The organism is Lysobacter sp. GQ73 (genome assembly GCF_059758755.1).
This window is the reverse complement of the sequence record NZ_JCAXEE010000002.1, coordinates 114,697-170,760: the sequence shown is the minus strand read 5'-3', so window position 1 is coordinate 170,760 and position 56,064 is coordinate 114,697. Positions and strand designations below refer to the sequence as shown.

Sequence of the window (56,064 nt, the reverse complement as noted above, 5' to 3'; positions counted from 1 at the left end):
CAGCGCGGCCGTCAGGACGGCCAGGGCCGCCGGACGCAAACGCATGGGGAATTCTCCTGAATCTCGAAAGACGCCGTGGCGAATGCAGCCACGGCGACGAAGACCCGCGCAGGCCGACGCGGCGCCGCAGGGCGCGCGCGAGCGACCGGCTCAGGCCGGCATCGGGATCAGGCGGAGATGGGCGGGCGGAACGGCACCGCGGTCGGAGTCGGCACGAACGCGGTCGAGACCGCCGGCACCGGGCCGGATGGGCCGGCGACGCGCAGGCCCACTTCGAAACGCGGCAGCAACGCCGCTTGCAGTGCGCAGCAGTGGCTCAGGTGCCAGCGGGCGTCGCCGCAGCCGTCCGGGTCGGCGCGGTCGGCGGCGCTGGCGCCGGTGTCCGCGTCAGGATTTCCGGCGGCGTGCTCGTGCGCTGTCGCCGCGACCGGCCCGGCGAGTTCGCCGATTTCGGTGGCGAAGGTCAGCGCCGGCTTGACCAGCATCACCGCGATCAGCACGCCGAAGACGAGGTAACGGAACGCGATCGCGATGGCGGAGGGGCCGGACATGGCGGGCATCTTAGGAGCCGCCCAGCCCGCTATACAATTTCAGGCCCGGCGCCGTCGTTCATCTGCGGCCGTAGCGCATCACCACTGAATGCCGGCCTGCGGCGGTTCCGCCCACGATCGCCGATTGCGGCGATAATCGCGCCGCGCAACGGACCTGCGGAATCGCGGGCAGGGACACCCAGACAGCAGTCCGGACAGGATCGGCAACGGCGGTGCCTCGGCGCCGTCATATCGCTTGCCTAGTCTGCGCACGTTATTCAGCAGTAGCGGTACAGGGGGTTGGCAGTGAAGGTCGTTGTGAAACCGGTGTGTGAGTTGCCCGCCGGTCGTTGGTCGAAAGCCGGTGCGCGCGCCATCGCCGGTCTGGCCCTGGGCGTCGCCCTCGGCGGTTGCGGTTCCGAAGCGCCGCACAGCGCCGCCTCGCCGGCGCCGGTCGCCGATGCCGCGCTGGAATTGCCGGCGCCGCTGGACGAACTCGATATCGAAGGCTTGCGCGCACGCGCCACCCAGGCCTTGCGCGAACAACGCATCCACACCCCGGCCGGCGACAGCGCGGTCGACTATTACCTGGCCCTGCGTGACAAGGAGCCCGGCCAGATCGACGTGATCGGCGCGCTCGACGAGTTGCAACCGTATGTGGTGATCGCCGGCGAGCAGGCCTTGCTCGACGACGACCTGGCCGAATCGCGCCGCTTGCTGGAGCTGCTCGCGCGCATGGACCCGCAGGCGCCGGCGTTGCCGCGCATGCGCGAAAGCCTGCGCGTTGCCGAGGCGAACCGCGAGCGCCAGACCCGAGAAGAAACCGAGCGCCTGATGGCCGAGCGCACCGATGCGGCGAGCGTGCTGTCGGCGCGGCGCGAGGCCGCGCGCACCGCCCAGGCCGCGCTGAGCAGCGCGGCGATGAAGGCCGATGCCGCCGCCAGCGCGCTCGCCGCCGATGCCGCCGCGGCCAGGAGCGGCGCGACCAGGACCGCCGCCGCGCTGGCCGCGCAACCGGCCGCGGCGTCGGCGGCGACCCCGGCCGCGGCGCTGCCGGCGACGACTTCGGGCAATGCCGGCCCGGCGGCGATGCCGCGCCTGGTCGCCGACGCCAGCCCGCGGTATCCGCTGCCGGCCTTGAACCGCAAGATCGAAGGCAGCGTCGAGGTCAGCTTCACGATCCTGCCCGACGGCCGCGTCGGCGCGCCCAGGCTGGTGTCGTCGGAACCGGCCGGGGTGTTCGACGCCGCCGCGCTGGCGGCGGTAGCGCGCCTGCGTTTCGAGGCCAGCGGCCAGTCGCATGCGGCCCGCCGCACCCTGAATTTCCGCCTGCCTTCGCGCTGAAGCCCGCTGCGGCGGGCTGGCCGGCCTTGCGCCGGCCGCTCGCGCGGCGGTCGCCCCGGGCGATTGCGCCGTGCGATTGCGACGGCGGACACGCCCGCCGGGGCGGGAGCTTGGCGGCCCGCGCGCTGTGCCGCCACAATGCGGCGATGGAAACCTCCGCACCCCCCGCCTTACTGGAAACCGTCGAACGCGAGACCGGCCCGGCGCCGAGCTGGAGCGTACTGTGGCTGCACGGCCTCGGCGCCGACGGCCACGACTTCGCCCCGATCGTGCCCGAACTGCTGCGCCGCGACTGGCCGGCGCTGCGCTTCGTGTTCCCGCACGCGCCGGTGCGCGCGGTGACGATCAACAACGGCGCGCGCATGCGCGCCTGGTACGACATCCGCGATATCGGCGACCTGGCGCTGCGCGCCGACGAAGCCGGGGTCGACGAATCGGTGCGCCAGGTCGATGCGCTGATCGAGCGCGAGGTCGAACGCGGCGTGCCGGCCTCGCGGATTCTGCTGGCCGGGTTCTCCCAGGGCGGCGCGGTCACCCTGGCCACCGCGCTGCGGCGCACGCAGCCGCTCGGCGGGCTGGTCGCCCTGTCGAGCTATCTGCCGATGCCCGATCGCCTGATCGCCGAAGCGACTGCGGTCGCGCCGAGCCAGCCGGCCTTCATGGCCCACGGCCGACACGACCCGATGGTGCCCTACGCCGGCGGCGAACGCGCCGCTGAACGCCTGCGCGGCCTCGGCTTTCAGGTCGACTGGCATGCCTATCCGATGGCGCACCAGGTCTGCGCCGAAGAGATCGACGCGCTCGGCGACTGGATGTCGCAACGGTTCGCCGGCACGGCATGAGCCGGCCCTGACCATGGCCGAGTCCGCCGGCGAACACGAACCGTGGCTGCCGGACCTGTGCCGCCTGCCGAGGCTGGTGGTCATGCTGAGCATGGCCGAGCTGATCGTGATCGTGCTGGCGCTGGCGCCCGACGGCACCCGCTGGGATCTCGGCCGCTTCGTGTCCTCCAGCGCCTTCGCACTGTGGCTGGCGCTGGCGATCTCGGTGCTGCTGTGCGTGTCGCGGCGCCAGCTGTCGCGGCTGCCGCCCGGCGTCGGCGGCTTCATCGCCACCGCCACGGCGGCGGCGATCGCCGCGGCGGTCGCGGCGGTCACCCACATCATCGACAGCGTCACCGGCATCGGCCTGGTGCCGCCAGGCATTTCGTTCCAGCGTTTCGTCGGCGGCACCGCCGCGGTGGCGATCCTCGCCGTCGGCGTGGTCCTGCGCTACCTCTACGTCAACGACAGTTGGAAAGCCCAGGTCCGCGCCAACGCGCGCGCCGAGGTCGACGCGCTGCAGGCGCGGATCAAGCCGCACTTCCTCTTCAACAGCATGAACACCATCGCCGGCCTGGTGCGCAGCGACCCGGTGGTGGCCGAACGCGCGGTGCTGGACCTGTCGGACCTGTTCCGGGCCGCGCTGGGCGCGTCCAAGTCCGACTCCAGCCTGGCCGAGGAGGTCGAGCTGGCCGAGCGCTACCTGGCGATCGAGCAGCTGCGCCTGGGCGAGCGCTTGCGGGTGGTCTGGCGCAAACGCGAGCCGCTGCCGTGGCGGATGCCCCTGCCGCGGCTGGTCCTGCAGCCCCTGGTCGAGAACGCCGTGCTGCACGGGATCTCCCGGCTGGCCGGCGGCGGCGAGATCGAAATCGAGCTGACCGAGCTCGCCGACGAGCTTTTGTTGCGGATCCGCAACCCGGCCCCGCCCCCGGCCGACGGCCGCAGCGGGTCCCGCCACGCCCACAGCAGCATCGGCCAGCGCCTGCGGTATGCCTACGGGCCGACGGTGCGGATGACCGCGGGCTGGAACGAAGGCTACTATCTGTGCGAACTGCACGTGCCGACCGGGGTGGAGGCGCATAGCCGATGAAAGCGACGAGGGCGGCCATGAGAGTGGTGATCGCGGATGACGAACCGTTGGCGCGCGAGCGCCTGCGCAGCCTGTTGGCCGAGCGCGACGACGTCGAGGTCGTCGCCGAAGCGGCCGACGGCCAGCACGCCTTGCACGCCTGCGCCGAGCACCGGCCGGATCTGGTCCTGCTCGACATCGCCATGCCCGGCATCGACGGCCTCGAAGCCGCGCGCCACCTGGCCGCGTTCGAGCCGCGCCCGGCGGTGGTGTTCTGCACCGCCTACGACGCACATGCCCTGTCGGCGTTCGAGGCCGAGGCGATCGACTACCTGGTCAAGCCGGTACGGGCCGAGCGCCTCGACGCCGCGCTCGAACGGGTGCGCACCTTCGCCGCCGGCCGCGAGCGCCATGTCGGCGGCGGCGAGAACGCGCCCGGGCAGAGCCGCAGCCACCTGTGCGCGCGTTTGCGCGGCAGCCTGCGCCTGATCCCGATCGAGGACGTGCACTACCTGCACGCCGAAGAGAAATACGTGATCGTCCATCACGCCCGCGGCGAAGACCTGATCGAGGAGTCGCTGAAGTCGCTGGAAGACGAATTCGGCGAACGCTTCGTGCGCATCCACCGCAACTGCCTGGTCGCGCGCCACGAGATCGTCGAGCTCAAGCGCGATTCCGAAGGTCACGTGCAGGCCGTGCTGCGCCACGGCAAGCAACCGCTGGAAGTCAGCCGCCGCTGCGTGGCGGCGTTGCGCGAAACGCTCAAGCATTTGTGATGCTTTTTCGGGACTCGGGACTCGGGACTCGGGACTCGGGACTCGGGACTCGGGACTCGGGACTCGGGACTTGTGATTCGTGATTCGTGATTCGTGACTCGGGATTCGGTTGTGCTGCGCTCTTGGGGTAAGAGCGACGCAAGTCGCGACCGCGCGCCTCGGTCTCGCGACGTCAGCCGCGACCGAGGAACGCGCGGAAACCGCACCAGGTAATGACGGCCGCCCTACGGTCACTCACCGTCGCTACGCCCCGCGTCCCCGACCATGGCTAATCCGCGACCGAACGGGCTCCTCGCCGGCCCATCCGGGCGGTTTTTGATGCCGACCCCCGCCAGCGGCGATAATGCCGGCATGAAGACCCTGCGCATCGCCACCCGTAAGAGTCCGCTTGCCCTGTGGCAGAGCGAGCACGTCGCCGACCGCCTGCGCGCGGCGCATCCGGGGCTCGAGGTGAGCCTGGTGCCGATGAGCACCCGTGGCGACGAGGTGCTCGACCGCTCGCTGGCCGCGATCGGCGGCAAGGGCCTGTTCCTCAAAGAGCTGGAGCTGACGATGCTGCGCGGCGAAGCCGACTGCGCAGTGCATTCGCTCAAGGACGTGCCGATGGAGCTGGAGCCGGGCTTCGCCCTGCCGGCGATCCTGGAGCGCGCCGACTATGCCGACGCCTTCGTCAGCAACCAGCACGACGGCATCGACAGCCTGCCGCTCGGCGCCCGCGTCGGCACCTCGTCGCTGCGCCGGCAGGCGCAATTGCGCGCGCTGCGCCCTGACCTGCAATTGCTCGACCTGCGCGGCAACGTCAATACCCGACTGGCCCGGCTCGATGCCGGCGACTACGATGCCATCGTCCTGGCCTGCGCCGGTCTGCAGCGTCTCGGCTTCGACGCGCGCATCCGCGCCCGCCTCGAATCGCCGTACTGGCTGCCGGCGCCGGCGCAGGGCGCGATCGCGATCGAATGCCGCGAAGACGACGTCGCCGCGCGCACCTTCTGCGCCGCGCTCGATCACGCCGACAGCCGCACTTGCGTCGAAGCCGAGCGGGCGATGAACCGCGCCCTGCACGGCAGCTGCCATGTGCCGGTCGCGGCTTACGCGCGCCTGGACGGCGAACGCCTGCGTCTGGACGGTCAGGTCGGCTCGGCCCACGACGGCCGCGCCGTGCGCGCCCACGGCGAAGGCCGCGGCGACGCCCCCGACTGCCTCGGCATCGAAGTCGCGCAGCGCCTGTTGGAACAGGGTGCCGGCGAATTCATTGCCGATTCGCTGGTGGATATCGACGCGGATTGATTCGGGTTGCGGCTGCCCGACGTCGTCGGCGTTCTGGCTGTCGTTGGGTCTGCGTGCCCTCGAATGCGATGTCTCTTGCATTGGGGCAGGAGCGGCGCAAGCCGCGACATTGCTGCGATGTTCTTGCGACGTATGGATCGAGAAAGATCAAGGTCAGGATCAAGATCAAACCCAAAGCTTCCGCCACTGAAGCGGCGGGTTACTTTCTTTTGTCTAAAGCAACAAAAGAAAGATAACCAAAGAAAAATGCTTTTCTTGAATCACAGGCCCGCACGAGCGATGCCGACGCAGGGATTTTTCATACGGGACATCCCTGTCCCGATGAAAAACGGCCCGCATCCCTGCGGGCCGCCCTTTGGGTCTTCTGTTGCCTTCGCTAGGGCGGGGCGACGCACAGCGAGTTACAAGCTCAGACAACCGCCACCTAGCGTCGCCGCTCCTTCTGTAGGAGCGGCGTGAGCCGCGGCGCAAGCCGCGACATCGTCGTAACGGTCTTGCGGATGCCTGTCTCGTGGGCGGATCAAGATCAAGATCAAACCCAAAGCTTCCGCCACTGAAGCGGCGGGTTACTTTCTTTTGTCTAAAGCAACAAAAGAAAGATAACCAAAGAAGTTGCTTTGTTTTGAATCAAGGGCCCGCACGCGCGGCGCATACGCGGGGCTCTACATAACGCGACGCATCATCCCCTGTAAGAGCGGCGTGAGCCGCGACCGCGAATCTGCGGCTGCCGGTGCGGGTTGCGTCATCGCGACTAGCGCCGCTCTTGTGCGAAAGCAGACGCGAATCGAACGCTGCGCAATCCGGGTCAGCTAAGCCGAGCGGATCAAAACCGCCGAATCAACTCGATCGAACTTTCCGCACTCTCGCTACCGCCGCCGCCATCGGAATCATGGCGAATCGCAAAGTCGGTTTCGAGTTTCCAGTACGGCCACAGATCTACATCCAGACGCACCGACTGCTTGACGAAGGTGTCGCCATGGCCGCTTTCGAACTGCACGCGCTGGCTCCAGCGCGCGCGCTCGCCGATGCGCTGGCCGATGCTGACTTCGCCGCGGAATACGGTGCCGGGACGGTTGATGCCGTCGTCGTGGAGCGGGGCGAGGCGGTAGCCGGCGCCGAAGCTTAGGCCGACCTGGGTCGGGCCGTCGCGCAGGGCCTGCACGCCGTAACGGGTGCCGATGCGGTAGTCGTTGGAATACATCGCGCGGCTGGTGCGCGAAGTCGCCGGCGCGCTGACGCCGCCGATGTGGCGCTGCGAACCTGGCAGCGCCACGGTGCGTAACGGCGGCAGGTCGAGCGGGTCGATCTCCGGAGGCTTCTCGCGCGCGGAGGTGGCCAATCGCCATTCCTCGTCGCCGCAGCGGGTCGAAAAACAATACAGGCGCATCTGCGCCGGATCGCTCGCGATGGCGATCAGCGTCGGGTCGCCGCCGAAAGCGGGGGTCGGCAATGTCACCAGGGGCGCGCCGAGGAGGGCGAGCCCGATCGCACCGAGCATCGTCTTGGCTTATGGGCCGGAACAGGCCGGGAATGATGCCATGAAACCGGTTACAGACACGAGACTTTGAGCACGCCGGGATAGCCTGGATTCACCCGCCGGTGAACCCCGCGAGCGCAGTGAAAGCTCCGGCGGGCGCGGCTTTGCGCCCCGTCACGGCGTTTCGGCGCGCGTGGCCGCGCCGCAGTAATCGCCTCAGTAATACAGCGTCACCAGATGACGGGCTTCGGCGAAGAACAGCCAGCGCTCGACCAGGGTGCCGGTCAGCAGCGACAAGGCCGCGAGCGGCATCGCGATCGCCGCGGCCGCCGGCAGCGCCAGCGCGATCAGGCTCAGGACCACCGGCACGGCCGCGAACAGGGCCAGCGCGATCCGGCGCAGCTTGGGCCCGTGCTTGCGTGCCAGCACATAGCCCATCTCGCGGGTGAGATAATTGTCTTCGGTATGCGGGCGCTCGAACACGTCGAGTTCGCGCTGCGGCAGGCCGACCGCATCGCCGCGGGTGACGGTGAGCGGGGTGCGGTCGATGTCGCGCCAGTAGCCCAGCTTGATCGCGGCGGTGACCAGCGCCAGCGGAATCAACCCGAAAGTCGCCGCACGGGCGATATCGCCCGTGCCGGGCAGGGCCGCCAGCAAGGCGGCACCGGCGAGCGCGGCGAAGGCGAGATAGGCCGGCACCACCAGCCGATGGCGCCAGGCCGGGATGGGCTTCAACGAGGCGTAGATCATCGCGGTACAGACCACGGTGAGCGCCGCGCCGACGATCAGCGCGCCGGCCGCGATCGCCGGCCAGACGCTCGCCGGCCAGACGCTGCCGGTTTCGCCCGGCGCACCCGAGAGCCAGGCCCACGCCAGCAATGCCGATGCCGGCACGTAGGTGGCCACCGCCATCACGCCTTCGCGCGACAGCCACGAACTGCGCCATTGAGAGAATGCGCGCCAGGCGCGCATCGGCTTGCCCAGGTGCAGGGTCGAGCTGAGCAGGCCGATGCTGACCAGGATCAGCGCCAGCGCCAAGGCCACGGCCAGGCTGCGCGGCGGCAGCGCATCGCCGCCGCCGAGTTGGACCAGCACGAACGCGCCGAGCCAGGCCATCAGGCCGTAGCCGGCGCCGGACAAGGCGGTGAAGAAAATGACCGAAAACGCGGGATGCATCAGCTATGGCTCCGGTACGGCAGAGCGGGCGTCATCGCGACAGCATCCGGTCCAGCCAGCGCAGCACCGGCGGCAGCTTTGCGGCGTCCAGGGCTTCCGGCGGCGGCGCGGCCTCGCCCGGCGCGGCGCGGCGCGGGCGCGGCGGCAGGTACTTGTTGGTCGGCTGATAGCCCAGTTGCGCCATCAGGTCGACACCGCCGCGTTCGGCGACCAGCTTGGAGACCTTGGATTCGGGATCGCCGAGGTCGCCGAAATGCCGCGCCCGGGTCGGACAGGCCTGCACGCAGGCCGGCTGGCGTTCGGACTCGTCGAGGTTCTCGTTGTAGATGCGGTCGATGCACAGGGTGCATTTCTTCATCACCCCTTCGACCGGACTGTATTCGCGCGCGCCGTAGGGGCAGGCCCAGGAGCACAGCTTGCAGCCGATGCACTTGTCCTCGTCGACCAGCACGATGCCGTCTTCGGCGCGCTTGTAGCTCGCGCCGGTCGGACACACGGTCACGCAGGCCGGTTGTTCGCAGTGCAGGCACGAACGCGGGAAGTGCAGGGTCATCGCCGGTTGCGGCGCCGCGGCTTCGCCGCAGCCGCGCACCGGGTCGGCCAGCGGCATCGCCTCGGCGCGCTCGCTCGCCGGCGCGGGCTCGCCCGCGGCGACCTCGTAGCTGTGCACGCGGTTGAACCAGATGCCCGACGGGTCCTTGCCGTAAGGCCGCTCGTCGGTCAGCGGCGCGGCGAAACCGCCGGCATTCCATTCCTTGCAGCTCACCGCGCAGGCATGGCAGCCGACGCAGGTGTCCAGGTCGATGACCAGGCCGAGCTTTTTCTTCGACGGCGGCGGCAGATCGGTCATCGTTTCTTCTTTCCGGTAGCGAGCAACCACAGGCCCAGGGCGAACACGGTCAGACCGACCGCCACGCTCGGCATCAGCGCGATCAACACCGGCGTGGCCGAAGTTGCGTGCGCGGCGGCGTCCCGGGTCGGATCGAAGACGCCGAGCCCGAGCAGAATCACCAGGCCGAAGCCGAGCGCGATGCACAGCCAGCCGGCGAACAGACGCGCGCTCCTCATCGGTCGCGCTCCCTGCCGGTTGCGGCGAGCCCGGCGCGGTCGCGGCCCATCGCTGTTTCAATCCGGCTCATGCTCGCCTCCTGCGCGGCGTGCGCGGTCCGCTCGGAACTCGGCGCCATAGCGCAGCGGGCCGGGTCCGGCTTCGGCGAACGCGAGCGGCGCGAACTGCGGTTCGGACACGCCGCGTTCGGCCTGTCCGGCCTCGGCCTTGCGGATCGACACGCGCAGGTCGAACCAGGCCGCTTGCCCGGTGACCGGGTCGGCATTGGCGTAGTCGCCTTTCGGGGTGATGTCGGAGATCAGGTGGTTCATCAGGAAGCCTTGGCGGCCTTCCGGCGCGTCCTTGGCCAGGCGCCAGGCGCCGCGGCGCTTGCCGATCGCGTTCCAGGTCCAGACCGTATCGGCCTGCACGTTGGCGGCGTAACGCGCCTGCACGGTGATGCGGCCGTGGTGCGATTCCATAGTGACCCAGTCGGCGTCGACGATGCCGTGGCGCGCACCGGTGTCCGGATGCAGATAGAGATAGTTGCGCGCGCTGATCTGGCGCAGCCAGGCATTCTGCGAGCCCCAGGCGTGGTACATGAACATCGGCCGCTGGGTCACCGCGCTGAGCGGGAATTTCGTCTCGACCTGATCGACCTGTGCGCCCTCGAAGGGCTCGTACCAGATCGGCAGTGGATCGAAGTAAGTCGCCACGCGTTCGCGATGCGCCGGCGGCGGTCGCTGCGCGCCATGGCCTTGCGCGGCGAGGCGGAACTTCTGGATCGTCTCCGAATACAACTGCAGCACGATCGGGTCGGCATGGCCGATGAAGCCCATCTTCTGCGCCCAGTCCAGATAATCGCGATTGGCCATCTTGTAATAGCGCGCCGACTCCGGCACATGGCTGCGCCAGAAGCCGCCGTGGTCGATGTAGCGCTGCAACTGCTGCGGGTTCGGCGGGCCCTTGGCTTCGAGTTCGCCGTGTTCGCCGCGCCAGCCGGCGAGCAGGCCGACCCCGGGCGCGCGCTCGTGGCGGACGATGTAGTCGGCGTAGTCGCGGTAACGCGGGCTGCCGTCGTCGTGGACCATGCCGGGCAGGCCGAGGCGCGCGCCGAGTTCCAGCAGGACCGACTGGAAGCCGCGCACGTCGCGTGGCTTGTCGTCGCCGCCCAGGTGCTGAGTCGCCGAGTCGACGATCGGATGCCGGATCGCGTCGCAGGCCGAGTCGGCATCGGAGATCGGCCGGTCGAGCAGGCTGATCGCGTCGAAGCGTTCGAGATAGGTGGTGTCGGGCAGGACCAGGTCGGCGTAGGCGGTCATCTCCGAGGCGTAGGCATCGGCATAGATGATGCGCGGGATGCGGTACTCGCCGTCTTCGCCGCGGTCGGTGAGCCAGCCGATGGTCTCGCCGGTGTTCATCGCCGAGTTCCAGCTCATGTTGGCCATGAACATCATCAGCGTGTCGATCTTGTACGGGTCGCCGGCCCAGGCGTTGCGGATCACGGTATGCATCATGCCGTGCGCCGACAGCGGATAGGCCCAGGAGAAGGCGTGATCGATCCGGCGCGGTTGGCCGTGCGCATCGACGACCAGATCCTCGGGGCCGTGGACGAAGCCGAGCGGGGCGGCGTCGAGCACGCCGTTGGGCTGGCGGGTCTTGCCCGGCCGGTTCGGCGGTGGGATCGGTTTCGGAAACGGCGGCTGATAGCGGAACGAGCCCGGCGTGTCGACCGCGCCGAGCAGCAACTGCAACAGGTGCAGCGCGCGGCAGGTGTGGAAGCCGTTGCTGTGCGCGCTGATGCCGCGCATGGCGTGCATGCTGACCGGGCGGCCGGTCATCTCGGCGTGCTGGCGGCCGTAGGCGTCGGTCCAGGCGATCGGCAGGGTGATGGCTTGTTCGAACGCGGCCTCGGCGAGCTCGCGGGCGATGCGGCGGATGGTGTCGGCGGGGATGCCGCAACGTTCGCTGACCGTGTCGGGTGCGTACTGCGGGTCGAGGTAGCGTTCGGCGACCAGATGGAATACCGGTACCGCGCGGCGGCCGTCGGCCAGGACGTATTCGCCGACCACGGCCGGCGCGATGTCGATCGCGTCGGCGGGGAGGGCGCGGGCTTGGCTCGCGCCGCCAGGCAGCTCTCGCGCCCAACACAGCGCACGCCCTTCGCCGTCGCGCGCGAACAGACCGTCGTCGGCGCCGCCGGGATTGCGGATCACCAGCCAGTGCGCGTTGGTATAGCGTACGAGATAGTCCAGGTCGATGCGGTCGGCCTTGAGCAGTTCGTGGATCAGGGCGAACGCGAACAGGCCGTCGGTGCCGGGCCGGATGCCGATCCACTCGTCGGCGATCGCGCCATAGCCGCTGCGCACCGGATTGACCGCGACGATCTTCGCGCCGCTGGCCTTGAGTTTGCCGAGGCCGAGCTTGATCGGGTTGGAGTCGTGGTCTTCGGCCACGCCCCACAGCATCAGATAACGCGAATGCTCCCAGTCGGGCTCGCCGAACTCCCAGAACGAACCGCCCAGGGTGTAGAGGCCGCCGGCGGCCATGTTCACCGAACAGAAGCCCCCGTGCGCGGCGTAGTTGACCGTGCCGAACTGCTGCGCCCACCACCCGGTCAGCGCCTGCGACTGGTCGCGGCCGGTGAAGAAGGCCAGCTCGTCGGGGTTGCGTTCGCGGATCGGCGCGAGCCAGTCGGCGGCGATGCGCAGCGCCTCGTCCCACTCGATCTCGCGGAACTCGCCCTTGCCGCGTTCGCCCACGCGCAGCAGCGGCTTGTCGAGCCGCGCCGGCGAGTAGTGCTGCATGATGCCGGCCGAACCCTTGGCGCACAGCACGCCCTGGTTGACCGGATGATCGGGGTTGCCCTGGATGTAACGGATCCGGCCGTCGCTGAGCCAGACCTTGATGCCGCACCGGCAGGCGCACATGTAACAGGTCGTGGTCTTGACCTCGTCGCCGGGCGAGGGCGACAAGTCGATGGCTGGCTCTTCGGGAGCGCGCTTTCGCATGGCGGCATTGTGCCTACCTGGGCGTGTCGCCGCGAGCTTGCGCGAAATCCGCGCCTGTGCGTCCGGGCGCCATCGCACTGCAACATTGTGCAGGTCTTGTGATCGGACTTGCGGCCGTGGCGGCCGGCGGGCTCGCGCAGTCGCAGCGGTTGCGACCGCATGGGTGTCTAATGTCACTACTGCGCCGGCGCTGCGATCCAGATACTGGTCCCGACCGCCGGCCTCGCCACCGGCATCGTCGCAAGCTCATCGGTCGGTCATCGGTCGCGGGGAGTCGTGCCGGTGCCGCCGGCCGGCCCGTTCGAAAGTTGTCGACCCTGCCGTAGTTGTCGTTCCTGGGCCTCGTCCGCGCAAGCACGCGCAGGTCCCGTGTCGGCACGCAGGCGGGCTGCGACCCGGCCGGCCCGCTCCGGTGCCGGCCCGGCCTGCCGGGCGCTACGATCGGCCGGTAACCGCGGCGCCGGGGGCGGCGTTGCGGATATTGCGGGCTCGATCACGTACGATCCCCAAGTTCGATGGTGGCGGCCGGACAGCGGCCGGTGCCATGCTAGTTGCGACCCCACCGAATCCACTAGACATCGCCGACATGGAACGTATCGAACGCATCCACGCACTGCACCGGATTCTCACCGCAGCCCGGTATCCGGTCACGGTCCAGCGCCTCCAAGAGGATCTGGAGTGTTCGCGCGCGACTGTCTACCGCGACCTGGCCTACCTGCGCGACTACCTGATGGCGCCGGTGGTCGGCAACGGCGAGGCCGGCTTCCGCTACGACACCAGCGAAGGCGACCGCTTCGAACTGCCCGGCCTGTGGCTGAGCTCGGAAGAGCTGCACTCGCTGCTGGCCGCGCAGCAGTTGCTGATGCGCAGCGGCGGCGGGGTGCTGTCGAATGCGCTCGCGCCCTTGCAGCAGCGCATCGAGAAGCTGCTCGACGAACATGCCGGCGGCCGCCGCCTGCCGGTCGAGCGCGTGCGGGTGATTCCGCACCGCACCCGGCGTCTCGACGAGATCGCGTTCCGCGCCGTCGCCACCGCGGTGCTCGATCGCAAGCAGCTGACGTTCGAATACCGGGCGCGCTCGACCGACCAGCGCACCCGCCGCAGCGTGTCGCCGCAGCGCCTGACTCACTACCGCGAAAACTGGTACCTCGACGCCTGGGACCACGAGCGCGATGCGTTGCGCAGCTTCTCGGTCGACCGCATCAGCGCGGCCAAGGTCGGCGAAGATGCCGCGCGCGACGTCGCCGACGACGAACTCGACCAGCACCTGGCGTCGAGCTACGGCATCTTCTCCGGCGCGCCGAAGGGCTGGGCGACCATCGTCTTCAGCGCCAAGGCCGCGCGCTGGGTCGCCGACGAGCACTGGCATTCGCAGCAGCAGGGCCGGTTCCTGCCCGACGGGCGTTACGAGCTGAAGGTGCCGTACAGCGCCGGACGCGAGTTGTTGATGGACGTGATGCACTACGGCAGCGATGCCGAGATCGTCGAGCCGGTGGTGCTGCGCGAGCAGGCCAAGTCGATGCTGGAACTGGCGCTGAGCAACTACGGACGCTGATGCCCGGCGCCGACGCCCCGCATATTTCCCGCGACGAACCGGTCGCCCTGGTGCTCGGCGCGGGCGGTGCCCGCGGGCTGGCGCAGATCGGGGTGATCGAGGCGCTGCAGGCGCGCTCGATGCGCATCGTCGCGGTCGCCGGCTCGTCCAGCGGCGCCCTGGTCGGCGGCCTGTTCGCCGCCGGCAAGCTCGAGGTCTACCGCGACTGGCTGTACGGCATGAGCCGTACCGCGATGCTGCGCCTGCTCGACCCCGGCCTGGGGCAGCCGGGCCTGTTCCGCGGCGAGCGCCTGATGCACGCGCTGCGCGAACTGACCGGCGAGCCGCGCATCGAAGACCTGGAGATCGAGTTCACCGCGGTCGCGGTCGACCTGATCCGCCAGCGCGAAGTCTGGCTGCGCGAAGGCGACCTGTGGGACGCGGTGCGCGCATCGATCGCGATCCCGGGGGTGTTCCCTCCTTATGAGTTGCACGGCCGCGAACTGGTCGACGGCGGCCTGTTGGCGCCGTTGCCGATCGCGGCCACGCGTTTGTCCGATGCGCACCGGCTGATCGCGGTCGACATGCACGGCTGGCCGGAGCGGCCGCCCGGCGCGCTCGCGCTGCAGAACGGCGCCAAGGCGCCGGGCAGCGAGGTCGGCGAGTCGAAACCCTCGATGCTGATGCGCTGGTTCCGGCGCGGCGCCGACGAGGGCCAGAGCGGGGAACAGCCGCCGCACGAATTGGGTTTCAGCGAACTGATGGCGCGCTCGCTCGACATGATGCAGGCGCAGATCGCGCGCGTGCAGCTGGCCCTGGACCCGCCGGAGCTGGTCATCCGGATTCCGCGCGACGCCTGCCAGTTCTACGAATTCTGGCGGGCCAAGGAACTGATCGCGCTGGGCCGCGAAGAGGCCGAGAAGGCGCTCGACAAGGCCGGTTACTGAGTCTCGGCCGGGCCGAGCCGCCAGACCCGGCACAGCGCAAAGCCGGCGCGCGGCACGGACGGCGCGCCGATGAGCGGCAACGAAGATCGCAGCCTCTGAGACGGTGCGGCGGGAAGGTGGCCTCACCGACACTTACGCCCGTTTTCGGAGTCTGGACATGACCGTCAGCACGCCTTCCGACCGTTCCGCCGATGCCGTCCGCGCGGACCTCGACACCGCCCTGCGCTACGCCCTCGCCATCGGCAGCCTGTTGGTGCTGATGCTGCCGGCCGCACGCGGCAGCCATGGCGCGATCGGCTGGCTGCCGCTGTGGCTGGTCGCGATGCCGGCCGTGGCCTGGTGGGCGCTGCACCGCTTCCGCCTGCCGTCCTGGCGCCGGGCCGGAGACGCCGAAACTGCCCCGGCACCGCGCCTTCGCCGCCGCGGTGCGGTCCAGGCCCGCCGCCGCGCCCGTACGGCGGTGATCGCGCGCCCGCTGCCGCGCGCCGCCTGAACCGGCGGCCTTCGCCACCGGCCCGCCGCCGGGCTTCGGCTACCGGCCCGACCGCCGGCCGACAGCGGCCGGCCGCGGGCGCCGCTGCGGCCTGCTTCGAGGCCGCGCCGCGGCCCTTCGGCGGCCTCGCAACGCGCCAAACCCGGCAACTCCCTCCATGACCTTGGACAGGGCGGCGGCCGCGCGTCCCTGTGCTAGCGTGACGGCCTTCCTTTGCACCGGATGAGCCATGTCCTCGATGTCGCAGACCTGTCAATCCCTGCTGTTCGCAGCAGGTATCGCCGCCGCCTCGGCCTCCGGTGCCGCACCCGCCAAGGAGGCCGCCATGAACGATTCCTATGCCTGGCTCGAAGAGGTCGAGGGCAAGCGCTCGCTCGAATGGGTGCAGGCGCGCAACGCCAAGACCGAAGCCGAGCTCGCGGCGACCCCGCAATTCAAAAAGCTCGAGTCCGACATCCGCGCGATCCTCGATTCCAACGCCAAGATCCCCGGCGTTGAGAAGATCGGCGACTACTACTACAACTTCTGGAAGGACGCGCAGCACCAGCGCGGCCTGTGGCGCCGCACCACGCTCGAGGAGTACCGCAAGGACCAGCCGAAGTGGGAGACCGTGATCGACCTCGACGCGCTCAACCGCGAAGAGAACGAGCAGTGGGTCTGGCACGGCGCCGACTGCCTGCGCCCGGACTATCAGCGCTGCCTGGTCGCGCTGTCGCGCGGCGGCTCCGATGCCGACGTCACCCGCGAGTTCGACCTGACCACCAAGGCCTGGGTCGAGGACGGTTTCTTCCGTCCCGAAGCCAAGGGCAGCCTGAACTGGATCGACCGCGACCACGTCTACGTCGCCACCGATTTCGGCCCCGGCTCGATGACCACCTCGGGCTATGCGCGCGTGGTCAAGCTGTGGAAGCGCGGCACGCCGATGGCCTCGGCCAGCCTGGTCTACGAGGGCCAGCCGACCGACATGATGATCGGCGCGACGCACGACCACACCCCGGGCTTCGAGCGCGACTTCGTCCAGCGCACGCTCGCGTTCTACAACGACGAGCTGTACCTGCGCGGCGCCGACGGCAAGCTGAGCAAGATCGACCTGCCGAACTCGGCCAACAAGTACGTCCATCGCGAATGGCTGATCGCCGAATTGCGCGATCCGTATGAGGCCGGCGGCAAGAAGTACGCCTCGGGCAGCCTGATCGCGATCAAGTTCGACGACTTCCAGGCCGGCAAGCGCGACTTCACCACCTTGTTCGCACCGACCGAGACGACTTCGTTGGCGAACGCGGTGTGGACGCGCAACCACCTGATCCTCAACGTGCTCGACGACGTCAAGTACAAGCTCGCCGTGCTGACCCCGGGCGAGGGCGAGTGGAAGCGCGAGGCCCTGGCCGGCGCGCCGACCTTCGGCACGGTCATGGTCGGCGCGGTCGATTCCGACGAAAGCGACGCGGTCTGGCTCAGCGCCAGCGACTACCTGACCCCGAGCACCCTGGCGATGGGCGAGGTCGGCAAGAACGCCAAGGCGCCGGAAGTGCTGAAGACGATGCCGACCTTCTTCGACGCGTCCAGGCACGTGATCGAACAGCACTTCGCCAAGAGCAAGGACGGCACCCGCGTGCCGTACTTCCTGGTGCGGCCGAAGGATCTCAAGCTCGACGGCAGCGCGCCGACCCTGCTGTACGGCTACGGCGGCTTCGAGATCTCTCTGACCCCGAGCTATTCCGGCGGCATCGGCAAGGGCTGGCTGGAGAAGGGCGGCGTGTATGCGGTCGCCAACATCCGCGGCGGCGGCGAGTACGGCCCGCGCTGGCATCAGGCCGCGCTCAAGGCCAACCGCCACAAGGCCTACGAGGACTTCGCCGCGGTCGGCCAGGACCTGATCGCGCGCAAGATCACCAGCACCCCGCACCTGGGCGTGCAGGGCGGCAGCAACGGCGGCCTGCTCACCGGCAACATGCTGACCCAATACCCGGACCTGTTCGGTGCGGTCGTGGTGCAGGTGCCGCTGCTCGACATGAAGCGCTACAGCCACCTGCTGGCCGGCGCCTCGTGGATGGCCGAGTACGGCGACCCGGACACCGCCGACTGGTCGTTCATCCAGGGCTTCTCGCCGTACCACCTGTTCGACGCCAAGCGCGAGTACCCGCCGGTGATCTTCATGACCTCGACCAAGGACGACCGCGTCCATCCGGGCCATGCGCGCAAGATGGCGGCGAAGATGCTCGATGCCGGCAAGAACGTGCGCTACTACGAGAACATCGAAGGCGGCCACGGCGGGGCGGCCAACAACGCCCAGCAGGCGCACATGAACGCACTGGCCTTCACCTTCCTGTGGGAACAGCTGGCCAAGTGACGGGCCGGCCGGCCGCAGCATGACCCGACGGGCGCCCAGGCGCCCGTCGTCGTCTGCGCCGGTCCGGGGGGCGTCGCCCCGAACCCTGCCCTCAGCCTGAATCTTGCGGTTGCGCGGTTGCGCATCCCGATATCGGACCCAATATGAAACCGACCCTAATCACGCTTGCGGCCACGCTCCTGATGACCACGACCCTTTCCGCCACCGCAGCCGTGCTGCCCAACCCGCCCGACGCGGCCAAGAAGCCGCACCAGGTCAAGGCGCCGCACGGCGCCGAGCGCAGCGACGAGTACTACTGGCTGCGCGACGACAAGCGCAAGAACCCCGAGATGCTGGCCTACCTCAAGGCCGAGAACGCCTACGTCGATGCGGTCATGGCGCCGCTGAAGCCGCTCGAGGACACCCTGTACGAAGAGATCGTCGGCCGCATCAAGCAGGACGACAGCTCGGTGCCGTACCGCGAGCGCGGCTACTGGTACTACACCCGCTTCGAGACCGGCCAGGATTATCCGATCCAGGCGCGCCGCAAGGGCAGCATGGACGGCGCCGAGGAGATCCTGCTCGACGTCAACGCGATGGCCAAGGACAAGCAGTACTTCAACGTCGGCGACTACGAGGTCAGCCAGGACAACCGGATCCTGGCCTGGGCCGACGACGCGGTCGGCCGCCGCCAGTACAAGATCCGCTTCAAGAACCTGGTCACCGGCGAGATTTATCCCGACGTCATCGACGACGTGTCGCCGAACCTGGTCTGGGCCGACGACAACAAGACTCTGTTCTACGTCGAGAACGACCCCGAGACCCTGCTGACCGTCCGGGTCAAGAAGCACGTGCTCGGCACGCCGGCCTCGGCCGACGTGCTGGTCTACGAAGAAAAGGACGACAGCTTCTACATGGGCATCGGCCGCACCCGCGACGATGCCTACATCTGCATCAGCCTGCACAGCACCGTGTCGAGCGAGGCGCGCTGCGCGCCGGCCGCCGACCCGAAGGAGTTCGTGGTGCTGGCGCCGCGCGAGCGCGACGTCGAATACGATGCCGATCATCTCGACGGCCGTTGGGTGATCCGCACCAACGCGCCCGGCGCCGACGGCCAGCCGGCGCCGAACTTCCGCCTGGTGACGGCCGCCGACGGCGCCCGTTCGCGCAAGGAGTGGAAGGACTGGGTCGCGCACCGCGACGACGTCTTCATCGAAGGTTTCGAGCTGTTCGACGGCTTCACCGCGGTGGCCGAGCGGTCCAACGCGCTCGAGCGCCTGCGGCTGATCGGCAAGGACGGCAAGGAGGAATTCGTCAAGGCCGACGAGCCCGCATTCTCGATGGGCCTGGCGACCAACTCCGAGCACGACACGCCGTGGCTGCGCTACACCTACACCTCGATGACCACGCCGGCGACGACCTACGAGCTCAACACCCGGACCGGCGAGCGCAGGCTGCTCAAGCAGCAGCCGGTGATCGGCTACGACCCCGAGAAGTACGTGACCGAGCGCTTCTGGGCGACCGCGCGCGACGGCGTCAAGGTGCCGGTGTCGCTGGTCTACAAGAAGGGCTTCGAGAAGAACGGCAAGGCGGCGATGCTGCAGTACGCTTACGGCAGCTACGGCTCCTCGACCGACCCGGGCTTCAACAGCACCGTGGTGAGCCTGCTCGACCGCGGCATGGTCTATGCGATCGCCCACATCCGCGGCGGCCAGGAACTCGGCCGCAAGTGGTACGACGACGGCAAGCTGTTCAACAAGAAGAACACCTTCACCGACTTCATCGACGTCAGCGCCGAGTTGGTCAAGGCCGGCTATGCCGCGCCCGACCGCGTCGCGGCCTACGGCGGCAGCGCCGGCGGCCTGTTGATGGGCGCGATCGCCAACATGGCGCCGCAACAGTACCGGGTGATCCTGTCGCAGGTGCCGTTCGTCGACGTGGTCACCACCATGCTCGACCCGAGCATCCCGCTGACCACCAACGAGTACGACGAGTGGGGTAATCCGGAGAAGAAGGATTACTACGACTACATGCTCAGCTATTCGCCGTACGACAACCTCAAGGCCCAGGCCTATCCGGCGATGTTCGTCGGCACCGGCCTGTGGGATTCGCAGGTGCAGTACTGGGAGCCGGCCAAGTACGTCGCGCGTCTGCGCGACATCGACACCGGCAAGCAGCCGCTGCTGTTCCGCACCAACATGGAGGCCGGCCACGGCGGCAAGTCGGGCCGTTTCCGCCGCTTCCGCGAGCAGTCGGAGATGTACGCGTTCATGCTCGATCAGCTCCAGGTCGGCACCGGGCCCTCGCTGAAGTAAGCGCCCGCGCTCGATTCGACGGCACCGGCGGCGCCTGCCACGATGCCGTCGTCGTTTGCGCCGGCCGCGCGCACCGAAAGCCGCGGCCGCACCCGCCATGTCCACACCAGACGCCTCACGACCGCCGCATACTGCCGCCATGCCTGTTCCGCCGCCTGCCGACCCCGAGCCCTCGCCCGCGCCCGCGCCCGCCGCGGATGCCGGCGAGGGCGGGGGGGCGTCGAAGGCCCGCCCCGGCCGGTTCCGCTGGGCCTGGCGGCTGCTCGCCTACGTCAGCCTGGCCCTGGGCGCGATCGGCATCGTGGTGCCGGGCCTGCCGACCGTGCCGTTCGTGCTGCTGTCGGCCTTCGCCGCCGCGCGCGGCTCCGAGCGCCTGCATGCCTGGTTGCTCGGCCACCGCCGTTTCGGGCCGGTGATCCGCGACTGGGAGCGGCATGGCGCGGTCAGCCGGCGCTCCAAATGGTTGGCGGTGTCGATGATGGCGGCCTCTTCGGTCGTCATGTTCCTGACCTCGCCGAAGCTGTGGATGGCGACGACCGGGACTGCGATCATGACCGTCGTCGCGGTCTGGTTGTGGCGCCGGCCGGAACCGCCGCGGGCCTGAGCGCGGCCGACGCGGGCCCCGGCCCCGCCTGAACCTGCGCCGCTCGACGCGGCCCCGGACGGGTTCGTTTCGGCGCCGACTGCGGGCTACACTTCGCCCATGAATGCACGCATCGCAACGCTTCTCGTTTTGACCGCGCTGACCCTCGCCCTGACCGCTTGCGGCAACAAGGGCCCGCTGGTCCTGCCGACCGAGCCCGCGCCGCAGGAAGCGCCCGTGGCCAAGCCGGGCGAAGTGCCGGTGACCATTTCCACCGCCAACGATCCGCCGGTCGCCGCCGACCCGAACGCCAAGACCTCGCTGCCGACCCTGCCGCCGCTCGACAGCGCGCAGCCGGCCGCCGAAGGCGCGAAGGAGCCCGAAGCGCAGGACAAGGACGGCGACGGCAAGGACGATGCCGAGCCGGCCAAGCCCGCCGAGCCGGTGCCGCAAGGCGATGGTTGAGTCCGCGACCGGCGCGGCCGCGCCGCTGCGCTTCAGCAAGATGCACGGCGCCGGCAACGATTTCGTGGTGCTCGACCTGCGCGGCGGCGCGCCCGAACCGGGCGCCGAGCTGTGCCGCGCCTTGGCCGACCGCCATTTCGGTGTCGGCTGCGACCAGATCCTGACCGTCGAAGACCCGCTCAGTGAGGGCGCGGTCGCGTCCTACCGGATCTGGAACGCCGACGGCTCGGGTTCGCAGCAATGCGGCAATGGCGCCCGTTGCATCGCCGCCTGGCTGGTCCGCGACGGGGCCACCGCCGGCGCCGGCAGCTTCGCCGTCGACAGCCCGGCCGGCCGCCACGCGGTCTGGGCGCTCGGCGACGGCCGTTACCGCATCGACATGGGCCGGCCCGACTTCGAGCCGGCGCGCATCCCGATGCGCGGTTACAGCGCCAGCCAGGACCAATACGTGGTCGACATCCACGATACCGTGATCGGTTTCGGCGCGGTGTCGATGGGCAATCCGCACGCGGTGATCGAGGTCGACGACGTCGACGCCGCGCCGCTCGACAGCATCGCTCCGCTGTTGCAGTCGAGCGACGCGTTTCCGGAATCGGCCAACGTCGGTTTCGCCCAGGTGATCGGACGCGACCGCATCCGCCTGCGGGTCTACGAGCGCGGCGTCGGCGAGACCCTGGCCTGCGGCAGCGGCGCTTGCGCCGCGGTCGCGGTGCTGATCCGGCGCGGCCTGATCGACCGCGACGTGGCCGTGCAACTGCCCGGCGGCGAATTGCGCATCGCCTGGCCCGACGACGCGGCGACGCTGTCGATGGCCGGCCCGGCGGCTTTCGTGTTCGAAGGAGAGTGGAACCGATGAGCGACAAGTTCAGCGAGCAAGCCAGCGACAAGTACAGCGCCCACGAAGTCGCCAACTGGCTGCGTCGTCATCCGCGGTTCCTGCAGCAGTTTCCCGATCTGTCGATGAGCCTGGTGGTGCCGCGCGAGGAAGGTTCGGCGGCGTCGCTGGCGAGCTACCAACTGGAAGTGCTGCGCGACAAGAACCGCGAACTGTCGCGACGCCTGCAGGAGCTGTTCGGCAACGCCCAGGAGAACGAACGCCTGGCGGTGCGCACTCATCAACTGACCCTGGCGCTGTTGCGCCAGGTCAGCGCCGCCGACACCTTGCGCGCGATGGCGGCGAGCCTGGCCGAGGATTTCAACGGCGACCTGGTGCGCCTGGTCGTGTTCGAGCCGATCGAAGGCCTGGGCGACAGCGACTGGCTGCAGGTCATTCCCGAGAGCGACGCGCGCCTGCAGCCGTTCCGCGACGCCTTGAGCGACGGCGAGCCGCTGTGCGGCCGCCTGCAGCCGGAAAAACACCTGGTGCTGTACGGCGATCGCGCCGAAGAAGTGCAGTCCACCGCCTTGCTGGCGCTGCCCGGTACCGGCCTGATAGCCGTGGGCAGCCGCGATGCGAACCGCTTCTTCCCCGGCATGGGCACCTTGTTCCTGCGCATGATGGGCGAGTCGCTGGCGGTCGCGTTGAGGCGGTTCGACTGAGGCGAGCGCGCGGACGCGATCCGCGCCGACACGCTGCCGGTTCGCCATGAGCACCCCCCAGGCCTTCCTCGATCACCTGAGCGTCGAGCGCCGCATGTCGGCGCATACCCTCGACGCCTACCGGCGCGATCTCGAGGCCCTGGCGCAGTGGTGCGAACACAGCGGCCGCGGCGAGCTGCTTCGATTGAACGCGGAAGACCTGCGCGCGTTCATCGCCGCCGAGCATCGGCGCGGCCTCACCCCCAAGAGCCTGCAGCGCCGTTTGTCGGCGTGCCGTAGTTTTTACGCATGGCAGGTCAAGCAGGGCGCGCTCGCGGCGAGCCCGGCCGCGGCGATCCGCGCGCCGAAGGCGCCGCGCAAGCTGCCGCAGGTGCTCGATCCCGACGAGGCCAAGGCCCTGGTCGAAGTGCCGACCGACGTGCCGCTGGGTTTGCGCGACCGCGCGCTGCTCGAATTGTTCTATTCCTCCGGCCTGCGCCTGAGCGAGTTGTGCGCCCTGCGTTGGCGCGACCTCGACCTCGACGACGGCCTGGTCACCGTGCTCGGCAAGGGCAGCAAGCAACGCAGCGTGCCGCTGGGCTCGCACGCGCGCGCGGCGTTGCGCGAGTGGCGCGCCTCGACCGGCGCGCCGAACGAGGCGCAGGTGTTTCCCGGGCGCGGCGGCGGGCCGATCACGCCGCGCGCAGTGCAGTTGCGGATCCGCCAGCTCGCCCAGCGCCAGGGCCTGTTCAAGCGGGTGCATCCGCATCTGCTGCGGCATTCCTTCGCCAGCCACATCCTCGAATCCTCGGGCGACCTGCGCGGCGTGCAGGAACTGCTCGGCCACGCCGACATCGCCACCACCCAGATCTACACCCACCTGGATTTCCAGCACCTGGCCAAGGTCTACGACGCGGCGCATCCGCGGGCCAAGCGCAAGCCGGGTAAGGAGTAACGAGTAACGAGTAGCGAGTAACGAGTAGCGAGGAGGGGGGCTGCCCCCCCTTTGCGCGGGCGCGGCGGGGCTGCGCTGAACGCGACGCGTTGCTCGTTACTCTGCGCTCGTTCCTTCGCTGTTCCTCTTCGCCCGCTCCTCGCCCCCCGGGGCTTGACTAGTCGTCCGGCGCCCCCATCCAGGACTTCAGTATCCAGGAGGTCACATGGACCCCAGTCAGAACCCCACTGTTTTTCACGCCACCACCATCGTTTCGGTGCGCCGCGACGGGCGCGTCGCGGTCGCCGGCGACGGTCAGGTGACGCTCGGTCACACCGTCATGAAATCCAACGCGCGCAAGGTGCGCCGCCTCGGCCGCGACGGCCAGGTGCTGGCCGGTTTCGCCGGCGCCGCCGCCGATGCGTTCACCTTGTTCGAGCTGTTCGAAGCCAAGCTCGAAAAGCACGGCCAGCTGACCCGCGCCGCGGTCGAACTGGCCAAGGATTGGCGCACCGAGCGCCGCCTGGGCAAGCTCGAAGCGCTGCTCGCCGTCGCCGACAAGGAAACCTCGCTGATCATCAGCGGCACCGGCGACGTCATCGAGCCCGAGGACGGCATCATCGCGATCGGTTCCGGCGGCATGTACGCCCTGTCGGCCGCGCGCGCGCTGACCGCGCACACCCAGCTCGACGCGCGCACCATCGCCACCGAAGCGATCAACATCGCCGGCGACGTGTGCATCTACACCAATCGCAATGTGGTGGTCGAGGAGCTGTAGCAACGATTGCAGAGAAGTGAAGAGTAGGTAGGACCATTCCTCTTCGTTTCCCGTTCGTAGCGCATCCGCTCACTCCTCACCCTTCTCAACTCACTTCTTATCTCTATGAAACCCGACAACAGTCACGCCACCATGACGCCCCGCGAAATCGTGCAGGAGCTCGACCGCCATATCGTCGGCCAGCACGCGGCCAAGCGCGCGGTCGCGATCGCGTTGCGCAATCGCTGGCGCCGCATGCAGCTCGACGACGACCTGCGCAACGAGGTCATGCCCAAGAACATCCTGATGATCGGCCCGACCGGCGTCGGCAAGACCGAGATCGCGCGCCGCCTCGCGACGCTCGCCAACGCGCCGTTCGTCAAGGTCGAGGCCACCCGCTTCACCGAGGTCGGCTACGTCGGCAAGGACGTCGAGCAGATCATTCGCGACCTCGCCGACACCGCGGTCAAGCTGTACCGGGAACAGGCCAAGGTGCGCGTGCGCACCCAGGCCGAGGACCGCGCCGAGGACCGCATTCTCGATGCCTTGCTGCCCAAGCGCGTGCCGGGCGGTTTCGGCTTCGGTTCCGAGACCCCGGCGCAGGACACCAGCGCGCCCGACAGCGACACCCGCGCCAAGCTGCGCAAGCAGTTGCGCGCCGGCGACCTCGACGAGCGCGAGATCGAGATCGAAACCTCGGTCAACGTCGGCGTCGACATCATGGCGCCGCCCGGCATGGAGGAAATGGGCCAGCAGCTGCGGCAGATGTTCTCGCAGGTGTCCGGCGGCAAGACCCACAAGAAGCACCTGACTATCAAGGCCGCGCGTCCGCAGCTGATCGAAGAGGAGGCGGCCAGGCTGGTCAACGAAGACGACGTGCGCGCCGCCGCGATCGAGGCCTGCGAACAGCACGGCATCGTCTTCATCGACGAGATCGACAAAGTCGCCAAGCGCAGCGAAGCCGGTATGAGCGGCGGCGATGTGAGCCGCGAAGGCGTGCAGCGCGATTTGCTGCCGCTGGTCGAGGGCTCGACGGTCAGCACCAAGTACGGCTCGGTCAAGACCGACCACATCCTGTTCATCGCCTCGGGCGCGTTCCACCTGGCCAAGCCGAGCGACCTGATCCCGGAGCTGCAGGGGCGCTTCCCGATCCGGGTCGAACTCGGTGCGCTGAGCAAGGACGATTTCGTCCGCATCCTGACCGAACCGAAGGCGTCGCTGACGACCCAGTACATCGAGCTGCTCAAGACCGAAGGCGTGGACCTGCAATTCACCGCCGACGCGGTGGACCGTCTCGCCGAGATCGCCGCGCAGGTCAACGAGCGCCAGGAGAACATCGGCGCGCGTCGTCTGCACACCGTGCTCGAACGCCTGCTCGATACCCTGAGCTACGAGGCGCCGGACCGCGGCGGCCAGGCGGTGAGCATCGATCGCGCTTATGTCGATCAGCACCTGGGCGAGTTGGTGCAGGACCCGGATTTGAGCCGTTACATCCTCTGAAGCTCTTCTCTCGCTCTTTCGTCGATTGGAGCGGGATTGAGGGCGGGGGACGGCACGAACTCAGTTCTTGAGTGTTGGTACAGCCAGTCAAACGTGCCCTCACCCTGAGCCTCTTCCGCAAGCGGGAGAAGGAATCGAGCGCGACGCAGCCATTAGCCCCTCTCCCGTCGACGGGAGAGGGTTGGAGTGAGGGCGGCCGGACAGGCCGCGATCCGGCATCGCGCATGCTCTGCTAACGTGACGCCCCATGGACGACACCGCACCCGCCTCAGGGACTGAAGCATCGCGCTCCACCGTGGCCGGCACCGCCCTGGTGCTCGGCGCCAACGGCTTTCTCGCCGGCTACATCATCGCCGCCTTGCGCCAGCGCGGTTGGCAGGTGATGCGCGGAGTGCGCGCGAGCGGCCGTGCCCTGCACGCCGACGAGCGCGCGGCCGACCTGACCAGGATGACCACGCCGGAAGCCTGGCGCGAGACCCTGCACGGGGTGGACGCGGTGATCAACGTCGCCGGCATCCTGCGCGAGACCGGCGCCCAGACCTTCCAGGCCATCCACGTCGACGGGCCGCTCGCGCTCGCCCAGGCCTGCGTCGCCGCCGGCGGCCTGCGTTTCGTGCAGATCTCCGCGCTCGGCGAACCCGAGGACGGCGCCTTCATCGCCTCCAAGCATCGTTTCGATGAGCTCCTGCTCGCCCTGCCGTTGAAGGCGGTGGTGTTGCGGCCGTCGATCGTCTATGCCGCGTCCGGCTCCTACGGAGGCACCTCCTTGCTGCGCGCGCTGGCGGCGTTTCCGGGTTGGCATCTGCTGCCGGGCGACGGGCGTTGGGCGATCCAGCCGGTCTCGGCCGAAGACCTCGGCACGCTCGCCGCGCTCGCCGCCGCGGGCGAGCAACGCGGCGTTTTCGAGGTCGGCGCGCCGCAGGCGATGTCCCTGCGCGACTACCAGACCACCTGGCGGCGTTGGCTGCGCATCGACGGCAACGCCGCGATCGCGGTGCCGGAGCCGTTGGTGTCTTTTCAGGTCGGCATCGGCGAGCGGCTCGGCCGCGGCCCGGTCGGCGAGACCATGTGGCGGATGCTCCGGCGCGGCAACGTCACCGGCGCCGACGCGTCCGCGCGCCTGCAGGCCGCGTTCGGCCACGCGCCGCGCGATCTCGAGACCGCGCTTGGGGCAACCCCGAGCCAGGTCCAGGACCGCTGGCAGGCGCAGCTGTATTTCCTGGCGCCGACTTTGCGCATCGCCATCGTCGCGCTGTGGCTGATCTCGGCCGTGGCCGGGTGGCTGACCCCGGCGGCGGCCATCGAAGCGCTGGTCGCGGGGACGCCGATGCAGGCCTGGCATCCGGTGCCGCTGGCGCGCGCGACCGCCTCGCTCGACGCGCTGCTCGCGCTGGCCTTGCTGGCCGGCTGGCGCCCGCGCCCGGTGCTTGGGTGGATGGGACTGTGCGTGCTCGCCTACACGCTCGCCTTCGGCCTGTTGCTGCCGGCGCAGTGGCTGGACCCGCTGGGCGGGCTGGCGAAGAATCTGCTCGTGCTGCCGGCGCTCGCGGTGGCCTGGGTACTCGCGGACCGGAGGTGAGCATGGACTACCTGTGGGTGAAGTGGATCCACATCCTGTCGTCGACCCTGTTGTTCGGCACCGGCCTGGGCATCGCCTTCTTTTTCTGGATCGCGCACCGGCGCGGCGACCCCAAGGTGATCGCCGAGACCGCGCGCACGGTGGTGATCGCCGATGCCTGTTTCACCGCGCCGGCGGTGATCGTGCAGTTCGTCAGCGGCATGTGGCTGACCTGGCGGCTCGGCATCCCGTTCTCGGTGTTCTGGCTGAAGACCGCGTTGCTGCTGTTCTTCGTGGTCGGCGCCTGCTGGCTGCCGGTGTTGTGGCTGCAGGCGCGCGCGCGTCGCCTGGCGGCCGAAGCGGCGGCGCTCGGTGCGCCCTTGCCGGAGGCCTACCGGCGCACCATGCGCTGGTGGTTCTGGCTCGGTTGGCCGGCTTTTCTCGGCGTGATGGCGATCTTCTGGCTGATGGTGATGAAACCGGTCTGATCAGCGGCGCAGTTCGAGCAGCACGCCCATGGTGGGGAATTGTTCGCTGCCGGCGAGCCAGCCGGGACGGCGTTCGATTTCGACGAAACCTTCCGAACGATACAGATGCAGGGCCGGTTCGTTGCCGGCCAGCGCCAGGGTCGTCACCACCGGCCCGGCCTCGGCCAGCGCGTGCCGCAGCAGGCGACGGCCGAGGCCGCGGCGGTGGTAGTCCGGATGCACGTACAGCCAGTTCAAGGAATTGCGCTGGTAGGCGACGAAGCCCTGCACGACGGTGTCGATCGAGGCCACGTCGAGGCGGCCGTCGAACAGGCCTTCGCTGTGCGCGGTGCGCGCCAGGCTGCGGAACGCGGCGACGTCGGCGCTGCGCCGCAGTTCGTCCAGGCGCGCGCGGTCGTGGATGTCGCACAGGCGCGGCCAGTCGCTCAACAGATAGGGGCGGATGTGGACGTCGGTCGGCGGCAGGCGCATTGCGAAGGATTCTGCACCGGCCGCCGCCGGCTTGCACCCGCGCGCGTGCGGCAACGCGAGCGGCCGCACGCGCCGCGCGCGCCTCAGTCCTCGCCGATGTCCTCGTTCCACACGTCCGGATGCGCGGCGATGTAGCCGCCGAGCATCTCGATGCATTCCTGGTCGGCCAGGTCGATCACCTTGACCCCGTTCTCGCGCAGCCAGTCGACGCCGCCGCTGAAGTTGACCGACTCGCCGACCACCACGGTGCCGATGTTGAACTGGCGCACCAGGCCGCTGCAGTACCAGCACGGCGCCAGGGTGGTGACCATGATGGTGTCGCGGTAGCGGCGCTGGCGACCGGCCTTGCGGAAGGCGTCGGTTTCGCCGTGCACCGAGGGGTCGTTCTCCTGGATGCGGCGGTTGTGGCCGCAGCCGAGCAGGCGGCCGTCGTTGTGGTACAGCGCGGCGCCGATCGGGATGCCGCCTTCGGCGAGGCCCTGGCGGGCCTCGGCGACGGCGGTCTTGAGCAGGGCGCGGTAGTCGGGCGTGGCGATCATGGAAGGCTCCGGTTCGATGGCGTCCAGTCTGGCGCGGCGGCGCGCCCCGGTCGAGTCGCTGGCCGGCGGTTCGTCCTGCGCCGCGGGGGATCAGCGGTCTGGGCGCCGCAACAGGTCGATATGCGGGATGCCGTCCTCGACATAGGGCGCGGACGCGGGTTCGAAGCCGTAACGTCCGTAATAGTCTTGCAGATGCGCCTGCGCGCCGATCTGCACGTCGGCGCCGGGCCAGCGCCGTTCGATCTCGATCAGCGCGGCCTCGATCATCGGCCCGCCGTGGCCCTGGCCGCGGTGCGCCGGTGCGGTCAGCACGCGGCCGAAGCTGACCTGCGGATAGCTCAGCCCGGCCGGGAGGATGCGCAGATAAGCCGCGAGCGCGCCGTCGGGCGCGCGGCCGAGCAGGTGGACCGCGCCGGGGTCTCGGTCCTTGCCGTCGGGATCGAGATACACGCAGTTCTGCTCGATCACGAATACCTGCGACCGCAGCCGCAGCAGCTCGTAAAGCTCGTCGGTGGCGAGTTCGCGGAAGGGCTTGGCGTGCCAGGTCAGCGGGGCGGTCATGGCCGGATTCTCGCAGAGCCCGGCGCGGCCGGCCATGGCGCAGGCGGGCCGGTCGCTGGCGCGAGTTTGTCGGTGGCGGGGCTTGGTGAGCCCTTGGCGACCCGGCCGGTGCGGCCGCGCGATCGGGCCCGCGACCGAGCCCGGCCGGCGGGCATGCGATAATCCCGGCATGAGCGAACAGACCCCCAAGCCCGACACCACCCACTTCGGTTTCCGCGACGTCCCCAAGGGCGAGAAGCGCAAGCTGGTCGGCGAAGTGTTTTCCTCGGTCGCCGGCAACTACGACCTGATGAACGACCTGATGAGCCTGGGCATCCATCGGGTCTGGAAGCGCTATTTCACCGCGACCGCGCAGGTCCGCCGCGGCGATCGCGTGCTCGACCTGGCCGGCGGCACCGGCGATATCGCCGCCTTGCTGCGCGACCGCGTCGGCGACCGCGGCACCATCGTGCTGGGCGACATCAACCGCGAAATGCTGCGGGTCGGCCGCGACCGCATGACCGACCAGGGGCTCGTCTCCGGCTTCGAGTACGTGCAGTGCAACGCCGAGTCCCTGCCGTTCCCGGATGCGAGCTTCGACCTGGTCACCATCGCCTTCGGCCTGCGCAACGTCACCGACAAGGACGCCGCGCTGCGCGAGATGCTGCGCGTGCTCAAGGTAGGCGGCCAGGCGCGCGTGCTCGAGTTCTCGGAAGTGAAGGCCGACTGGTTCAAGCCGATCTACGACTTCCATTCGTTCAACGTATTGCCGAAGCTCGGCAAGCTGTTCGCCAACGACAGCGAGAGCTACCGCTATCTGGCCGAGAGCATCCGCAAGCACCCGCCGCAGGACGAACTCAAGCAGATGATGATCGAGGCCGGCTTCGCCCGCGTCGACTACAAGAACCTCAACGCCGGCATCTGCGCGATCCATACCGGCTACAAAGTCTGAGGCGAGCGCCCGGCGCAGCATGAATGACGAAGAACGCCGGGGCGAAATCCCCGGCGTTCTTGTTGCTGCCTCGGTTTTCGCGGTTCTATCGATGGATGGCGCTGAAGTCTCTGGATCTGCGCCTTCGCGGAGATGACGAGGGAGAGTCGTTGCACCACCCGCCTACCGTCGCCCCCGCGCAGTCAGGCATCTTGGACCGCGCGAAGATGACGGCTGGACGTGGCCATTCTCAAGCCGAAAACCCGCCATCCACCGAAATCGCGGTGCCGGTGATGAAGTTGCCTCCCGGGCCGGCCAGGTGGGCGACGGTCGCGGCGACGTCTTCGGGGCGGCCGTATTCGCCCAGCGGCAGGCCGGCGCGTTGCGCATCGGCGCCTTCGCCGTCGGCCGGGTTCATGTCGGTATCGACCGGGCCGGGCTGGACCACGTTGACGGTGATGCCGCGCGCCCCGAGATCCTGCGCCAGGCCCTTGCTCAGGCCGATCACCGCGGCCTTGCTCATCGAATACAGGGTCATGCTCGGCGCGCCGACTCTTTCGCCCAGGCAACTGCCGATGGTGATGATGCGGCCGCCGCGTGGCAGGTGCCTGGAGGCGGCCTGGGCGGCCACGAACGGCGCACGCACGTGGATCGCCATGACCCGCTCGTAAGACTCGGCGCTTTCGTCCTCGAACGGGCCGTAGGCGAACACGCCGGCGTTGTTGACGACGATGTCGAGGCGGCCGAATTCGGCGACGGTGCGTTCGACTGCGGCGGTCACCGCCTGCGGGTCGGCGCTGTCGGCGGCGAGGGCGAGGGCGCGGCGGCCGCCGGCCTGGATCTCGGCGACCACCGCCTGGGCCTGTTCGGCAGCGCGCGCGTAAGTCAGGACGATGTCGGCGCCGTCGGCGGCCAGGCGGCGCGCGATCGCCGCGCCGATGCCGCGGCTGCCGCCGGTGACCAGGGCTACTTTGCCTGCGAGAAGCGTCATCTCGGTATTCCTTGAAGTGAGAAAGGGGAGGGCGATGGTGCCGATCGTGGCAGGCGCACCGGCGCGCGCCTACGGCCGCGGTGGGAAGCATCGTTGCGCGCGCCCGGCCGCGGAAAGCATCGTTGCGCGGTTGCCGCCGCCCGCGGCACCGCCAGCCGCCAAGCGCGGCGACGCAGTGCACCATGCCGGGCCATGGCCGAGGCGCTAAACTCGGGCGCTCGACCCGTCGTCCGTGGACCTTTCATGCGTTATTCGATCCTGACCGTTTGCCTTGTCGCGGCCCTGACCGCCGCCGCCGGCTGCTCGCGCGATGCCGCGCCCACCGCCGCCGACTCCACCCCGCCCGCGGCGACGCCGGAGGCCAAAGTGAACGACACCGCTGCCGCGGCCGACCGCGACGAGCATTCCTACGCCCAGCCCGATCTGGTCCGCATCGACGATCTGGCCCTGCAACTCGCGGTCGACTTCGCCAGCAAGACCCTGACCGGCAGCGCCACCTACACCCTCGACTGGACCGATCCCAAGGCCACCCAGCTGGTGCTCGACAGCCGCGACCTGACGATCGAAAAAGTCGTCGGCGAGCGCAGCGACGGCAAGTGGGTCGACCTCAAGTTCGCCCTCGCCGAAGCCGACAAGACCCTCGGCAGCAAGCTGACCATCGAGGTGCCCGAACGCAGCAAGCGCGTGCGCGTCAGCTATGTCACCTCGCCGAACGCCTCGGGCCTGCAATGGCTCGAACCGTCGATGACCGAGGGCAAGAAGACACCCTTCATGTTCAGCCAGTCGCAGCAGATCCACGCGCGTTCGTGGGTGCCGCTGCAGGACACGCCGAGCGTGCGCTTCACCTACACCGCCCACGTCACCGGGCCGAAGGACGCGATGGTGCTGATGAGCGCCGACAACGATCCCAAGGCCCCGCGCGACGGCGACTACAGCTTCAAGATGCCGCAGAAGATCCCCTCGTACCTGCTCGCGATCGCGGCCGGCGACCTGGTGTTCCAGCCGATCTCCAACCGCGCCGGCGTGTGGGCCGAGCCGGCGATGGTGAAGAAGGCGGCGACCGAGTTCGCAGACACCGAAAAGATGATGGAGACCACCGAACGGTTGTACGGCCCTTACCGGTGGGAGCGCTACGACATCCTGGTGCTGCCGCCGTCGTTCCCCTACGGCGGCATGGAGAACCCGCGCCTGACTTTCGCCACCCCGACCGTGATCGTCGGCGACAAGTCGCTGGTGTCGCTGGTCGCGCACGAACTCGCGCACAGCTGGTCGGGCAACTTGGTCACCTTCTCCAGCAGCAAGGACGGCTGGCTCAACGAAGGCTTCACCAGCTACGTCGAAAACCGCATCGTCGAGGCGCTGTACGGCAAGGAGCGTTCCGACATGGAGAACGTGATCGGCCGCAACGAACTCGCCGCCGAGTTCAAGACCATCGATCCCAAGCTGCAGGCACTGGCGTTGAAGCCGGGCACGCTGAAGGACCCGGACGAGGCCAGCAGCGCGACCGTCTACACCAAGGGCGCCTGGTTCCTGCAGTTCCTCGAACAGCGCTACGGCCGCGAGGTGTTCGACCCCTTCCTGCGCGGCTACTTCGACCACTTCGCTTTCCAGAGCATCCCGACCACCAAGTTCGTCGAATACGCCAAGGCCAACCTGCTCGCCAAGCATCCGGGCAAGGTCAGCGAGGCCGAACTGGAGGAATGGATCTACGGCCCGGGCATCCCGAAGTCGGCGCCCGCCACCCAGTCGCCGCGCTTCGACGCGGTCGACGCCGCACGCAAGGCCTGGACCGAGACCGGCACCTTGCCGGACCAGGCGCTGACCGCGAAGTGGAGCACCCAGGAATGGGTCCACTTCATCGAGGGCATGCCGGAAACGCTCAAGGTCGAGCAGCTCGCCGCGCTCGACGCCGCTTATCACTTCACCGGTACCCCGAACGGCGAGATCGCCCAGCGCTGGTATCCGCTCGCGGTGCGCAGCGGCTATCGCCAGGCCGATGCGGCAATCGCCGCTTTCCTGCAGAAGATCGGCCGTCGCAAGCTGATCATGCCGACCTACGGCGAACTGGCGAAAACGCCCGAGGGCCTGAAGCTGGCCGAGGACACCTTCGCCAAGGCCAGGCCCGGCTATCACCCGATCACGACCGCTTCGGTCGAGGCGGTGATCGCCAAGGCCAAGTCCGCGCCGCCGGCCGCGGCGAAGTAAGCGCGAGCGCATGAGCCTGCCTCGCCTGCTCAAGACGGTCGCCCTGGTGGCGGCCGTCTTGACGGGCGCGCTATTGGCGTGGCTGTGGCGCGATCCCTACCGCGTGGTGCTCGGCGATTACGCGCGCCAGCGCATCGTCGCCGGATTGGGCCGCAGCGCCGCGCAGATCGACGACCACCGCTGGGTCTACGCCTACAACGACGAAGCGCCGGCGGACGCGCCGACCGTGGTGATGGTGCACGGCTTCACCGGCGGCAAGGAAAACTGGTATCCGCTCGCGCAGCGGCTGCGCGGCCGCTATCGATTGTTCGTCCCGGACCTGCCGGGTTGGGGCGAAAGCGAGCGCAAGGCCGGCGCCGACTATGGCTTCGTCGCCCAGAGCGACCGCGTCGCGCGCTTCGTCGAGCAGGTCGCGCGCAAGCCGGGCAGCCAGGTGGTGTTGCTCGGCCATTCGATGGGCGGCGCCATCGTCGCCCTGACCGCCGCGCGCCATCCCGCGGACGTCGACCGCGTGGCCTTGTTCAATTCGGCCGGCGTGCGCTTCAAGGACAACGTGTTCGGCCGCGAAGTGCTCGAAGGCAAGAACCCGTTCGCGGTCAGCGACGCCGCCAGCCTCAAGCATTACCTCGGCATCCTGTTCTACGACGAACGGGCCAAGCCGGTCATTCCGTGGCCGGCCGACGGCATCTATATCGACCGCCGCAAGCGCGACGCGGCGTTCGAGCAATCCGTGCTCGACAAGATCGGCCGCGGCGACGAGCGGTTCCTGCCCGGCGACGAAGCCGCCGGCATCCGCCAGCCTGCGCTGCTGCTATGGTGCCGGCAGGACGCGGTCATCGACGCCAGCGCCCTGGAGCTGTTCGCGGCGAAACTGCCGCAGGCGCAACGGGTATTGCTGGACGGCTGCGGCCACATGTCGGTGATGGAACAACCCGACGCGGTCGCCGAGGCCGTGGATCAACTGATAGCCAAGGGAACGCCGCGATGACGCTTCGCTACGCCACCATGCTCCTCGCCGCCGCGATCGCGCTGGCCGCCTGCAAGCAGCCCGATCCGAAGATCGCCGAAGCGGCCAAGGCCGCGCAGCAGGAACAGGCCGCCGCCGCGGCGGCGAAGGAATTCGATACCGCCTACGGGCAGAAGAACTGGGAAATGGCCGCGGCCCACGGCGAGATCGTGACCTCGAAATACCCCGGCACGCCGACCGCCGACCGCGTGCGTCCTCTCTACGAAGAAGCCCAGGCCAAGGCCAAGGAAGTGCGCGAGCAGCGCCGCGTCGAATCGCTGTGGTCGTATATGAGCACGCCGGTCAAGACCGCGAAGGGCAAATCCGGCACGCAGCTGTCGGCTTCGATCTACGCCCGCGCCAACGTCGAAACCGACGGCAAGACGCCGCGCCCGGTGCAGCTGATCTTCCGCGATCACCCCGACTGGGGGCGCAGCAGCTACCTCGTGCTGCAGGTCGGCGACTTCGACTGCTATGGCGGCTGCAAGCTCAAGATCGGCTTCGACGGCAAAATCAAGACCATGGCCGGCAGCCGTCCCAAGACCGACGAGGCCATCGCGATGTTCGTCGAAGACGAGCGCGCGCTTTGGCGCGGCATCGGCCAGGCCAAGGAGCTGACCATCGAATTCCCGGTCAAGGCCGGCGGCACCCGCACGGCGAGCTTCGACGTCGGCGGATTGAAGCAGGACAAGCTGCCGGGTTGGAAATAATCAGTGGTCCCGTCCCAAGCACCCGCATGAGGCGCCTCAAGAAGCTGCTCGCCTGGTTGTCGGCATCGGCATTGTTGGCTGCCGCTGTGGCCGCAGTTGGATGGTGGGGTTTCCTGCATTGGCAGCCCGACCGCGAGCGCTATCCCTTGCGTGGCATCGACGTGTCGCATCATCAGGGCGAGATCGATTGGACCGCGGTGGCGCGCGACGACGTCGCATTCGCCTACCTCAAGGCCAGCGAAGGCGGCGACCATCGCGACCGTCTGTTTGCGGCGAATTGGCGTGCGTCGCGTGCGGCCGGGATCGCGACCGGCGCCTATCACTTCTTCACCTTCTGCCGTAGCGGCGCCGAGCAGGCGCGCAACTTCATCGCCGCCGTGCCGGTCGAGACCGACGCCTTGCCGCCGGCGGTCGACCTGGAATTCGGCGGCAACTGCGGCGCGCGCCCGGACGGCGTGGCGATGCGCGTCGAGCTCGACGCTTTCCTCGCCGGGGTCGAGCGCGCCTATGCGAAGCCGGCGTTGCTGTATGTCACGCCCGAATTCTTCGACGCCTATCGCGAGTCGTTGCCGAAGCGCGCGCTTTGGCGCCGCTCGATCGTCCGCGCGCCTGACACGCGCGCGGCTTGGGCGCTATGGCAGTACCACAACCGCGCCCGTGTCGACGGCATCGTCGGTCCGGTGGATCTCAACGTGTATGCCGCCGACCAGGCCGCGTTCGAGCGTTGGCGCAATCAACCCGCGTTGTCGCCCTGAGGCTAGGGCGACGTCGGTAGCGACTGCGACCTCGCATTGACGTCGTTGCTGCAGTTGCGCGTCGCGGCTTGCGCCGCTCCTACCCGGGTGGTGCGCGGCAATCTTGGGTCGCGACTTACGTCGCTCCTACACAAGCCTGGAGAGAGCAGGGAAGCGGAGCCTCTAAGCCCGCGTGCGATCCCCTGTAGGAGCGACGCGAGTCGCGACTGCGACCTCGCATTGGCGTCGTTGCTGCAGTTGCGTGCCGCGGCTTGCGCCGCTCCTACCCGGGTGGCGCGGGGCAATCTTGGGTCGCGACTTACCTCGCTCCTACACAAGCCTGGAGAGAGCAGGGAAGCGGAACCTCTAAGCCCGCGTGCGATCCCCTGTAGGAGCGACGTGAGTCGCGACTGCGACCTCGCATTGGCGCCGTGGCTGCGGATGCGTGTCGCGGCTTGCGCCGCTCCTACCCGGGTGGGTGCGCGGCGATCTTGGGTCGCGACTTACGTCGCTCTACACAAGCCTGGAGAGAGCAGGGAAGCGGAGCCTCTAAGCCTGCGTGCGATCCCCTGTAGGAGCGACGTGAGTCGCGACTGCGACCTCGCATTGGCGTCGTTGCAGCAGTTGCGTGTCGCGGCTTGCGCCGCTCCTACCCGGGTGGGAGCGGCGATCTTGGGTCGCGACTTACGTCGCTCCTACACAAGCCTGGAGAGAGCAGGGAAGCGGAACCTCTAAGCCCGCGTGCGATCCCCTGTAGGAGCGACGTGAGTCGCGACTGCGACCTCGCATTGGCGCCGTGGCTGCGGATGCGTGTCGCGGCTTGCGCCGCTCCTACCCGGGTGGGAGCGGCGATCTTGGGTCGCGACTTACGTCGCTCCGACACAGGCAGCGAGAACGTGCAGAGGGAGTCGATGCGGAAACGAAAAATCCCGGCCTGGGCCGGGATTTCCGTGTCGAATGCGGCAAAGGCTGGGTCAGATCACGGAGAACCGTTCAACAATTCCCGAACCCCGAACCCCGAACCCCGAACCCCGAACCCCGAACCCCGAACCCCGAGTCCGAATCCCGAATCCCGAGTCCCGAGTCCCGCACCCCGATCCCCGAGCCCCAACCTTAAAGCGCATACCCGAACTGCTGGCGGAACTGCTCGGCGAATTCGTCGTAGTCGAAGCGCTGGTTCTGAGTGCCGGGGTGTTCGACTTTCAGCGCGCCCATCAGGTTGCTCATGCGGCCGACGGTCAGCCAGTCGTAACCCTTCTCGATGCCGAAGATCAGGCCGGCGCGGAAGGCGTCGCCGCAGCCGGTCGGGTCGGTCACGCGGCGCTCGTGCGCCGGCGGGATGTCGTAGCTCTTCTCGGGCGTGTGGATCTGCGAGCCGTGCGGGCCGCGGGTGGTGATGTAGGCCTTGACCCGCTGCACGATGTCCTTCTCGCTCCAGCCGGTGCGTTCCTGCAGCAGGTTGGACTCGTAGTCGTTGACGGTGACGTAGTCGGCCTGCTCGATGAAATGGCGCAGTTCTTCGCCGTTGAACAACGGCATCGCCTGGCCCGGATCGAAGATGAAGGGAATGCCGGCTTCGGCGAACTCGGTCGCGTTCTGCAGCATGCCTTCGCGGCCGTCGGGGCTGACGATGCCGAAGCTCACGTCCTTCACGTCGCGCACGTGGTTCTCGTAGGAACGCATCATCGCGCCGGGATGGAAGGCGGTGATCTGGTTGTTGTCGTGGTCGGTGGTGATGAACGCCTGCGGCGTGAACAGCTCCGGGATTTCCTTGACGTGGTCGAGGCGAATCTTCTGGTCGACGAACCACTCGCGATAGGGACCGAAGTCCTGGCCGACGGTCGCCATCGGGATCGGATCGCCGCCGAGCAGCTTGAGGTTGTAGGCGATGTTGCCCGCGCAACCGCCGAACTCGCGGCGCATGCGCGGCACCAGGAACGACACGTTCAAGATATGAACCTTGTCCGGCAGGATGTGGTTCTTGAACTGGTCCGGAAACACCATGATGGTGTCGTAAGCCAGTGAGCCGCAGATCAGCGCAGACATGTTCACCCCAATAAGAAATAGAAAAGCGCGGCGGTCCATCACCGGCCGGCGGCGTAGGGTAGCGGCTGAGGCTGCGCGCGGCCAGTTCCTAATGTGCTTTCGGGGAGCCTGCGACCCGCTCGGCCGGTGCCCCGAGTCCGGGGGCGGGCAGGATGCCGGGCCCGGCCCGGGTCGCCCTCGACCGGGTCCCGGGCGGGTCGGTCCGGGGTGGCCGGGAGGCTCGAAGGAGCCCCCGGCCCAGGGTTATCCCCAGGGTGTCCGGGCCCGCTCCTGAATGGCCCAGTTCGCTCGAAACCGTTGATTTTCCTTGCTCGCAGGGGGGGCGGTTGCTAGGCTAACGCCCCCACTCCGCCCCTACTTTTGACGGCCCAATCCCCCGATGTTCAAGAAGTTTCGCGGCATGTTCTCCAATGACCTGTCCATCGACCTGGGCACGGCCAACACACTTATTTATGTGCGCGGGCAAGGGATTGTCCTGAACGAGCCGTCCGTGGTCGCAGTGCGCCAGGACCGGCTGATCGGCGGAAACCGGACCGTGGCGGCGGTCGGCGGCGAGGCCAAGCAGATGCTCGGCCGCACCCCGGGGCACATCACCACGATCCGGCCGATGAAGGACGGCGTCATCGCCGACTTCACCTACACCGAGGAAATGCTCAAGCATTTCATCCGCAAGGTGCACAAGTCGCGGTTCCTGCGCCCGAGCCCGCGGGTGCTGGTCTGCGTGCCCTGCGGCTCGACCCAGGTCGAGCGCCGCGCGATCAAGGAATCGGCCGAGGAGGCCGGCGCCCGCGAGGTCTACCTGATCGAGGAACCGATGGCCGCGGCGATCGGCGCCGGCATGCCGGTGACCGAGGCGCGCGGCTCGATGGTGGTCGACGTCGGCGGCGGCACCACCGAAGTGGCGGTGATCGCGCTCAACGGCATCGTCTACTCGGCTTCGGTCCGGATCGGCGGCGACCGCTTCGACGAGGCGATCATCAACTACGTGCGCCGCACCTACGGCACCCTGATCGGCGAAGCCACCGCCGAGCGCATCAAGCTCGAGATCGGCTGCGCCTACCCGCAGGAGCGCGCCACGACCATCGAGGTCTCCGGCCGCAACCTCGCCGAGGGCGTGCCGAAGATGATCAAGATCAACTCCAACGAAGTGCTCGAAGCGCTGCGCGAGCCGCTGGCCGGCATCGTCTCGGCGATCCGCCTGGCGCTGGAGCAGACCCCGCCGGAACTGTGCGCCGACGTCGCCGAGCGCGGCATCGTCCTGACCGGCGGCGGCGCGCTGCTGCGCGACCTGGACCGGCTGATCAGCGAGGAAACCGGCCTGCACGTGCAGGTCGCCGACGATCCGCTGACCTGCGTCGCCCGTGGCGGCGGCCGCGCGCTGGAACTGGTCGACATGCACGGCAACGAGTTCTTCGCGCCCGAGTGAAGCCGGGACTGGGGCATCGGGACTCGGCGTTCGCAAGGCCCGCTGTCCCGTTGCCTCGCCCGTCGATTGGTTTGTTTGCGATGGCTGCCATTGAACGCTCGGTGTGCGCAGCGGCCGATCGCGGCAGCCGCACTTCCGAGTCCTGAGTCCCGAGCCCCGAGTCCCGGCCGCCAATGCCTCCCTATGCCGGTCCACCCACCGCAGCCCGTAGCGGCGAAGTCGCCGACACGCTGCGCCTGCTGGCGTACCTGGCTCTGGCGCTGATCCTGATCGTGCTCGACCACCGCGGCGGTTGGCTCAACCAGGCGCGCAAGCAGACCGCACTGTTCGTGGCGCCGCTGTGGGCGGTGGCCGGATGGCCCGGGCGCCTGGTCGAGCGCGTCAGCGACGACGCCGGCACCATGAGCCAGCTCACCGACGAGAACCGCCGCCTGCGCAACGAAGCCCTGGTCAACCAGGCGCGGATGGCGCGGCTGCAATCGGTCGCGGCCGACAACCAGCGCCTGCGCGGCCTGCTCGAAGCGGCCGAGCGCGGCAACCTGGACGTGGTGCTGGCGCCGATCCTCGATATCGACCTCGACCCGACCCGGCAGCGGCTGGTGCTCGACGCCGGCAGCCGCGAGCGGGTCCGGGTCGGCCAGAGCGTGATCGACGCCGGCGGCCTGCTCGGCCAGATCACCGGCATCACCCCTTTGCACGCCAGCGTGCTGCTGATCACCGACGCCTCGCACGCGGTGCCGGTCGCGGTAGCGCGCAACGGCGTGCGCCTGGTCGCTTACGGCGAAGGCCGCAGCGACAGCCTGACCCTGCGCAGCGTGCCCTTGTCGAGCGACGTGCGGATCGGCGACGTGCTGGTGACTTCGGGCCTGGGCGGGCGGTTCCCGTCCGGCTTCCCGGTCGGCACCATCACCGCGCTGCGCCCCGACGACAGCCGCGCCTTCCTGGTCGGCGAGGTGCGCCCGGCCGCCCAGCTCGACCGCGGCCGCGAAGTGCTGGTGCTGCTGTCGTTGCCGCCGACGCCGGCCGACGCCAGCCAGTTCGACAACCAGCCGGCGATGCCTGAGACCGGCCGCGCGCCCGCCGGTGCCGCCGAGGCGGCATCCGCTAACGCCGCGGCGCCGAACACGGCCACCGGCACGCCCGCAGGCACCGGCAACGGTACCGATCGGGCGGCCCGCACCGCCGCGCCGCCAGCCCGCACGCCGGCACAGGCGCCGGCCGTGCGTGCGCCGGCCAGTCGCCCGCCGTCCACCGCACCGACCGCACCCGTCGCCGGAGACGACCGATGACCCGCGCCCGCCACCACTGGGTGTTGCCGGTCAGCCTGATCGCCGCACTGACCCTGAGCCTGCTGCCCTTGCCGCAGCTGTTGCTGCCGCTGCGGCCGTACTGGCTCGGTCTGGTCCTGGCCTACTGGGTGATCGAAGACCCCGACCGGGTGGGCCTCGGCTTCGCCTTCCTGGTCGGCCTGGCCGGCGATCTGGTCTCGGACGGCTTGCTCGGCGAACAGGCCCTGCGCCTGGTGGTGATGGCCTTCATCCTGCAGCGCTTCCGCGCGCGACTGCGGTTCTTCCCGCTGTCGCAGCAAGCCCTCGCGGTCGGCGGCCTGATGCTCAACGACCGCATCGTCAGCTCGGCGATCCACGTGGTCCTGCGCGAGCCGGCGCTGCCGACGGCGTTCTGGCTGTCGCCGCTGGCCGGCATGCTGCTGTGGCCGCTGATCTTCCTGCTGCTCGACGCCCTGCGTCTGGGCAGTTGGCGGAGGCGTTGATGGGCCCGCGCCGCAGCCCGATCAAGAAACGCGTGCTCAAGAACGCCGCCGCCGAGGCGGACCAGTTCCGCGCCCGCGCCGCGATCGCCTTCGCCTTCGTCCTGCTCGGGGTGATCGGCCTGGGCTTCTGGTACTTCCGCCTGCAGGTCTGGCAGCACGACGATTACGCCATGCGCTCGGAGGCCAACCGGGTCAAGCTGCGCCCGGTGGTGCCGGGGCGCGGGCTGATCTACGACCGCCAGGGCCGCATCCTCGCCGACAACGTGCCCGCGTTCCGGATCGAAGTCACTCCCAGCGAAGCCGGCGATAGCAAGGTCTGGCTTCCGCAGCTGGCGCAGGTGGTGGCGCTGACGCCCGAGGAAATCGCGCGCTTCGAGAGCGAGCGCAAAGCCACCCGCGGCTTCAAGCCTATCGTGCTGAAGATGCGGGTCAGCGACGAAGAGGTCGCCGCGTTCGCGGTCGACCGCTGGCGCTTCCCCGGCGTCGAGCTGGTGTCCTACCTCAACCGCCGCTATCCCTACGGCGACTTGTTCGCGCACGTGATCGGCTATGTCGGGCGCATCGACGCCAAGGACGAGGAGGCGATGGGCCAGAACGCCGGCGTGCTGACCCACACCGGCAAGACCGGCCTGGAGCGGTTCTACGACGAACAGTTGCGCGGCCAGATCGGCTACGAGCAGATCGAGACCAACGTCGACGGCCGGCCGATCCGCCAGGTCGGCTACGTCCCGGCCAAGCCCGGCGCCGATCTGCGCCTGAGCATCGACATGGACCTGCAGCAGGCCATGGTCACCGCCTTCGGCGACATGGACGGCTCGGCGGTCGCGGTCGACCCGCGCACCGGCGAAGTGCTGGCGATGGTCAGCCTGCCGAGCTACGACACCAATCTTTTCGTCAACGGCATTTCCAGCGCCGACTACAAGGCGCTGTCGGGCAATCCCTCGCGGCCGCAGTTCAACCGCAACGTGCTCGGCGGCGGCCCACCGGGCTCGACCATGAAGCCGTTCGTCGCCCTGGCCGGCCTCGACAGCGGCCTGCGCCGCGCCGAAGACCGCACCCTGTCCACCGGCGAGTTCCATATCCCCGGGCAGAAGCGCGGCTATCGCGATTCGCACGGCGGCGGCCACGGCTGGGTCGACCTGCGCGAGTCGATCGCCCAGTCGGTCAACACCTACTACTACAAGCTCGCGCTGGAGATGGGCATCGCCCGCTTCGACGAGTACATGACCCGCTACGGCTTCGGCCAGAAGACCGGGATCGACCTGGCGGGCGAGAACGTCGGCATCCTGCCCTCGCCGCAGTGGAAGGCCAAGCGCAGCAAGGAAGGCTGGTACCCGGGCGAGACCGTCATCGCCGGCATCGGCCAAGGCTATTGGGTGGTGACCGCGCTGCAACTCGCGCGCGGCACCGCGGCGATCGCCAACGGCGGCCGCCTGCGGCAACTGCACCTGGTGCGCGAGAGCCGCACCGGCTACGAAGCGCCGTGGCTGCCCAAGCAGGTCGCCGCGCCGACCCTGATCACCGACAACCCCGCGCACCTGCGCGCGGTGCAGGAAGGCATGATCTCGACCATCCACGGCGCGCGCGGCACCGCGCGGGTGATGGAACGCGGCGCGCCGTACCGCATGGCCGGCAAGACCGGCACCGCGCAGAAGATCAGCCGCAAGGGCAACGTCAGCATGAATCCGCATTCGCTGCCGCTGCACCTGCGCCATCAGGCCTTGTTCGTCGGCTATGCGCCGGCCGAAAATCCGACCATCGCGGTCGCGGTGGTGGTCGAGCACGGCGGCTACGGCGGCAGCACCGCCGCGCCGATCGCGCGCAAGATTTTCGACGCCTGGCTGCTCGGCAAGATGCCCGAGCCCTTGCCGGGCAAGAACGACGCGCCGACGGTGCCGAAGCTGGCCGCGGCCGATGCCGCGCCCCCGGTCGAGCCGGCGGCGGCCGCGGAGAGCGAACCCAGGGTCGTGCCGGTCGCGGTCAACGGCGCCTGGGCCGAAAGCGTGGCCGCGGCGAACGCGCTGGTGGCCGCGCAGCCGGGTCGCGCGCCGCAGGTGCTCGAGCGCCGGCCGCTGCTGCGCCCGCATTTGCCGCAGGCGCCGGCCGAGGCCGCGCCGGACGCGGCCGACGACGCTGGCGACGCCTCCGGCGAGCCCGATGCCGCGCCCGTCGCGCCCGGGCCCGCGCCCCCGGTCGCGCCGGCGGCGGAGCCGCGGCGATGAGAGTGATCCTGCGTTATCTATGGGATCTGGCGCAGCGCTTCACCCGCACCCTCGACCTGATGATGTTGGCCGCCTTGCTGGCGCTGATGGCGATCGGCCTGGCGGTGCTGTACAGCGCCGGCGAGCATTCGATGCGCATGGTGATCGCGCAGGGTTCGCGCTTCGGCGTCGGCCTGCTGGCGATGTGGGGCCTGTCGCGCATGCCGCCGTCGCAACTGCGCAACTGGACGCCGCTGATCTACGCGCTGTCGATGATTCCGCTGCTGCTGGTGCTGGTGATCGGCACCGGCAAGCACGGCCGGCACTGGATCGACCTCAAGGTGTTTTATTTCCAGCCGGCCGAGCTGCTCAAGCTGAGCCTGCCGATGATGGTCGCGTGGTACCTCAACCGCGAAGCGCTGCCGCCGAAGCTCAAGACCGTGCTGGTCGCCGGGGCGCTGATCGGCGCGCCGACCGCGCTGATCCTGCTCCAGCCCGACTTCGGCACCGCGATGCTGGTCGGCATCAGCGGCGCCTTCGCCCTGTATCTGGCCGGCCTGCCGTGGTGGTGGTTCGGCGCCGCATTCGGCGCGGTCGCCGCGACCGCGCCGGTGGCCTGGTTCTGGCTGCTGCGGCCCTACCAGAAAGACCGCATCCTGACCTTCCTCAACCCCGAGACCGATCCGCTCGGCACCGGCTGGAACATCATCCAGTCGAAGATCGCGATCGGCGCCGGCGGCATGACCGGCAAGGGCTGGCTGCAAGGCTCGCAGTCGCACCTCAACTACCTGCCCGAGCACACCACCGACTTCATCTTCGCCGTGCTCAGCGAAGAGTTCGGCTGGACCGGCGTGATCGTGGTGCTGGCCCTGTACCTGTTCGTGGTCGGGCGCTGCCTGTGGATCGCCGCCGACGCCCGCGACGGCTATTCGCGATTGATCGCGGGCGCCCTGGGCCTGGCCTTCTTCGTCTACGTCATCGTCAACGGCGGCATGATCTCCGGCCTGCTGCCGGTGGTCGGCGTGCCGATGCCGCTGCTGAGCTACGGCGGCACCTCGGCGGTATCCCTGCTGGCCGGCCTCGGCGTGGTGATGGCGGTGCGCGCGCACCGGCCGGTGCATGGCGGACGATGAGCTGAGCCAAGCACGGCCTCAAACGGCCGCGCGGGTCGTGGACCGCCAATGCCGAGCCACCGCCCAGGACAATTCCACGGCAGCATATCGAGAAGGGCACGTCTTCTCGACTCATCCCTCTGGGCCGGCGGTCAATCGTTAATTGCGATGTCGCCGTTCTCGATGGGCTGGTTGCTCTTTGCAGGTCTGGCGGGAGCCGCGCGGAGCACTGTTTTCGCCGCCTTCGCTATCTTCTTTCGAGCCTCCTCGGCCTTCTCGCCTTCGAGGACCTCGCGCTTGATGACTTCGTTGACCAGCACCGCCTTGATCTGTTCCGAATCGATCCGCACGTCCGGCGACAGCCGACGAAGCTCGCGCCGTATCACATCGAGGACGCTGTCGGCCTGAAGCATTGCGCCCACGAAGAAGCGCGACAGCGCCTGGCGCTGCGTGTGGTACTCGCCCAGTACCGATCGTTGCCAGCCCTCCTTGCACCAGAGGTGGAGCAGCTCGATATCCCGCTCGGTCCGCGGATTCAACGCGCAGAAGTCGATTTCCAGGACAAGTTCCTGGTCGATCGGCTTGGAGAACGTAAGTCGATAGACGCGCCAGGTAATCCCGTTGGTGAGCAGGACCCAGTCGACACCCTGGTTTGCTGCGTAATCGATGGCTTGTTTGACGTGCTGATCTTTCAGCTCAAGGCCGATGGCCTTCACTTCGATCAAGGTCTGAAGTTGGTTGTCGATCTTGATCGCCAGATCGCAGAACGTGCCCCGGATCGAATGCTCGGAAGTCACATCCGAGTATTTGTCGTATCCGAAGACGTCGGCCAGCATGTCCTTGATGATCGTGACCGTATCGGCCTCCCCGACGTCGCGCGCCCGGGCGGCCGCCAATATCGGCTGATAGCGCTTAAGCCCGGCGACGAGCCGTTCTGCGACCTTCTTCGGTACCGTTGCCATTTGAAGCTCCTGAGGCCGAGGGAGGGCCTAACAGGCGGAACGTGAGCCGACGGCAGGATCGGACACCGCTTACTGAATTTGTCCGGTCGACCGGAAAAGCCCGCAGCTTCCGGACAATCAGACGTCGCCGCGTTCCCGGTGGAATTTGTCGATCTTCTCGACTTTGAACCACAGCGCCTCGCCGTGGTCGACGGCGGTCGAGGTGATGACGACGATTTCGTCGTCGGCCCGGAAGGTGTTCATGACGTAGCCGTCGTCCTCTTCGTCGACGATCGGGGTGCCCAGGGCCGCCGCGGTCCGGACCCGGTTGAACTCGAAGTTCAGGCCGTACGGCAACACGCCGGCGAACTTGTCGTTCTGGCCGTTCTGGTGGCGGTTGTAGAAATGGATGCCGCTGAGGATCCAGTGGCCGTCGTCGCGCGGCTCTCCGATCTCCTCGCGATAGACGTCCGCCACGGTGAAGATCAAGGCCAGGCCGAGGTCGTCGAAGTCGAGGTACTGGACCACGTCCGGGCCTTGCGGCCGCTCGATCATGCCGGCGCCGGTGAGGTACCGGGTCAGGCTGGCCTGGGCGGAGGAGTGTCCGAGCAGATCGACGAGTCGCTTGCCATCAATCATGCGCTTGCTCCTCGGTGGGTAGCGGCAGGTCCGGGCTGGCGACTGGAGTCTATGGCAGTTTCCGGCGTCGAGATAGGACGCAGGAAGGTTGGCCTGGATAGGGTTGCGTCCTCGCTCGGGACTCCTCGGTTGGCCGGTCTGGCAGATTGGAAGATGCCGGTCCGGAAGGATTGAAGGTAGTCTGCGGCGTCGAAGTAAGCGGCAATGACGTTTCGTGGACAGAGAAGAACAGGCTTACCTCAGCGTCTTCCGCGGCACCGTGAACCGCGGCGACCTGTTCTGGTTGCCGCCGGACCCGTTCCGGGGCTCGGTGCCGGGCGTCCCGCATCCGCACCTCGTGGTGCAGGACGATCTGTTCAACAACTCGCGGATCAGCACCGTCGTGGTATGCGCCTTGAGCTCCAACATCGGGCGGGTCAGCGAGCCGGGCAACGTGTTGCTGGAACCGGGCGAAGGCGGCTTGCTCAAACAAAGTGTGGTGATCGTTTCGCAGGTGTCGTCGATCTACAAGACGCGCCTGGGCGAGCGCATCGGGGTTCTGTCAGAGGAACGCGTGGCGCAGGTGTTGGCGGGGATGCGTTTGCTGCAGGCGTCGTTCTTCAATCGCGGTTGATATCGGCAGTCGCGCACCTTGGGGCTCGGGCGCTCGGCTTTACCCAATGCTCACACGCTCGTTTTCGCCCCGGCCGACAGTTCCGCCAGCAACGCGCGCACGTTCGGCGTCGCGGTCGATGCGGGACGCGTCAGCGCCTGGATGCGCCGGCTGAGCGGCGCGCCGGCGGCGGTGCGCACCGCCACCGCGCCGGCGCTCGGGAAGTCCAGGCCCAGTCGTGGGATGAAGCCGATCCCCAGGCCGGCGGCGATCATCCGCAGCATCAGGTCGTAGTCGTCGACGGTGTGGCTGATCCGCGGGGCGAAGCCGGCCGCGGCGCAAGCGCGTTCGGCGAGCAGGCCGTCGTCGCTCTGGCGCGAGCCGACGATCCAGTCTTCCTGCGCGAGCCGTTGCAGCGCGACCGTGCCTCGGCTGCGTCGCCAGTGCGGCGGCAGCGCCAGCATCACCGGTTCTTCCAGCAGCGGCCGTGCGTCGAGGCCGGCGAGGTCGGGCCGCGGCACCAGGTTGTAGGCGAAGGTCAGGGCGAGGTGGCAGCGGCCGTCGCGCACCGCTGCGATCGCGTCGGGCGATTCGAGTTCGCGCACCACCACGCGCAGGTCCGGATGGCGTTCGCGTATGCGCAGGATCGCCGGCAGCAGGTGACGCTTGGCATAGCTGGCGAAGCAGGCGACCTGCAATTCGCCTTGCGGGCGCTGATCGGCGCCGCGCAGGTCCAGCGCCGCGGCTTCGACTGCTTGCAGGATCAATTCGGCGTGGGCGGCCAGCCGCTTGCCTTCGGCGGTCAGCTGCACGCGGCGGCCGATCGGTTCGAACAGCGCGACGCGCGCTTCGCGCTCCAGAGTCGCCAATTGCTGCGACACCGCCGACGAGGTCATGCCGCAGGCCTGCGCCACCGCGGTCATGGTGCCGCGGTGGGCGAGCTCGCGCAGCAGGTGAAGTCGGGCCAAGTCGAACATGAAGAAAATCTTACAACTATCTTGAGATTTGCGAAGTAGACCTGCGCAAATCTGCGGGCTAAGGTCGCGGCGGTGTTCGGAGGAGGCGCGGCATGATCGAACGGCAGCGGATCGCAGCGGCGAGCGGCATGGGCCTGCGCTTGCAGCGCGGCCGGTGCCTGCGCGTCGTCGACAGCGAAGGCGGGCAGAGCGGCGACCCGGTCGCCTATTCGGCCGACGGCCGCGAGCGCCTGTCGAACGGGCGCAGCTTCGACTACGGCGGCAGCCTTCGGCTGTCGGCCGGCGCGGTGTTGTGGTCGGACCTGAGCCGGCCGATGCTGCGCATTGTCGAGGACGACGTCGGCCGCCACGATTTCCTGTACGCGGCCTGCAGCGCGCCGATGTACCGAATGCAGTACGGCGCGGTCGGCGATCGCCCCAACTGTCACGACAACTTGTGCGCCGGCTTGCGTTCGCTCGGACTGATGCCGGAGCCGTTGCCGACGTCGTTCAATCTGTTCATGAACGTCGAAATCGAAGCCGACGGGCGCCTGCGCATCGCGCCGCCGCGTTCGCGGGCCGGCGATGCGATCGTGCTGCGCGCCGAAATGGATCTGGCGGTCGCCCTGTCGGCGTGTCCGGCGTCGGCGGCCAACGGCGGCGCTCCGGCGCGCGCGCTGGCCTACGAACTGTTCGACGGCTGAGGCCGCCCCTGCATCGCATCCGACCGCCGCGCATGGCGGCGGACCGTTCCGTCTTCCTGTTCGCGAGTACACCGACATGATCGCGCTTTCGCTGCTCGGCATCCCCAACGACGACAACTCTTCCTACCTCAAAGGCACGGCCGCGGCGCCGCCGCTGATCCGCCGCGAACTGCACTGCGATGCCTACAGCATCCGCAGCGAAACCGGCATCGATTTCGGCGAGGCCGGGCGGCTGATCGATTGCGGCGACCTGCATTTCGACGGCGTTGCCGATGCCTGGGAAGTGATCGAGCAGGGCGTCGGACGCGCACTGGCTCAGGGCGGCCCGCTGCTGTGCCTGGGCGGCGACCATGCCATCACCCATCCGATCCTGCGCGCGGTGCGGCGCCGCCAGCCACGCCTGACCATCGTGCACATCGACGCGCATGCCGATCTGTACGACGCCTATCAGGGCAACCCACGTTCGCACGCTTCGCCGTTCGCGCGGATCATGGAGGAAGGCCTGGCGGATCGGCTGATCCAGGTCGGGCTGCGCACCGTCAACGACGAGCATCGCGCCCAATTCGAGCGGTTCGGCGTGGAAGTGATCGAGGCGGCGGACTGGCGCGACGGCCTGCGCCTGGACCTGGACACGCCCGTGTACGTGTCGATCGACCTCGACGGGTTGGACCCGGCGTATGCGCCTGGCGTATCGCACCGCGAGCCGGGCGGCGCCTCGCCGCGCCAGGTGATCGATCTGCTGCACGGCATCCGCCAGCCGATCGTGGCCGGCGACATCGTCGAGTACAACCCGTCGTGCGACATCTCCAACCTCACCGCGCTGGTCGCGGCGAAGCTGGTCAAGGAACTCGGCGGGATGATGATCAAGACCGCGCTTGGCGGCAGGCGCGCGGCGGCCTGAGCGGGGCTCGATGAAAGGCCTTGCCGCGTCATCCGGCGGGGTTGATCGCCAAGCGGAATCGGGCGAGTTTGAGGCCTGTCTCCGCGGTCGTTCGCATGTCGTCGCTCTGGCTACCTTCCACCGGCACCCTGCGCTACAGCCCGCCGCTCGGCCGCGGCGGCCATGCCCGCCGCGATGGCGGCAGCACGCTGTGGTGGCTGATCGTGGACGGCGACCCCGAGCTCGGCCGCTACCTGCGCCGGCAGTTCTGGCTCGCTCACCATCGCACCCGCAGCCTGCAGGCGCCGTTGTGGGGGACGCATGTCTCGGTGATCCGCGGCGAGGCGCCGCCGAAGCCGGCGGCCTGGAAACGCCTGGACGGTGCGGCGATCGCGTTCGACTACGACCCGGATGCACGCGAGACCGACGGCTATGTCTGGTGTGCGGTGCGCTGCCCCGCGCTGCTGGACCTGCGCGAGGAGCTCGGCCTGGCGCGCGAGCCGCAACCGGCGTTGCACCTCACTATCGGCAACGCCCTCGGACGAAGCGGGGCAGGGTAAGCGGCGGGTTCGGTCTGCGAAGGCGGCTGCGACGAGTGCTGTTCATGTTGATGACGACCTGCCGGGCGGCGCCATCGCCCCGGCCCAGCCGCTTCCGCATCGACAACCTGACATGAATAAAATCGGTTAAGTCCCGCAAACCCAAGGTTTTTTGCTCCGCTTTCGCGTGCTAACCTCGCCGCGATGACCCGACGCCAAACTGCCCGTCGCGCCTTGTTTTGCGCACTCACGATCGCCCTGGCTGCCTGCGCCACGCAGACGCCGCCGATCCCGACGTCTACCCTCGCGCCCGCCCCGGCGCCGAAACCGCCGGCCCCGGTCGCCGCGCCGACGCCGGTCGTCGGCACGCCGGCATTGCCGGACCCGGTCAAGCCGATGCCGCTGGCGCAGGCGCGCGCCGAGTTCGTACGCGATACCGCCAGCCGCTACGGCGTCGATCCGGCCTATATCGAATCGGTGCTGGCGAAGGCGCAGATCCGCGAGGGCATCGTCGCGGCGATGGCACGGCCGGCCGAAGCCAAGCCGTGGCGGGACTACCGCCCGATCTTCATCACCCAGGCCCGCATCGACGGCGGCCAGGCCTTCCTGGCCGAACATCGCGCACAACTGGCGCGGGTCGAAGCCGCGACCGGGGTGCCGGCCGAGATCATCGTCTCGATCATCGGCGTGGAAACCAGCTTCGGCAAGAACACCGGCAAGTACTCGGTGGTCGACGCGCTGTACACCCTGGCGTTCGCCTATCCGCGCACCGGCGACCCGGCCAAGGCCGATCGCGAGAATCGCCGCGAGGCCTTCTTCCGCGGCGAGCTGGCGCAGTTGTTCGCGCTCGGCAAGGAAGAGCGGATCGACATCACCACCCTGACCGGCAGTTACGCCGGGGCGATGGGCTGGGGCCAGTTCATGCCGTCGAGCTATCGCGAGTTCGCGGTCGACGGCAACGCCGACGGCAAACGCGATCTGTTCACCGACCTGGACGACGTGTTCTTCTCGGTCGCCAACTACTTCGTCAAGAAGGGCGGCTGGGTGCGCGGCGGCCCGGTGACGGTGCGCGCCAATCGCGACGCCACCGCGCAGGACTTCGTCCCCGACAGCATGGACCCGGTGTATTCGCTCAGCGACCTGGCCGCGCGCGGCTATCGTCCGCTGGGCACGGTGGCGCCGACCGAGACCGCGACGCTGCTAAACCTCGACGGCGTCAACGGTCCCGAATATTGGCTCGGTTTCCGCAACTTCTACGCGATCACCCGCTACAACATCTCCAAGCATTACGCGATGGCGGTGTACCAGCTGGCCGAGGCGATCGCCGGACGGGAGAATCCCTTGGCCACCCATATCGCGACACCGCCTGCCGCATTGGCCCAGCCCGCCGGCCCTGCAGGCAATGTCCCTGCAGGCAAGGTCCCTGCGGCCACCGCCCCCGCAGCCAAGGCACCGCAGGCATGAGCGGGCCGGGCACGAAGCGGCCGCCGATCGCGCTGATCGCGCGGCTGGCCGCCGCCGTCCTGCCGCTGGCCCTGGCCGCCTGCGCCGGCGCACCCAAGAAAAATTCCTCCGAAGCCCTGGCCCTGCCGGAACGCGACCGCGTCCACGCCAGCGGCCTGCCTTCGGCGCAGTCGCAGGGCGGCCGCAAGAAGTCGCCGTACGCGCCGGCCCAGGAAGACCTCAGCAAGCGCGGCAACTACAAGGCCGGCGGCCTGTACGCGCCGGGCGTGTCCGACACCACCCCGGACTACGTTCCCGACGTCGATGCGATCCCCGAACCCGAAGTCGTCGCCGAGCCGCGCTCGCAGTTCGGCAACCGCTCGCCGTACAAGGTGCTCGGCAAGAGCTACAAGGTGCTCGATTCGCACGAGGACTACGTCGAGCGCGGCCTGGCCTCCTACTACGGTCAGAAATTCCACGGCCGGCGAACCTCCAACCTGGAGGTGTACGACATGTACGCCTTCACCGCCGCGCACAAGTCGCTGCCGCTGCCTAGCTTCGCCCGCGTCACCAACCTCGACAACGGCAAGTCGGTCACCGTGCGCGTCAACGACCGCGGCCCGTTCCACGACGGCCGGGTGATCGACCTCAGCTACGCCGCCGCGGTCAAGCTCGGCATCACCCAGCGCGGCACCGGCCGGGTCGAGGTGCGCGCCCTGCATCCGGGCGACGCCGCGCCGCCGGTGTACGCCAGCGCCGCCAACAATCCGCCGCCGGCCGCGGTCAAACCGAACCCGCCGTCGGCGATCGACCGGCTGGTCTCGGCGATGCCGATCGGCAGCGCCAACGCGGGCGAACTGCCGCCGGGGGTGCGCATCGCCACCGGCAAGCCGGCCAGCCCGGCCTCGACGCCGGTTGCCGCTCCGGTCAGGACCACGGTCGCGACCGGCCAGCCCGTGGCTTCCGCTGCGGCGCCCAAGCCGGCCACGGCCGTCGCTTCCAAGGCCCCCGCGGCGTCGGGCGGCGGCAAACTGCTGCCGGGCAACGACTATCGCTTCGACATGATGCAGAACGGCAAGTCGATGACGGCCGACGAATTCGACACCTGGATGAAGTCGCGCCAGGTCCGCGTCGCCACCGGCAAGGGCGCCGAGATCGCCACGCCGAAGCCGCTGAGCCGGGCCGAACAGCGCGCCATGGCCAAGCAGCAGAAGGAACAGGTCCGCGCCCTGGCCGCCGCGCAGAAGGCGGCGAAGAAGGCCGGCAAGCTGCCGCCCGCGACCGCGGTGGCCGCGGCGTCGGCCGCGACCCTGCCGGCGCCCGCCGCCGCGCCGCCGCCGCCGAGCCCGTCCAAGGCCGCGGCCGTAGTCGCCGCCGCGGTCGAAGGCAATGCCGCGCCCAGCGCCAGCGACGTGACCCTGCAGGTCGCCAGTTTCTCGGCGCGCAGCAACGCCGACCGGGCCCTGACCATGCTGCGCGGGGCCGGCATCGGCGCCGCCCGCCTGCTCGACGGCAACGCCTCCAACGGCCAGAAAGTCTGGCGTTTGCGGGTCGGCCCGCTGCAGGCTTCGGCCGCGCCGGAACTTGCCGCGCGTATCGTCGGTCTGGGGTTCGGACAGCCGCAGCGCGTGCGCGATTGATCGATTCTTGCGGCCCCCGACGATGTCGGCGGCTGCAGCGACCGCGCATCTGAGGCAGGATGCACGGTTTCGCGGAACGGGAAGGATCGCCCGCTCCGGCAATTTCAGCGGCGCGCGCCAGGACGGCGGTGCCGGAGACCACCCAACACCTTGGCCGGCGCAGCGCCGGCTCCCGGAGTAGTTCAACGATGAAAGCCCGCTTCACCCCGCGCGCCGCCGCCTTCGCCGCGCTGACCTCGGCCTTCCTGGTCACCACCGTCGCCGGCGTCGCCTCGGCCTGGGCGCAGACGCCCGCCGCCGCGACCGTCGCGCCGGCCGCCGCGCGCCCGGCCAGCGACGCCTTGCCGGTGCCGCCGCCGCCGGCGATCCAGGGCACTTCCTGGGTGCTGATGGACGCCGCCAGCGGCAACATCCTGGCCAGCAAGGACGCCGACCTGCGGGTCGAGCCGGCCAGCATCACCAAGGTCATGACCAGCTACGTGATCGCCGCCGAAATGGCCGGCGGCAAGGTCAAGGACACCGACCAGGTGATGATGACCGAGAACGCCTGGCGCAAGGGCGGCGCGGCCACCGACGGCAGCTACTCCGGTTTCGAGGTCAACAAGACCGCGCCGCTGGTCGACATGGAAAAGGGCATGGTGGTGCAGTCCGGCAACGACGCCGCGATCGCCCTGGCCGAACACGTCGCCGGCAGCGAAGACGCCTTCGCCGCGCTGATGAACCAGTACGCCGCGCGCATCGGCCTGAAGAACTCGCATTTCGTCAACCCACACGGCCTGTCGGACCCGAACCACTACTCGACCGCGCACGACCTGGCCTTGCTCGGACGCGCCCTGATCCGCGACTTCCCGGTCGCGTACTCGTACAACAAGATCAAGGAACTCAAGGTCGGGCCGATCACCCAGCCCAACCGCAACCTGCTGCTGTGGCGCGACTCCACCGTCGACGGCATCAAGACCGGTCACCACTCCAAGGCCGGCTACTGCCTGATGGCCTCGGCCCAGCGCGGCGACCAGCGCCTGATCTCGGTGGTGATGGGCTCGACCTCCGAGGCCCAGCGCGCGACCGACAGCCAGGCGCTGCTCAACTGGGGCTTCCGTTTCTACGAAACCCACAAGCTGTACGACACCGGCAAGGTGATCGCCAAGCAGAAGGTCTGGAAGGGCCAGTCCGACGAGGTGCAGCTCGGCGTCGCCGAGCCGATGCTGGTCAGCGTGGCGCGCGGCAAGTACGCCCAGCTCAAGCCGAGCATCGACGTGCCCAAGACCCTGGTCGCGCCGATCAAGAAGGGCCAGGCGATCGGCACGGTCAAGGTCATGCTCGACGGCAAGGTCGTCGCCCAGCGCCCGCTGGTCGCGATCGCCGCGGTCGAGGAGGGCGGTTTCTTCAAGCGCCTGTGGGACGAGTTCTGGATGTGGTGGGAGTCGGAGTGACCGATCGCCCTACCCGATCCGCTCAGCGATGAACAACGAGCCGGCATTGCCGGCTCGTTGCGTTTCGGGCCGGTGGCGCGGCGCGCGCGCCGCGAACGGCCTGCTCAGGCGAGGCCGTTCATCGACATCGCCACGTCGGTGGCGCGCGAATACTCGACGTAATCGACATAGAGCTGATTGATCACGCAGCCGCTGCCGTTCTCGCGCGGCAAAGCGGCCATCGCCGCGCCGAGATTGCGGTTGGCCTCCTTCGACAGCAGCCACACGGCGGTCGGCGGAGTCAGCGTCCACGACAACAGGAACTGATCGCAGGGCAATTCGGGCCGGCCGACGCACTTGCCGTCGTAGGCCTGGAACTTGGCGATCTGGTCGGCGCTCATGGTGGCGTAGCTGGTGGTGTTCGAGTACTGGTCGTAGACGCGCAGGTCGCCGAGTTCGGCCGTGGGCGAGTTGGAGTCGCGATACACCCAGATGCCGGCGGCCGGGGTCTGGACCGGATAATCCTCGTCGCACACGACCAGGACCACGCCGGAGTGGCGCAGGTACTCGCCCAGCGGAATATCCGACAGGCGCGCGCCGCGCGGGAGGTTCTGGAACAGCCAGCGCCCGAGCCTGTCCTGCAGCAGTTCGACGAGCTGCTCGTACACGCCGTCGGTGAACTTGGCGTAGTGCGAAAACTTCAGGATCACCAGCTCGCGGTTGCCTTCGTTCATGAAGCGCCGGACGTCGTCGAGGATCTCGGTCAGGGCCGGCCCGGTGATCGGACCGTGGCTGACGTACAGCGCGCTGCCGTCCCACTTGGGCCGCAGGTCGAAGTAGCGGATGCCTTGGCTGAGCTGTTGGTACAGGTCGAGGTTCTGGGTCTTGCCGAGCGACATCGACAGGCCGTGTTGGTACATGCCGGCATCGTGCGAGGCGCCGGTGGTCAGCCGCGGCAGGGTGAGATCGCCGAGCTCCCGCAGATGGTCCTGCATCCAGCGCGAGCGATCGACGATGCGCGAGGTCGACGCCCACAGCGTATTGAAGCCTTCCGACTCGTGTGCCTGAATCGCCATGCCGCCGTGGCAGGCGACGGCGGGCCGGGCGCCGTCGTCGAAATACACCGCCTCGCCGGCCCAGTCGATGCTCTTGCCGCGGATCCTGCCGAAGCGCTGCATCAGGCTTTTCCGGTCGGTGCTTTCGTAGACGACGATGACCTCGCCTTCCGCGGTCAACGCGACCGAGGCGCGGCTGCCGGCGCCGTAGCGGGTCGCCGGGCCCCATTGGATGCCGGTGGGGCCGGGCCTGCCGACGCGGTAGTGCAGCTCATCGTCCGCCGCGTTGCCGCGCACCATCACCACGTCGTTCTGGGCATTGATCGCGATCGCGGGCTGGATGCCGGCATCGAGGTAGCTGTTGCCCAGCCAGACGACCGAAGCATTGTTCTCGTCCAGCCGGCCCAGGTTGCACCAGATCGTGGAGTTCCAGCGCGACTCGTGCACCTCGACGACGGCCTGCCGGTTCAGCGCCACGCAGGGGGCTTCGCCGCTGGCGTACTTGACGCTCTCGCCGAAGACGATGCCGTCCTCGTTCCACGCGCCGACGCGGCAATACAGGTCCACGCCGCCGGCCGAGCGGTGCGTCTCGACCAGGATCCGGCCCTCGATGGCAATGC

51 protein-coding genes and 1 pseudogene (2 of these 52 cut by a window edge) are annotated in these 56,064 nt (G+C 68.9%); 36 read left to right on the top strand and 16 right to left on the bottom strand.

The window, feature by feature from the left end; genetic code table 11:
• Window positions 1-45 carry the start of a TolC family protein gene (locus AC6CH2_RS05690; protein ID WP_498268343.1) on the bottom strand. The gene continues 1,314 nt to the left of window position 1, outside the view, so 45 of the gene's 1,359 nt are visible here — the first part of the coding sequence; its start codon is at window positions 43-45; its stop codon lies beyond the left edge, outside the window.
• Between the two features lie 122 nt (window positions 46-167).
• Window positions 168-551, bottom strand: coding sequence for a hypothetical protein (locus AC6CH2_RS05685; protein WP_498268342.1), 384 nt, complete (start codon window positions 549-551; stop codon window positions 168-170).
• Window positions 552-866: 315 nt separating this feature from the next.
• Here AC6CH2_RS05685 and AC6CH2_RS05680 point away from each other — a divergent pair, with 315 nt between their 5' ends.
• The 5 genes from AC6CH2_RS05680 to hemC all read left to right on the top strand — a co-directional run bounded on the left by AC6CH2_RS05680 (window position 867) and on the right by hemC (window position 5,827).
• On the top strand, window positions 867-1,874 hold the full coding sequence (locus AC6CH2_RS05680) for a TonB family protein (RefSeq protein WP_498268341.1): 1,008 nt from the start codon (window positions 867-869) through the stop codon (window positions 1,872-1,874).
• A gap of 146 nt (window positions 1,875-2,020) precedes the next feature.
• A complete protein-coding gene (locus AC6CH2_RS05675) occupies window positions 2,021-2,716 on the top strand; it encodes an alpha/beta hydrolase (RefSeq protein WP_498268340.1) in 696 nt (231 codons plus the stop codon).
• Window positions 2,717-2,729: 13 nt separating this feature from the next.
• Window positions 2,730-3,785 carry a sensor histidine kinase gene (locus tag AC6CH2_RS05670; RefSeq protein WP_498268339.1) on the top strand — a complete coding sequence of 352 codons (1,056 nt, stop codon included), beginning with the start codon at window positions 2,730-2,732 and terminating at the stop codon, window positions 3,783-3,785.
• Window positions 3,786-3,802: 17 nt separating this feature from the next.
• Window positions 3,803-4,540, top strand: a complete 738-nt coding sequence (locus AC6CH2_RS05665; RefSeq protein WP_498268338.1) for a LytR/AlgR family response regulator transcription factor — start codon at window positions 3,803-3,805, stop codon at window positions 4,538-4,540.
• 351 nt (window positions 4,541-4,891) lie between these two features.
• Window positions 4,892-5,827, top strand: a complete 936-nt coding sequence (gene hemC / locus AC6CH2_RS05660) for a hydroxymethylbilane synthase (RefSeq protein WP_498269092.1) — start codon at window positions 4,892-4,894, stop codon at window positions 5,825-5,827.
• 823 nt (window positions 5,828-6,650) lie between these two features.
• Here the strand turns inward: hemC and AC6CH2_RS05655 are convergent.
• The 5 genes from AC6CH2_RS05655 to AC6CH2_RS05635 form a co-directional block, all read right to left on the bottom strand.
• Window positions 6,651-7,325: a DUF481 domain-containing protein gene (locus AC6CH2_RS05655; protein ID WP_498268337.1), complete on the bottom strand. Its 675-nt coding sequence runs from the start codon at window positions 7,323-7,325 to the stop codon at window positions 6,651-6,653.
• 195 nt (window positions 7,326-7,520) lie between these two features.
• Entirely contained in the window at window positions 7,521-8,480 is a 960-nt protein-coding gene (locus tag AC6CH2_RS05650) for a dimethyl sulfoxide reductase anchor subunit family protein (RefSeq protein ID WP_498268336.1), read from the bottom strand.
• Window positions 8,481-8,511: 31 nt separating this feature from the next.
• Entirely contained in the window at window positions 8,512-9,330 is an 819-nt protein-coding gene (locus tag AC6CH2_RS05645; protein ID WP_498268335.1) for a 4Fe-4S dicluster domain-containing protein, read from the bottom strand.
• On the bottom strand, window positions 9,327-9,548 hold the full coding sequence (locus AC6CH2_RS05640) for a hypothetical protein (protein ID WP_498268334.1): 222 nt from the start codon (window positions 9,546-9,548) through the stop codon (window positions 9,327-9,329). Before AC6CH2_RS05640 ends, AC6CH2_RS05645 begins: the two co-directional genes overlap by 4 nt.
• A gap of 57 nt (window positions 9,549-9,605) precedes the next feature.
• Window positions 9,606-12,539, bottom strand: coding sequence for a molybdopterin oxidoreductase family protein (locus AC6CH2_RS05635; protein WP_498268333.1), 2,934 nt, complete (start codon window positions 12,537-12,539; stop codon window positions 9,606-9,608).
• A 586-nt stretch (window positions 12,540-13,125) separates the two neighbouring features.
• Here AC6CH2_RS05635 and AC6CH2_RS05630 point away from each other — a divergent pair.
• The 14 genes from AC6CH2_RS05630 (at window position 13,126) to AC6CH2_RS05565 (ending at window position 27,960) form a co-directional block, all read left to right on the top strand.
• Window positions 13,126-14,094, top strand: a complete 969-nt coding sequence (locus AC6CH2_RS05630) for a helix-turn-helix transcriptional regulator (RefSeq protein WP_435396883.1) — start codon at window positions 13,126-13,128, stop codon at window positions 14,092-14,094.
• Window positions 14,094-15,020, top strand: coding sequence for a patatin-like phospholipase family protein (locus AC6CH2_RS05625; RefSeq protein WP_435396882.1), 927 nt, complete (start codon window positions 14,094-14,096; stop codon window positions 15,018-15,020). The genes AC6CH2_RS05630 and AC6CH2_RS05625 overlap by 1 nt, the downstream gene beginning before the upstream one ends.
• Before the next feature lie 259 nt (window positions 15,021-15,279).
• Window positions 15,280-15,513 carry a hypothetical protein gene (locus AC6CH2_RS05620; protein ID WP_498269091.1) on the top strand — a complete coding sequence of 78 codons (234 nt, stop codon included), beginning with the start codon at window positions 15,280-15,282 and terminating at the stop codon, window positions 15,511-15,513.
• 229 nt (window positions 15,514-15,742) lie between these two features.
• The gene (locus AC6CH2_RS05615; RefSeq protein WP_498268332.1) at window positions 15,743-17,863 is read left to right on the top strand and encodes a prolyl oligopeptidase family serine peptidase; all 2,121 of its coding nucleotides are present in this window, start codon (window positions 15,743-15,745) and stop codon (window positions 17,861-17,863) included.
• Window positions 17,864-18,006: 143 nt separating this feature from the next.
• Window positions 18,007-20,157: a S9 family peptidase gene (locus AC6CH2_RS05610; protein WP_498268331.1), complete on the top strand. Its 2,151-nt coding sequence runs from the start codon at window positions 18,007-18,009 to the stop codon at window positions 20,155-20,157.
• A 139-nt stretch (window positions 20,158-20,296) separates the two neighbouring features.
• Window positions 20,297-20,761 (top strand): YbaN family protein, encoded by a 465-nt coding sequence (locus AC6CH2_RS05605; protein WP_498268330.1) that lies wholly within the window; start codon window positions 20,297-20,299, stop codon window positions 20,759-20,761.
• A 99-nt stretch (window positions 20,762-20,860) separates the two neighbouring features.
• A complete protein-coding gene (lptM, locus tag AC6CH2_RS05600) occupies window positions 20,861-21,205 on the top strand; it encodes an LPS translocon maturation chaperone LptM (protein ID WP_498268329.1) in 345 nt (114 codons plus the stop codon).
• Window positions 21,198-22,061, top strand: coding sequence for a diaminopimelate epimerase (dapF, locus tag AC6CH2_RS05595; RefSeq protein WP_498268328.1), 864 nt, complete (start codon window positions 21,198-21,200; stop codon window positions 22,059-22,061). Before lptM ends, dapF begins: the two co-directional genes overlap by 8 nt.
• Complete coding sequence (locus tag AC6CH2_RS05590; protein WP_498268327.1) at window positions 22,058-22,744, top strand: DUF484 family protein; 687 nt, start codon at window positions 22,058-22,060, stop codon at window positions 22,742-22,744. Before dapF ends, AC6CH2_RS05590 begins: the two co-directional genes overlap by 4 nt.
• Window positions 22,745-22,790: 46 nt before the next feature.
• The gene (xerC, locus tag AC6CH2_RS05585; protein ID WP_498268326.1) at window positions 22,791-23,678 is read left to right on the top strand and encodes a tyrosine recombinase XerC; all 888 of its coding nucleotides are present in this window, start codon (window positions 22,791-22,793) and stop codon (window positions 23,676-23,678) included.
• A gap of 205 nt (window positions 23,679-23,883) precedes the next feature.
• Window positions 23,884-24,435, top strand: coding sequence for an ATP-dependent protease subunit HslV (gene hslV / locus AC6CH2_RS05580; RefSeq protein ID WP_435396760.1), 552 nt, complete (start codon window positions 23,884-23,886; stop codon window positions 24,433-24,435).
• Between the two features lie 132 nt (window positions 24,436-24,567).
• Complete coding sequence (gene hslU / locus AC6CH2_RS05575; RefSeq protein WP_498268325.1) at window positions 24,568-25,914, top strand: ATP-dependent protease ATPase subunit HslU; 1,347 nt, start codon at window positions 24,568-24,570, stop codon at window positions 25,912-25,914.
• Window positions 25,915-26,161: 247 nt separating this feature from the next.
• Window positions 26,162-27,493, top strand: coding sequence for a DoxX-like family protein (locus AC6CH2_RS05570; protein WP_498268324.1), 1,332 nt, complete (start codon window positions 26,162-26,164; stop codon window positions 27,491-27,493).
• Window positions 27,494-27,495: 2 nt separating this feature from the next.
• Window positions 27,496-27,960, top strand: a complete 465-nt coding sequence (locus AC6CH2_RS05565; protein WP_498268323.1) for a DUF2269 family protein — start codon at window positions 27,496-27,498, stop codon at window positions 27,958-27,960.
• On the opposite strand, the gene AC6CH2_RS05560 is transcribed toward AC6CH2_RS05565, so the two are convergent.
• The 3 genes from AC6CH2_RS05560 to AC6CH2_RS05550 form a co-directional block, all read right to left on the bottom strand.
• Window positions 27,961-28,431, bottom strand: a complete 471-nt coding sequence (locus AC6CH2_RS05560; protein WP_498268322.1) for a GNAT family N-acetyltransferase — start codon at window positions 28,429-28,431, stop codon at window positions 27,961-27,963.
• A gap of 83 nt (window positions 28,432-28,514) precedes the next feature.
• Window positions 28,515-28,970, bottom strand: coding sequence for a nucleoside deaminase (locus AC6CH2_RS05555; protein WP_435396755.1), 456 nt, complete (start codon window positions 28,968-28,970; stop codon window positions 28,515-28,517).
• Between the two features lie 90 nt (window positions 28,971-29,060).
• Window positions 29,061-29,531, bottom strand: coding sequence for a GNAT family N-acetyltransferase (locus tag AC6CH2_RS05550; protein WP_498268321.1), 471 nt, complete (start codon window positions 29,529-29,531; stop codon window positions 29,061-29,063).
• 169 nt (window positions 29,532-29,700) lie between these two features.
• Here AC6CH2_RS05550 and ubiE point away from each other — a divergent pair, with 169 nt between their 5' ends.
• A complete protein-coding gene (gene ubiE / locus AC6CH2_RS05545; RefSeq protein WP_498268320.1) occupies window positions 29,701-30,462 on the top strand; it encodes a bifunctional demethylmenaquinone methyltransferase/2-methoxy-6-polyprenyl-1,4-benzoquinol methylase UbiE in 762 nt (253 codons plus the stop codon).
• Window positions 30,463-30,691: 229 nt separating this feature from the next.
• Here the strand turns inward: ubiE and AC6CH2_RS05540 are convergent, their stop codons facing one another.
• Complete coding sequence (locus tag AC6CH2_RS05540) at window positions 30,692-31,432, bottom strand: SDR family NAD(P)-dependent oxidoreductase (RefSeq protein WP_498268319.1); 741 nt, start codon at window positions 31,430-31,432, stop codon at window positions 30,692-30,694.
• Window positions 31,433-31,675: 243 nt separating this feature from the next.
• Here AC6CH2_RS05540 and AC6CH2_RS05535 point away from each other — a divergent pair, with 243 nt between their 5' ends.
• From AC6CH2_RS05535 to AC6CH2_RS05520, 4 genes are read left to right on the top strand one after another with little or no spacing between them, the layout of a single operon-like run.
• Window positions 31,676-33,637, top strand: a complete 1,962-nt coding sequence (locus AC6CH2_RS05535; RefSeq protein WP_498268318.1) for a M1 family metallopeptidase — start codon at window positions 31,676-31,678, stop codon at window positions 33,635-33,637.
• Window positions 33,638-33,647: 10 nt separating this feature from the next.
• A complete protein-coding gene (locus tag AC6CH2_RS05530; RefSeq protein WP_498268317.1) occupies window positions 33,648-34,625 on the top strand; it encodes an alpha/beta fold hydrolase in 978 nt (325 codons plus the stop codon).
• The gene (locus AC6CH2_RS05525) at window positions 34,622-35,353 is read left to right on the top strand and encodes a hypothetical protein (protein WP_498268316.1); all 732 of its coding nucleotides are present in this window, start codon (window positions 34,622-34,624) and stop codon (window positions 35,351-35,353) included. Before AC6CH2_RS05530 ends, AC6CH2_RS05525 begins: the two co-directional genes overlap by 4 nt.
• A 26-nt stretch (window positions 35,354-35,379) precedes the next feature.
• A complete protein-coding gene (locus tag AC6CH2_RS05520) occupies window positions 35,380-36,108 on the top strand; it encodes a GH25 family lysozyme (RefSeq protein WP_498268315.1) in 729 nt (242 codons plus the stop codon).
• Window positions 36,109-37,200: 1,092 nt separating this feature from the next.
• Here the strand turns inward: AC6CH2_RS05520 and AC6CH2_RS05515 are convergent.
• A complete protein-coding gene (locus tag AC6CH2_RS05515; protein WP_435397129.1) occupies window positions 37,201-38,133 on the bottom strand; it encodes a carbohydrate kinase family protein in 933 nt (310 codons plus the stop codon).
• 379 nt (window positions 38,134-38,512) lie between these two features.
• Here AC6CH2_RS05515 and AC6CH2_RS05510 point away from each other — a divergent pair, with 379 nt between their 5' ends.
• The 5 genes from AC6CH2_RS05510 (at window position 38,513) to rodA (ending at window position 44,664) form a co-directional block, all read left to right on the top strand.
• Window positions 38,513-39,559 carry a rod shape-determining protein gene (locus AC6CH2_RS05510; protein WP_031372079.1) on the top strand — a complete coding sequence of 349 codons (1,047 nt, stop codon included), beginning with the start codon at window positions 38,513-38,515 and terminating at the stop codon, window positions 39,557-39,559.
• Between the two features lie 173 nt (window positions 39,560-39,732).
• Window positions 39,733-40,848 carry a rod shape-determining protein MreC gene (gene mreC / locus AC6CH2_RS05505; protein WP_498268314.1) on the top strand — a complete coding sequence of 372 codons (1,116 nt, stop codon included), beginning with the start codon at window positions 39,733-39,735 and terminating at the stop codon, window positions 40,846-40,848.
• A complete protein-coding gene (gene mreD / locus AC6CH2_RS05500) occupies window positions 40,845-41,330 on the top strand; it encodes a rod shape-determining protein MreD (protein ID WP_435397404.1) in 486 nt (161 codons plus the stop codon). The genes mreC and mreD overlap by 4 nt, the downstream gene beginning before the upstream one ends.
• Window positions 41,330-43,552 carry a penicillin-binding protein 2 gene (gene mrdA, locus AC6CH2_RS05495; RefSeq protein ID WP_498268313.1) on the top strand — a complete coding sequence of 741 codons (2,223 nt, stop codon included), beginning with the start codon at window positions 41,330-41,332 and terminating at the stop codon, window positions 43,550-43,552. Before mreD ends, mrdA begins: the two co-directional genes overlap by 1 nt.
• A complete protein-coding gene (gene rodA / locus AC6CH2_RS05490; protein WP_498268312.1) occupies window positions 43,549-44,664 on the top strand; it encodes a rod shape-determining protein RodA in 1,116 nt (371 codons plus the stop codon). The genes mrdA and rodA overlap by 4 nt, the downstream gene beginning before the upstream one ends.
• 131 nt (window positions 44,665-44,795) lie before the next feature.
• Here the strand turns inward: rodA and AC6CH2_RS05485 are convergent, their stop codons facing one another.
• Together AC6CH2_RS05485 and AC6CH2_RS05480 are read right to left on the bottom strand one after the other, a co-directional pair.
• Window positions 44,796-45,605 carry a type I restriction enzyme HsdR N-terminal domain-containing protein gene (locus AC6CH2_RS05485; protein WP_498268311.1) on the bottom strand — a complete coding sequence of 270 codons (810 nt, stop codon included), beginning with the start codon at window positions 45,603-45,605 and terminating at the stop codon, window positions 44,796-44,798.
• 117 nt (window positions 45,606-45,722) lie between these two features.
• Window positions 45,723-46,223: a hypothetical protein gene (locus AC6CH2_RS05480; RefSeq protein WP_498268310.1), complete on the bottom strand. Its 501-nt coding sequence runs from the start codon at window positions 46,221-46,223 to the stop codon at window positions 45,723-45,725.
• Between the two features lie 214 nt (window positions 46,224-46,437).
• Between AC6CH2_RS05480 and AC6CH2_RS05475 the strand changes: the two genes are divergently transcribed.
• Complete coding sequence (locus AC6CH2_RS05475; RefSeq protein WP_498268309.1) at window positions 46,438-46,836, top strand: type II toxin-antitoxin system PemK/MazF family toxin; 399 nt, start codon at window positions 46,438-46,440, stop codon at window positions 46,834-46,836.
• Between the two features lie 50 nt (window positions 46,837-46,886).
• Here the strand turns inward: AC6CH2_RS05475 and AC6CH2_RS05470 are convergent, their stop codons facing one another.
• Window positions 46,887-47,792, bottom strand: coding sequence for a LysR family transcriptional regulator (locus AC6CH2_RS05470; protein WP_498268308.1), 906 nt, complete (start codon window positions 47,790-47,792; stop codon window positions 46,887-46,889).
• Window positions 47,793-47,884: 92 nt separating this feature from the next.
• Between AC6CH2_RS05470 and AC6CH2_RS05465 the strand changes: the two genes are divergently transcribed.
• From AC6CH2_RS05465 to AC6CH2_RS05440, 6 genes and pseudogenes are all read left to right on the top strand, one after another.
• Window positions 47,885-48,475, top strand: coding sequence for a DUF1989 domain-containing protein (locus AC6CH2_RS05465; RefSeq protein ID WP_498268307.1), 591 nt, complete (start codon window positions 47,885-47,887; stop codon window positions 48,473-48,475).
• A gap of 76 nt (window positions 48,476-48,551) precedes the next feature.
• Window positions 48,552-49,376, top strand: a complete 825-nt coding sequence (locus AC6CH2_RS05460) for an agmatinase family protein (protein WP_498268306.1) — start codon at window positions 48,552-48,554, stop codon at window positions 49,374-49,376.
• A gap of 95 nt (window positions 49,377-49,471) precedes the next feature.
• The gene (locus tag AC6CH2_RS05455; protein WP_498268305.1) at window positions 49,472-49,915 is read left to right on the top strand and encodes a hypothetical protein; all 444 of its coding nucleotides are present in this window, start codon (window positions 49,472-49,474) and stop codon (window positions 49,913-49,915) included.
• Window positions 49,916-50,098: 183 nt separating this feature from the next.
• Window positions 50,099-51,241, top strand: a pseudogene (gene mltB, locus AC6CH2_RS05450) (lytic murein transglycosylase B); the annotation flags it as partial.
• Between the two features lie 113 nt (window positions 51,242-51,354).
• Window positions 51,355-52,977, top strand: a complete 1,623-nt coding sequence (locus tag AC6CH2_RS05445) for a septal ring lytic transglycosylase RlpA family protein (protein ID WP_498268304.1) — start codon at window positions 51,355-51,357, stop codon at window positions 52,975-52,977.
• Window positions 52,978-53,165: 188 nt separating this feature from the next.
• Complete coding sequence (locus AC6CH2_RS05440) at window positions 53,166-54,410, top strand: D-alanyl-D-alanine carboxypeptidase family protein (RefSeq protein WP_498268303.1); 1,245 nt, start codon at window positions 53,166-53,168, stop codon at window positions 54,408-54,410.
• A 104-nt stretch (window positions 54,411-54,514) separates the two neighbouring features.
• Here AC6CH2_RS05440 and AC6CH2_RS05435 read toward each other — a convergent pair whose 3' ends face one another.
• A protein-coding gene (locus AC6CH2_RS05435) for a PI-PLC domain-containing protein (protein WP_498268302.1) crosses the window boundary here: on the bottom strand, window positions 54,515-56,064 show its 3' portion. 199 nt of this gene lie beyond the right edge of the window; 1,550 of the gene's 1,749 nt are visible here — the last part of the coding sequence; its start codon lies off the right edge, out of view; it ends in the stop codon at window positions 54,515-54,517.

Bases quoted from the DNA above. Each gene is read 5' to 3' on its own strand.
- AC6CH2_RS05685 (WP_498268342.1), bottom strand. From the start codon at position 551: ATGTCCGGCCCCTCCGCCATCGCGATCGCGTTCCGTTACCTCGTCTTC.
- AC6CH2_RS05675 (WP_498268340.1), top strand. From the start codon at position 2,021: ATGGAAACCTCCGCACCCCCCGCCTTACTGGAAACCGTCGAACGCGAG.
- AC6CH2_RS05670 (WP_498268339.1), top strand. From the start codon at position 2,730: ATGGCCGAGTCCGCCGGCGAACACGAACCGTGGCTGCCGGACCTGTGC.
- AC6CH2_RS05665 (WP_498268338.1), top strand. From the start codon at position 3,803: ATGAGAGTGGTGATCGCGGATGACGAACCGTTGGCGCGCGAGCGCCTG.
- hemC (WP_498269092.1), top strand. From the start codon at position 4,892: ATGAAGACCCTGCGCATCGCCACCCGTAAGAGTCCGCTTGCCCTGTGG.
- AC6CH2_RS05655 (WP_498268337.1), bottom strand. From the start codon at position 7,325: ATGCTCGGTGCGATCGGGCTCGCCCTCCTCGGCGCGCCCCTGGTGACA.
- AC6CH2_RS05650 (WP_498268336.1), bottom strand. From the start codon at position 8,480: ATGCATCCCGCGTTTTCGGTCATTTTCTTCACCGCCTTGTCCGGCGCC.
- AC6CH2_RS05645 (WP_498268335.1), bottom strand. From the start codon at position 9,330: ATGACCGATCTGCCGCCGCCGTCGAAGAAAAAGCTCGGCCTGGTCATC.
- AC6CH2_RS05640 (WP_498268334.1), bottom strand. From the start codon at position 9,548: ATGAGGAGCGCGCGTCTGTTCGCCGGCTGGCTGTGCATCGCGCTCGGC.
- AC6CH2_RS05635 (WP_498268333.1), bottom strand. From the start codon at position 12,539: ATGCGAAAGCGCGCTCCCGAAGAGCCAGCCATCGACTTGTCGCCCTCG.
- AC6CH2_RS05630 (WP_435396883.1), top strand. From the start codon at position 13,126: ATGGAACGTATCGAACGCATCCACGCACTGCACCGGATTCTCACCGCA.
- AC6CH2_RS05625 (WP_435396882.1), top strand. From the start codon at position 14,094: ATGCCCGGCGCCGACGCCCCGCATATTTCCCGCGACGAACCGGTCGCC.
- AC6CH2_RS05620 (WP_498269091.1), top strand. From the start codon at position 15,280: ATGCTGCCGGCCGCACGCGGCAGCCATGGCGCGATCGGCTGGCTGCCG.
- AC6CH2_RS05615 (WP_498268332.1), top strand. From the start codon at position 15,743: ATGTCCTCGATGTCGCAGACCTGTCAATCCCTGCTGTTCGCAGCAGGT.
- AC6CH2_RS05610 (WP_498268331.1), top strand. From the start codon at position 18,007: ATGAAACCGACCCTAATCACGCTTGCGGCCACGCTCCTGATGACCACG.
- AC6CH2_RS05605 (WP_498268330.1), top strand. From the start codon at position 20,297: ATGCCTGTTCCGCCGCCTGCCGACCCCGAGCCCTCGCCCGCGCCCGCG.
- lptM (WP_498268329.1), top strand. From the start codon at position 20,861: ATGAATGCACGCATCGCAACGCTTCTCGTTTTGACCGCGCTGACCCTC.
- dapF (WP_498268328.1), top strand. From the start codon at position 21,198: ATGGTTGAGTCCGCGACCGGCGCGGCCGCGCCGCTGCGCTTCAGCAAG.
- AC6CH2_RS05590 (WP_498268327.1), top strand. From the start codon at position 22,058: ATGAGCGACAAGTTCAGCGAGCAAGCCAGCGACAAGTACAGCGCCCAC.
- xerC (WP_498268326.1), top strand. From the start codon at position 22,791: ATGAGCACCCCCCAGGCCTTCCTCGATCACCTGAGCGTCGAGCGCCGC.
- hslV (WP_435396760.1), top strand. From the start codon at position 23,884: ATGGACCCCAGTCAGAACCCCACTGTTTTTCACGCCACCACCATCGTT.
- hslU (WP_498268325.1), top strand. From the start codon at position 24,568: ATGACGCCCCGCGAAATCGTGCAGGAGCTCGACCGCCATATCGTCGGC.
- AC6CH2_RS05570 (WP_498268324.1), top strand. From the start codon at position 26,162: ATGGACGACACCGCACCCGCCTCAGGGACTGAAGCATCGCGCTCCACC.
- AC6CH2_RS05565 (WP_498268323.1), top strand. From the start codon at position 27,496: ATGGACTACCTGTGGGTGAAGTGGATCCACATCCTGTCGTCGACCCTG.
- AC6CH2_RS05560 (WP_498268322.1), bottom strand. From the start codon at position 28,431: ATGCGCCTGCCGCCGACCGACGTCCACATCCGCCCCTATCTGTTGAGC.
- AC6CH2_RS05555 (WP_435396755.1), bottom strand. From the start codon at position 28,970: ATGATCGCCACGCCCGACTACCGCGCCCTGCTCAAGACCGCCGTCGCC.
- AC6CH2_RS05550 (WP_498268321.1), bottom strand. From the start codon at position 29,531: ATGACCGCCCCGCTGACCTGGCACGCCAAGCCCTTCCGCGAACTCGCC.
- ubiE (WP_498268320.1), top strand. From the start codon at position 29,701: ATGAGCGAACAGACCCCCAAGCCCGACACCACCCACTTCGGTTTCCGC.
- AC6CH2_RS05540 (WP_498268319.1), bottom strand. From the start codon at position 31,432: ATGACGCTTCTCGCAGGCAAAGTAGCCCTGGTCACCGGCGGCAGCCGC.
- AC6CH2_RS05535 (WP_498268318.1), top strand. From the start codon at position 31,676: ATGCGTTATTCGATCCTGACCGTTTGCCTTGTCGCGGCCCTGACCGCC.
- AC6CH2_RS05530 (WP_498268317.1), top strand. From the start codon at position 33,648: ATGAGCCTGCCTCGCCTGCTCAAGACGGTCGCCCTGGTGGCGGCCGTC.
- AC6CH2_RS05525 (WP_498268316.1), top strand. From the start codon at position 34,622: ATGACGCTTCGCTACGCCACCATGCTCCTCGCCGCCGCGATCGCGCTG.
- AC6CH2_RS05520 (WP_498268315.1), top strand. From the start codon at position 35,380: ATGAGGCGCCTCAAGAAGCTGCTCGCCTGGTTGTCGGCATCGGCATTG.
- AC6CH2_RS05515 (WP_435397129.1), bottom strand. From the start codon at position 38,133: ATGTCTGCGCTGATCTGCGGCTCACTGGCTTACGACACCATCATGGTG.
- AC6CH2_RS05510 (WP_031372079.1), top strand. From the start codon at position 38,513: ATGTTCAAGAAGTTTCGCGGCATGTTCTCCAATGACCTGTCCATCGAC.
- mreC (WP_498268314.1), top strand. From the start codon at position 39,733: ATGCCTCCCTATGCCGGTCCACCCACCGCAGCCCGTAGCGGCGAAGTC.
- mreD (WP_435397404.1), top strand. From the start codon at position 40,845: ATGACCCGCGCCCGCCACCACTGGGTGTTGCCGGTCAGCCTGATCGCC.
- mrdA (WP_498268313.1), top strand. From the start codon at position 41,330: ATGGGCCCGCGCCGCAGCCCGATCAAGAAACGCGTGCTCAAGAACGCC.
- rodA (WP_498268312.1), top strand. From the start codon at position 43,549: ATGAGAGTGATCCTGCGTTATCTATGGGATCTGGCGCAGCGCTTCACC.
- AC6CH2_RS05485 (WP_498268311.1), bottom strand. From the start codon at position 45,605: ATGGCAACGGTACCGAAGAAGGTCGCAGAACGGCTCGTCGCCGGGCTT.
- AC6CH2_RS05480 (WP_498268310.1), bottom strand. From the start codon at position 46,223: ATGATTGATGGCAAGCGACTCGTCGATCTGCTCGGACACTCCTCCGCC.
- AC6CH2_RS05470 (WP_498268308.1), bottom strand. From the start codon at position 47,792: ATGTTCGACTTGGCCCGACTTCACCTGCTGCGCGAGCTCGCCCACCGC.
- AC6CH2_RS05465 (WP_498268307.1), top strand. From the start codon at position 47,885: ATGATCGAACGGCAGCGGATCGCAGCGGCGAGCGGCATGGGCCTGCGC.
- AC6CH2_RS05460 (WP_498268306.1), top strand. From the start codon at position 48,552: ATGATCGCGCTTTCGCTGCTCGGCATCCCCAACGACGACAACTCTTCC.
- AC6CH2_RS05455 (WP_498268305.1), top strand. From the start codon at position 49,472: ATGTCGTCGCTCTGGCTACCTTCCACCGGCACCCTGCGCTACAGCCCG.
- AC6CH2_RS05445 (WP_498268304.1), top strand. From the start codon at position 51,355: ATGAGCGGGCCGGGCACGAAGCGGCCGCCGATCGCGCTGATCGCGCGG.
- AC6CH2_RS05440 (WP_498268303.1), top strand. From the start codon at position 53,166: ATGAAAGCCCGCTTCACCCCGCGCGCCGCCGCCTTCGCCGCGCTGACC.